The organism is Moorella thermoacetica (assembly GCF_001267405.1).
Lineage (GTDB): Bacteria > Bacillota > DSM-521 > Neomoorellales > Neomoorellaceae > Neomoorella > Neomoorella thermoacetica.
Genome location: NZ_CP012369.1, coordinates 551,698 through 609,368, shown reverse-complemented (window position 1 = coordinate 609,368; position 57,671 = coordinate 551,698). Strand labels below are relative to the sequence as shown.

The 57,671-nt window shown below is 50.1% G+C and carries 58 protein-coding genes, 2 tRNA genes, 1 other RNA gene and 5 pseudogenes; 10 read left to right on the top strand and 56 right to left on the bottom strand.

Annotation, left to right across the window (positions count from 1 at the left end):
• Window positions 1–77 precede the first annotated feature (77 nt).
• Entirely contained in the window at window positions 78–503 is a 426-nt protein-coding gene (locus MOTHE_RS13635; RefSeq protein ID WP_201776971.1) for a DUF4351 domain-containing protein, read from the top strand.
• 76 nt (window positions 504–579) lie between these two features.
• On the opposite strand, the gene MOTHE_RS13630 is transcribed toward MOTHE_RS13635, so the two are convergent.
• The 29 genes and pseudogenes from MOTHE_RS13630 to MOTHE_RS02910 all read right to left on the bottom strand — a co-directional run bounded on the left by MOTHE_RS13630 (window position 580) and on the right by MOTHE_RS02910 (window position 26,628).
• The gene (locus tag MOTHE_RS13630; RefSeq protein ID WP_200901628.1) at window positions 580–750 is read right to left on the bottom strand and encodes a hypothetical protein; all 171 of its coding nucleotides are present in this window, start codon (window positions 748–750) and stop codon (window positions 580–582) included.
• A gap of 31 nt (window positions 751–781) precedes the next feature.
• Entirely contained in the window at window positions 782–988 is a 207-nt protein-coding gene (locus tag MOTHE_RS13625; RefSeq protein ID WP_071549857.1) for an NAD-dependent epimerase/dehydratase family protein, read from the bottom strand.
• 134 nt (window positions 989–1,122) lie between these two features.
• Window positions 1,123–1,566 (bottom strand): type II toxin-antitoxin system VapC family toxin, encoded by a 444-nt coding sequence (locus MOTHE_RS03030; protein ID WP_201776970.1) that lies wholly within the window; start codon window positions 1,564–1,566, stop codon window positions 1,123–1,125.
• A 4-nt stretch (window positions 1,567–1,570) separates the two neighbouring features.
• Window positions 1,571–1,840: a hypothetical protein gene (locus MOTHE_RS03025; RefSeq protein WP_162490033.1), complete on the bottom strand. Its 270-nt coding sequence runs from the start codon at window positions 1,838–1,840 to the stop codon at window positions 1,571–1,573.
• A gap of 127 nt (window positions 1,841–1,967) precedes the next feature.
• Window positions 1,968–2,399 (bottom strand): GDP-mannose 4,6-dehydratase, encoded by a 432-nt coding sequence (locus MOTHE_RS12720; protein WP_235551398.1) that lies wholly within the window; start codon window positions 2,397–2,399, stop codon window positions 1,968–1,970.
• Window positions 2,360–2,542: a hypothetical protein gene (locus MOTHE_RS13620; RefSeq protein ID WP_200901626.1), complete on the bottom strand. Its 183-nt coding sequence runs from the start codon at window positions 2,540–2,542 to the stop codon at window positions 2,360–2,362. The genes MOTHE_RS12720 and MOTHE_RS13620 overlap by 40 nt, the downstream gene beginning before the upstream one ends.
• On the bottom strand, window positions 2,529–3,095 hold the full coding sequence (locus MOTHE_RS14210) for a WYL domain-containing protein (protein WP_373878637.1): 567 nt from the start codon (window positions 3,093–3,095) through the stop codon (window positions 2,529–2,531). The genes MOTHE_RS13620 and MOTHE_RS14210 overlap by 14 nt, the downstream gene beginning before the upstream one ends.
• A gap of 244 nt (window positions 3,096–3,339) precedes the next feature.
• A complete protein-coding gene (locus MOTHE_RS13430; RefSeq protein ID WP_236683273.1) occupies window positions 3,340–4,485 on the bottom strand; it encodes a topoisomerase DNA-binding C4 zinc finger domain-containing protein in 1,146 nt (381 codons plus the stop codon).
• Between the two features lie 464 nt (window positions 4,486–4,949).
• Window positions 4,950–6,068 (bottom strand): annotated as a pseudogene (locus tag MOTHE_RS13810) (AAA domain-containing protein); the annotation flags it as partial.
• Between the two features lie 811 nt (window positions 6,069–6,879).
• On the bottom strand, window positions 6,880–7,758 hold the full coding sequence (locus tag MOTHE_RS03000) for a hypothetical protein (RefSeq protein WP_053094646.1): 879 nt from the start codon (window positions 7,756–7,758) through the stop codon (window positions 6,880–6,882).
• A gap of 562 nt (window positions 7,759–8,320) precedes the next feature.
• Complete coding sequence (gene galE, locus MOTHE_RS02995) at window positions 8,321–9,334, bottom strand: UDP-glucose 4-epimerase GalE (protein WP_011392201.1); 1,014 nt, start codon at window positions 9,332–9,334, stop codon at window positions 8,321–8,323.
• A 193-nt stretch (window positions 9,335–9,527) separates the two neighbouring features.
• Complete coding sequence (locus MOTHE_RS12715; protein ID WP_011392200.1) at window positions 9,528–9,959, bottom strand: protein-export chaperone SecB; 432 nt, start codon at window positions 9,957–9,959, stop codon at window positions 9,528–9,530.
• Window positions 9,956–10,189, bottom strand: a complete 234-nt coding sequence (locus MOTHE_RS02990) for a hypothetical protein (RefSeq protein ID WP_053094645.1) — start codon at window positions 10,187–10,189, stop codon at window positions 9,956–9,958. Before MOTHE_RS02990 ends, MOTHE_RS12715 begins: the two co-directional genes overlap by 4 nt.
• Entirely contained in the window at window positions 10,179–10,694 is a 516-nt protein-coding gene (locus tag MOTHE_RS02985; RefSeq protein ID WP_011392199.1) for a hypothetical protein, read from the bottom strand. The genes MOTHE_RS02990 and MOTHE_RS02985 overlap by 11 nt, the downstream gene beginning before the upstream one ends.
• Before the next feature lie 456 nt (window positions 10,695–11,150).
• Window positions 11,151–11,807, bottom strand: coding sequence for a GNAT family protein (locus tag MOTHE_RS13615; protein WP_011392198.1), 657 nt, complete (start codon window positions 11,805–11,807; stop codon window positions 11,151–11,153).
• A 12-nt stretch (window positions 11,808–11,819) separates the two neighbouring features.
• On the bottom strand, window positions 11,820–13,166 hold the full coding sequence (locus tag MOTHE_RS02975; RefSeq protein ID WP_011392197.1) for a sugar transferase: 1,347 nt from the start codon (window positions 13,164–13,166) through the stop codon (window positions 11,820–11,822).
• 41 nt (window positions 13,167–13,207) lie between these two features.
• Complete coding sequence (locus tag MOTHE_RS02970; RefSeq protein ID WP_011392196.1) at window positions 13,208–14,344, bottom strand: glycosyltransferase family 4 protein; 1,137 nt, start codon at window positions 14,342–14,344, stop codon at window positions 13,208–13,210.
• Between the two features lie 90 nt (window positions 14,345–14,434).
• Window positions 14,435–14,876 (bottom strand): annotated as a pseudogene (locus MOTHE_RS02965) (phosphomannomutase); the annotation flags it as partial.
• Between the two features lie 13 nt (window positions 14,877–14,889).
• On the bottom strand, window positions 14,890–16,035 hold the full coding sequence (locus tag MOTHE_RS02960) for a glycosyltransferase family 4 protein (protein WP_011392195.1): 1,146 nt from the start codon (window positions 16,033–16,035) through the stop codon (window positions 14,890–14,892).
• A 176-nt stretch (window positions 16,036–16,211) separates the two neighbouring features.
• Window positions 16,212–17,678 carry a glycosyltransferase family 39 protein gene (locus MOTHE_RS02955; protein WP_080997172.1) on the bottom strand — a complete coding sequence of 489 codons (1,467 nt, stop codon included), beginning with the start codon at window positions 17,676–17,678 and terminating at the stop codon, window positions 16,212–16,214.
• A gap of 15 nt (window positions 17,679–17,693) precedes the next feature.
• Window positions 17,694–20,513 carry a glycosyltransferase family 4 protein gene (locus tag MOTHE_RS12710; RefSeq protein WP_162490031.1) on the bottom strand — a complete coding sequence of 940 codons (2,820 nt, stop codon included), beginning with the start codon at window positions 20,511–20,513 and terminating at the stop codon, window positions 17,694–17,696.
• Between the two features lie 309 nt (window positions 20,514–20,822).
• Window positions 20,823–21,578: an ABC transporter ATP-binding protein gene (locus tag MOTHE_RS02945; RefSeq protein ID WP_053094642.1), complete on the bottom strand. Its 756-nt coding sequence runs from the start codon at window positions 21,576–21,578 to the stop codon at window positions 20,823–20,825.
• 1 nt (window position 21,579) lies between these two features.
• Window positions 21,580–22,398: an ABC transporter permease gene (locus MOTHE_RS02940; RefSeq protein ID WP_236683271.1), complete on the bottom strand. Its 819-nt coding sequence runs from the start codon at window positions 22,396–22,398 to the stop codon at window positions 21,580–21,582.
• Window positions 22,399–22,469: 71 nt separating this feature from the next.
• Window positions 22,470–22,666, bottom strand: a pseudogene (locus MOTHE_RS14205) (sugar phosphate nucleotidyltransferase); the annotation flags it as partial.
• Window positions 22,663–22,920: a hypothetical protein gene (locus MOTHE_RS02930; protein ID WP_162490030.1), complete on the bottom strand. Its 258-nt coding sequence runs from the start codon at window positions 22,918–22,920 to the stop codon at window positions 22,663–22,665. The gene MOTHE_RS02930 and the pseudogene MOTHE_RS14205, both read right to left, overlap by 4 nt.
• A 99-nt stretch (window positions 22,921–23,019) precedes the next feature.
• Window positions 23,020–23,352 carry a hypothetical protein gene (locus MOTHE_RS02925; RefSeq protein ID WP_162490029.1) on the bottom strand — a complete coding sequence of 111 codons (333 nt, stop codon included), beginning with the start codon at window positions 23,350–23,352 and terminating at the stop codon, window positions 23,020–23,022.
• Between the two features lie 319 nt (window positions 23,353–23,671).
• On the bottom strand, window positions 23,672–25,654 hold the full coding sequence (locus tag MOTHE_RS02920) for an S-layer homology domain-containing protein (RefSeq protein ID WP_053094641.1): 1,983 nt from the start codon (window positions 25,652–25,654) through the stop codon (window positions 23,672–23,674).
• 280 nt (window positions 25,655–25,934) lie between these two features.
• Window positions 25,935–26,303: a hypothetical protein gene (locus MOTHE_RS02915; RefSeq protein ID WP_011392187.1), complete on the bottom strand. Its 369-nt coding sequence runs from the start codon at window positions 26,301–26,303 to the stop codon at window positions 25,935–25,937.
• Window positions 26,281–26,628 carry a hypothetical protein gene (locus MOTHE_RS02910; RefSeq protein WP_053095213.1) on the bottom strand — a complete coding sequence of 116 codons (348 nt, stop codon included), beginning with the start codon at window positions 26,626–26,628 and terminating at the stop codon, window positions 26,281–26,283. The genes MOTHE_RS02915 and MOTHE_RS02910 overlap by 23 nt, the downstream gene beginning before the upstream one ends.
• Before the next feature lie 267 nt (window positions 26,629–26,895).
• On the opposite strand from MOTHE_RS02910, the gene MOTHE_RS02905 reads away from it, so the two are divergent.
• The 3 genes from MOTHE_RS02905 to MOTHE_RS02895 all read left to right on the top strand — a co-directional run bounded on the left by MOTHE_RS02905 (window position 26,896) and on the right by MOTHE_RS02895 (window position 29,723).
• Window positions 26,896–27,174, top strand: a complete 279-nt coding sequence (locus MOTHE_RS02905; protein WP_011392185.1) for a type II toxin-antitoxin system Phd/YefM family antitoxin — start codon at window positions 26,896–26,898, stop codon at window positions 27,172–27,174.
• The gene (locus tag MOTHE_RS02900) at window positions 27,171–27,590 is read left to right on the top strand and encodes a putative toxin-antitoxin system toxin component, PIN family (RefSeq protein WP_011392184.1); all 420 of its coding nucleotides are present in this window, start codon (window positions 27,171–27,173) and stop codon (window positions 27,588–27,590) included. Before MOTHE_RS02905 ends, MOTHE_RS02900 begins: the two co-directional genes overlap by 4 nt.
• Before the next feature lie 336 nt (window positions 27,591–27,926).
• Window positions 27,927–29,723 carry a glycoside hydrolase family 15 protein gene (locus MOTHE_RS02895; protein ID WP_053094640.1) on the top strand — a complete coding sequence of 599 codons (1,797 nt, stop codon included), beginning with the start codon at window positions 27,927–27,929 and terminating at the stop codon, window positions 29,721–29,723.
• 141 nt (window positions 29,724–29,864) lie between these two features.
• On the opposite strand, the gene MOTHE_RS13230 is transcribed toward MOTHE_RS02895, so the two are convergent.
• Window positions 29,865–30,029, bottom strand: a complete 165-nt coding sequence (locus MOTHE_RS13230) for a hypothetical protein (RefSeq protein ID WP_158499096.1) — start codon at window positions 30,027–30,029, stop codon at window positions 29,865–29,867.
• A gap of 30 nt (window positions 30,030–30,059) precedes the next feature.
• Window positions 30,060–31,241, bottom strand: coding sequence for a GIY-YIG domain-containing protein (locus MOTHE_RS02890; protein ID WP_338104116.1), 1,182 nt, complete (start codon window positions 31,239–31,241; stop codon window positions 30,060–30,062).
• 94 nt (window positions 31,242–31,335) lie between these two features.
• On the opposite strand from MOTHE_RS02890, the gene istA reads away from it, so the two are divergent.
• From istA to MOTHE_RS02875, 3 genes are read left to right on the top strand one after another with little or no spacing between them, the layout of a single operon-like run.
• Window positions 31,336–32,256, top strand: a complete 921-nt coding sequence (gene istA, locus MOTHE_RS02885; protein WP_080997169.1) for an IS21 family transposase — start codon at window positions 31,336–31,338, stop codon at window positions 32,254–32,256.
• 51 nt (window positions 32,257–32,307) lie between these two features.
• Window positions 32,308–32,649 carry a transposase gene (locus MOTHE_RS02880; RefSeq protein ID WP_011391837.1) on the top strand — a complete coding sequence of 114 codons (342 nt, stop codon included), beginning with the start codon at window positions 32,308–32,310 and terminating at the stop codon, window positions 32,647–32,649.
• Entirely contained in the window at window positions 32,613–33,578 is a 966-nt protein-coding gene (locus MOTHE_RS02875) for an IS3 family transposase (RefSeq protein ID WP_139560386.1), read from the top strand. The genes MOTHE_RS02880 and MOTHE_RS02875 overlap by 37 nt, the downstream gene beginning before the upstream one ends.
• Before the next feature lie 65 nt (window positions 33,579–33,643).
• Here the strand turns inward: MOTHE_RS02875 and MOTHE_RS02870 are convergent, their stop codons facing one another.
• The 21 genes and pseudogenes from MOTHE_RS02870 to rnhA all read right to left on the bottom strand — a co-directional run bounded on the left by MOTHE_RS02870 (window position 33,644) and on the right by rnhA (window position 51,681).
• Window positions 33,644–33,856: a hypothetical protein gene (locus tag MOTHE_RS02870; RefSeq protein WP_053094638.1), complete on the bottom strand. Its 213-nt coding sequence runs from the start codon at window positions 33,854–33,856 to the stop codon at window positions 33,644–33,646.
• Between the two features lie 16 nt (window positions 33,857–33,872).
• Window positions 33,873–34,496, bottom strand: a complete 624-nt coding sequence (locus MOTHE_RS14200) for a Cap15 family cyclic dinucleotide receptor domain-containing protein (RefSeq protein WP_011392171.1) — start codon at window positions 34,494–34,496, stop codon at window positions 33,873–33,875.
• Window positions 34,497–34,503: 7 nt separating this feature from the next.
• A complete protein-coding gene (locus MOTHE_RS02865; RefSeq protein WP_053094637.1) occupies window positions 34,504–35,394 on the bottom strand; it encodes a nucleotidyltransferase domain-containing protein in 891 nt (296 codons plus the stop codon).
• A 556-nt stretch (window positions 35,395–35,950) separates the two neighbouring features.
• Window positions 35,951–37,528, bottom strand: coding sequence for a phosphoenolpyruvate carboxykinase (ATP) (gene pckA / locus MOTHE_RS02860; RefSeq protein WP_011392169.1), 1,578 nt, complete (start codon window positions 37,526–37,528; stop codon window positions 35,951–35,953).
• Window positions 37,529–37,747: 219 nt separating this feature from the next.
• Window positions 37,748–39,130, bottom strand: coding sequence for an MFS transporter (locus MOTHE_RS02855; RefSeq protein WP_162490026.1), 1,383 nt, complete (start codon window positions 39,128–39,130; stop codon window positions 37,748–37,750).
• Between the two features lie 272 nt (window positions 39,131–39,402).
• Entirely contained in the window at window positions 39,403–40,347 is a 945-nt protein-coding gene (locus MOTHE_RS02850; protein WP_011392167.1) for a dihydrodipicolinate synthase family protein, read from the bottom strand.
• A 232-nt stretch (window positions 40,348–40,579) separates the two neighbouring features.
• Window positions 40,580–40,879: pseudogene (tnpA, locus tag MOTHE_RS02845) on the bottom strand (IS66 family insertion sequence element accessory protein TnpA); the annotation flags it as partial.
• A gap of 36 nt (window positions 40,880–40,915) precedes the next feature.
• Window positions 40,916–41,935, bottom strand: coding sequence for a LacI family DNA-binding transcriptional regulator (locus tag MOTHE_RS02840; RefSeq protein ID WP_011392165.1), 1,020 nt, complete (start codon window positions 41,933–41,935; stop codon window positions 40,916–40,918).
• Window positions 41,936–42,133: 198 nt separating this feature from the next.
• Window positions 42,134–42,265, bottom strand: a pseudogene (locus MOTHE_RS12695) (transposase); the annotation flags it as partial.
• Window positions 42,266–42,476: 211 nt separating this feature from the next.
• Window positions 42,477–42,773 carry a group II intron maturase-specific domain-containing protein gene (locus MOTHE_RS02835; RefSeq protein ID WP_053095211.1) on the bottom strand — a complete coding sequence of 99 codons (297 nt, stop codon included), beginning with the start codon at window positions 42,771–42,773 and terminating at the stop codon, window positions 42,477–42,479.
• A gap of 134 nt (window positions 42,774–42,907) precedes the next feature.
• Window positions 42,908–43,324, bottom strand: an RNA gene (gene rnpB / locus MOTHE_RS12590) — RNase P RNA component class A.
• Window positions 43,325–43,470: 146 nt separating this feature from the next.
• Window positions 43,471–44,583 (bottom strand): Nif3-like dinuclear metal center hexameric protein, encoded by a 1,113-nt coding sequence (locus MOTHE_RS02830; protein WP_011392163.1) that lies wholly within the window; start codon window positions 44,581–44,583, stop codon window positions 43,471–43,473.
• Window positions 44,556–45,302 (bottom strand): tRNA (adenine(22)-N(1))-methyltransferase, encoded by a 747-nt coding sequence (locus MOTHE_RS02825; protein ID WP_053094635.1) that lies wholly within the window; start codon window positions 45,300–45,302, stop codon window positions 44,556–44,558. The genes MOTHE_RS02830 and MOTHE_RS02825 overlap by 28 nt, the downstream gene beginning before the upstream one ends.
• A gap of 50 nt (window positions 45,303–45,352) precedes the next feature.
• Window positions 45,353–45,427 (bottom strand) — tRNA-Ile (locus MOTHE_RS02820).
• Between the two features lie 4 nt (window positions 45,428–45,431).
• A tRNA-Asn gene (locus MOTHE_RS02815) sits at window positions 45,432–45,506 on the bottom strand.
• Between the two features lie 179 nt (window positions 45,507–45,685).
• Window positions 45,686–46,771, bottom strand: coding sequence for an RNA polymerase sigma factor RpoD (gene rpoD, locus MOTHE_RS02810; RefSeq protein ID WP_011392161.1), 1,086 nt, complete (start codon window positions 46,769–46,771; stop codon window positions 45,686–45,688).
• Window positions 46,768–48,585 carry a DNA primase gene (gene dnaG, locus MOTHE_RS02805; protein WP_011392160.1) on the bottom strand — a complete coding sequence of 606 codons (1,818 nt, stop codon included), beginning with the start codon at window positions 48,583–48,585 and terminating at the stop codon, window positions 46,768–46,770. The genes rpoD and dnaG overlap by 4 nt, the downstream gene beginning before the upstream one ends.
• Window positions 48,586–49,204: 619 nt before the next feature.
• Window positions 49,205–50,194 (bottom strand): deoxyguanosinetriphosphate triphosphohydrolase, encoded by a 990-nt coding sequence (locus MOTHE_RS02800; protein ID WP_011392159.1) that lies wholly within the window; start codon window positions 50,192–50,194, stop codon window positions 49,205–49,207.
• 12 nt (window positions 50,195–50,206) lie between these two features.
• Window positions 50,207–50,812, bottom strand: coding sequence for a flavodoxin family protein (locus MOTHE_RS02795; RefSeq protein ID WP_011392158.1), 606 nt, complete (start codon window positions 50,810–50,812; stop codon window positions 50,207–50,209).
• A gap of 184 nt (window positions 50,813–50,996) precedes the next feature.
• On the bottom strand, window positions 50,997–51,155 hold the full coding sequence (gene rd, locus MOTHE_RS02790) for a rubredoxin (protein WP_011392157.1): 159 nt from the start codon (window positions 51,153–51,155) through the stop codon (window positions 50,997–50,999).
• A 67-nt stretch (window positions 51,156–51,222) separates the two neighbouring features.
• Complete coding sequence (rnhA, locus tag MOTHE_RS02785; RefSeq protein ID WP_011392156.1) at window positions 51,223–51,681, bottom strand: ribonuclease HI; 459 nt, start codon at window positions 51,679–51,681, stop codon at window positions 51,223–51,225.
• 181 nt (window positions 51,682–51,862) lie between these two features.
• Between rnhA and MOTHE_RS02780 the strand changes: the two genes are divergently transcribed.
• The 3 genes from MOTHE_RS02780 to MOTHE_RS02770 all read left to right on the top strand — a co-directional run bounded on the left by MOTHE_RS02780 (window position 51,863) and on the right by MOTHE_RS02770 (window position 53,019).
• Entirely contained in the window at window positions 51,863–52,111 is a 249-nt protein-coding gene (locus MOTHE_RS02780; protein WP_053094634.1) for a DUF4160 domain-containing protein, read from the top strand.
• A gap of 11 nt (window positions 52,112–52,122) precedes the next feature.
• Window positions 52,123–52,395: a DUF2442 domain-containing protein gene (locus MOTHE_RS02775; protein ID WP_011392154.1), complete on the top strand. Its 273-nt coding sequence runs from the start codon at window positions 52,123–52,125 to the stop codon at window positions 52,393–52,395.
• A gap of 150 nt (window positions 52,396–52,545) precedes the next feature.
• Complete coding sequence (locus tag MOTHE_RS02770; RefSeq protein ID WP_011392153.1) at window positions 52,546–53,019, top strand: 2-thiouracil desulfurase family protein; 474 nt, start codon at window positions 52,546–52,548, stop codon at window positions 53,017–53,019.
• A 59-nt stretch (window positions 53,020–53,078) separates the two neighbouring features.
• Here MOTHE_RS02770 and MOTHE_RS02765 read toward each other — a convergent pair whose 3' ends face one another.
• The 4 genes from MOTHE_RS02765 to MOTHE_RS02750 form a co-directional block, all read right to left on the bottom strand.
• The gene (locus MOTHE_RS02765) at window positions 53,079–54,032 is read right to left on the bottom strand and encodes a sugar kinase (RefSeq protein WP_011392152.1); all 954 of its coding nucleotides are present in this window, start codon (window positions 54,030–54,032) and stop codon (window positions 53,079–53,081) included.
• A gap of 59 nt (window positions 54,033–54,091) precedes the next feature.
• The gene (locus MOTHE_RS02760; RefSeq protein ID WP_053094633.1) at window positions 54,092–55,087 is read right to left on the bottom strand and encodes an ABC transporter permease subunit; all 996 of its coding nucleotides are present in this window, start codon (window positions 55,085–55,087) and stop codon (window positions 54,092–54,094) included.
• Window positions 55,088–55,107: 20 nt separating this feature from the next.
• Window positions 55,108–56,601 (bottom strand): sugar ABC transporter ATP-binding protein, encoded by a 1,494-nt coding sequence (locus MOTHE_RS02755; RefSeq protein WP_053094632.1) that lies wholly within the window; start codon window positions 56,599–56,601, stop codon window positions 55,108–55,110.
• Window positions 56,602–56,678: 77 nt separating this feature from the next.
• Window positions 56,679–57,659 (bottom strand): substrate-binding domain-containing protein, encoded by a 981-nt coding sequence (locus tag MOTHE_RS02750; RefSeq protein ID WP_080997168.1) that lies wholly within the window; start codon window positions 57,657–57,659, stop codon window positions 56,679–56,681.
• Between the last annotated feature and the right edge of the window lie 12 nt (window positions 57,660–57,671).

Sequence of the window (57,671 nt, the reverse complement as noted above, 5' to 3'; positions counted from 1 at the left end):
AAATACAACTTAAGAGACTGCCCTGGCGGCAGTACCTCAACAGCAATAACCCGGTAGCGGCGGCGTTGTTAAGCAAAATGGACTATTCGCCCCGGGAGCGGGTACAGGTAAAGATCGAGTTTTTGCGCCTGTTGACCCGGATGCAGTTAGACCCGGCGCGGATGGAACTGATAACCGCTTTTTTTGACAGCTACCTGGTGTTGAACGCCGAAGAAGAAAAATCTCTGCAAGAGAAGTTGTCGGAAGAACTCCAACCCGAGGAGGTGCAAAGGGTCATGGAATTAACCACATCCTGGCATTTAAAAGGCTGGCAGCAGGGCCGGCAGGAAGGCCGGCAGGAAATACTCTTAAGACAGCTAAGGAAACGCCTTGGTACCACGTCTCCGGAAGTGGAAGCGAAGATAAAGACTTTATCAGCGGAGCAGCTAGATGACCTGGCTGAAAAGATACTTGACATCACCAGCGAAGCTGAATTGCATAGAATCCTCGCCATTAAACATTGATACTTAAGCTCCACTCTGGGCTTAAGGTCGCCCTGGCATCAAAGACCGGCCAGGTTTAACCAGGCCGGTCTTTAAGTTATCCTTTAAATCCCCGCGGCCTGCGGCGGTGCCACTGCCAGGCCGTAGCAATGATGTCCTCCAATTCTGTATATCGCGGCCGCCATCCCAGCTCTTCGATGGCTTTTTCTGCCGAGGCTACCAGCACCGCCGGGTCGCCAGGCCGCCGGGGACCGACACGGTAGGGCACCTTTTTCCCTTCACCTTTTCCGCCGCTTTTATTACCTCCAGGACCGAATAGCCCCGGCCGCTGCCCAGGATAGATAGGTTACCTTGGGGCTGCCCTGCTCCAGGGCTTCCAGAGCCAGGACATGGGCTTCCGCCAGGTCCTCGACGTGGATGTAGTCCCGCACCGCCGTGCCCAATATCCCCTGCCGGCGACGCCCCAGCGGCGTTGAAATAACGCAGTGATATAGCGCGGAAGTCATAGGCGCGGCTGTAGAAGGCCAGGGCCTTCTACAGGACTAAATTCCATAATGAATCACATACCCTCAAATAACGCCGCCTGCCCGCCGCCCTGGTGCAGAGGGTGATGAGGTGCGCCTGTTCGACAGGCTTCATTTCAGTTTTGTTCTAATTCACTAACAAACCGTTGACTATTATCTTCCTCATGTTCAAAAGGATTGTATAAATGTAGACCATGCCTGCGAAGATGTTTGAAATCTTCAACATTCCGTGTGACTAAAACAGCCGATAATAATAAGGCTGTAGCTGCAACGATGGCATCTGGTAATTTTAGCTTACGATTATAATCCTTTTTACTAAGGGCGCGTAATTCGGCGGCTTTAAGAGCGACCTTAGAATCAACATCCACTATTTCTCCTATATCCAAAATACCTCTTATCTTTGATTTTTGTTCAAGAGTTAGTTCATGGAATGAAAACAGCTCTGCCTCGACTATTGTTGAATAATAGACTTCTATATCGTCGTCTTCTAGTTTCTTCATTGCCCAAACTGCTGCTTTTACTCCTGCCAGGGTATAAATAATTATGTTAGTATCGACCACATATTTATTCGGGTACGACCCCTGATCGATCATCTTCATCCTCTCTGATGTGTAACATCTCATCAACCAATTGAGGATGGTCCTTTAAGATACCCGCAGCCGCCAGGACAGCACCTTTTGATTTACTACGTTTAGTCAGCTTAATGGTTATCTTGTTCGTACCCGGGATAATCTCTACCCAATCACCAGGTTTAATTTTGGCCATTTTCAATACTTCTCCGATGATAATTCTTCCGCCTGGCTCTACTCTTCTCTTAACCTGTAGCAATGCCATCACTCCTAAGGCTCGAGATTAATATCAATTATATTCTGTAAGATTATACCCTAAAAACGTCTCCAACTCAATCTGGTATCTGTTTCTTCTTCTTTAAATACCCCACCATCCTGCCGCATTTGCTCCCCTATGACCCTCGTATAACTAAACCTTTAAATCCCCGCGGCCTGCGGCGGTGCCACTGCCAGGCAGTAGCAATGATGTCCTCCAGTTCTGTATACCGCGGCCGCCAGCCTAACTCCGCCATGGCTTTTTCTGCCGATGCTACCAGCACCGCCGGGTCGCCGGGCCGCCGGGGACCGACACGGTAAGGTACTTTCTGCCCTGTCACCTTTTCCGCCGCCCGGATTACCTCCAGTACCGAATAGCCCCGGCCGCTGCCCAGGTTATAGGCCGCCGTGGGGCTGCCCTGCTTCAGGGCTTCCAGGGCCAGGACGTGGGCTGCCGCCAGGTCCTCGACGTGGATGTAGTCCCGGATGCAGGTGCCGTCAGGGGTAGGGTAGGCCGTGCCAAAGACGCTTAAATAAGGTCTCTTACCCGCTGCCGTCCGGGTAGCCAGGGTGATGAGGTGGGTGGCGTCTTCTTCCCCTCGCCGATTCTACCGTCCCGGTCGGCACCGGCAACATTGAAATACCGGAGGGATATGTAGTTGATCTCACTGGCAAAGCCATGTTCGTAACCCTGGTCATCACCGGCTGCCAAAGAGCAGCCACAAAAGGACTACTCCAACCACTATCAACCACCAAATACAACCCGTAGATTCTGAGGCTGTAGATGGTGTCTTGCTGCTTGCTTGAATTGAAGCCCGGCCAGAAATCGACGTTCGATAAATAGTGATAGGCTGGGACTGTGGAAGTGAGCGCGGTGAAAACGTCTCCTCCAGCAGCTCCGCCCGCCGGATATTAGAGAGGGCAAACGACCGAATATCCTGGCGCCAGCGACAGTACGCCCGAAGGATGGTACCACCCCAGTCCCCTGGTTCCAGCGCCAGCGGCTCCACCACCCGGTCGGTAAGCGCTTTCCTGGAGGCCGTGTAATAGTTCAGATGCACACAGCGGTGTTCCTGCAGCGCCTTTTTTAAGAGCGCCCGGATTTGCTCTGAACTCGTGGCAACTACCGGGCTGGCGGTCACGGTTCCGGTATCCAGCGTTGCCGCTACCGCGGATACGGCCGGTGGAGTGATGGTAGGCCTGGAGCCACAGTGATGTACATTGTCCGTGCCCACATCAAAGGCCACCCACTGACCTGCGGGCATCTCCCTGAGGCTGATGGGCCGCCCACAGTATTTACATTTGCGATAAATGGCCACCCAGTACCACCTCTATAACTTATTTTCCGCACCCCTTCTCGGTTAGCCTTGAACTATGAGGTATATATACTTCGATACCATCTGCTACTAGACTCACAAAGATTATATTCATGCGACTTCTGAATAATTAGAGCGGAAGATAAGTTATAAGCCGTCCAGCCCGGGTTATAGTTTTGCGCGAAAGGCCACCTTAAAAGGAATCAGTCCAGCGGCAGTCCGGGTACCGGCTGCAGCCCAGGAATGCCCCGTTGCGGCCAGATTTGAGGACAACCTTCCCCCCACAATGCGGACAGGTAAGCTCCAGGTCCTGAACCGCCAGTTCCAGTACCCGACGCGGGATGTTAATCAAGCCTTTACAACCGCCATTCCGGAAGGAAGCACAGCCAAAGAAGGGCCCATGCTTGCCTGTTCTGAGCCCGGTGGTACCACCGCACAATGGACAGGAAGGAAACGCCATCCGCTTCTTTAGAGCATCAGCCAACTCGGTAAGGCGGTGCTTTTGTACAGACCGCCGTTCCTCTTGCTTAAGCAGGTACACCGTACCTGAGAGTTCCATCAGCCTCACCACCAGCTCCGGCTGGGAGAACCGGATCATCACCTCACTGCTCCGGCTGTGGGAAAGAATGTTCAAGCTGCCGAACCAGGCGATCTTCCGATCCACGAAGGCGAGCTTCTCATGCAGGCCCCTGCGGCGCAACACTTTAATACCTATTGTAGATAACTGACGAATTAATTCCTCCGTAACCTGGTTGGACTCATGCCGCTCCCTGGTTACCACCAGTACCAGTACCCCGCGGTCTACCAGGCGCCGCAAAGGAGTGATTACGTCCGCCAGGCGTCGCTCGGCGATGAAAGGGCTAAATATAACTACTTCTCCGGCGGCGTCACGCAAATCTTCCAGAAAAGCAGGGTAAAAATTTCCTTCATTGAAGTGCGTAGCACCTTCGGGATTTCCCAGCTGCCGGCGTGCCGGCATAACTGCCCCCAGTGCGATCTTAACCGCCGGGTCGGCGTAATCCTGGACCACCATACGGGCGTCCATGATCTTGCCGTGCTGCTCCAGATACTGCAGCAGGGTAGCCAGGGAATCACCCGCAGGAGCTTTTTGGCTCAGATAGTCATGGTGGGCCACTATCACCAACTTGCCTTTGGCCCGGGTGCAGGCCACATTGAACAAGCGCATAGCTTCGGAGCCCCAGCCGCCAGAGAGAAGCTTCCCAATCTGAAATGGGGGACTATCCACCAGGTCGAAGATAATAACATCTTTCTCGTTGCCCTGGAACCTGTGCACGGTTGCCGTTTCAACTCTTTCCCCGGGAAGCCTGTATTGCTCCACCAGGTGTTGCAACAAGCGAGTTTGAGCCCGGTACGGCGCCACCAATCCAACATTTGGGCGCCGCTGGCCAGGGCCCGGGCGGCAAGCCGGATACAGACTATAGCACTGTAAATATTATAGCGGGAGAACCCGGGGTCCAGCCGGCCGCACCAGGGATTGGCACCCGATGTGGTACACAGGACCAGGGGCTCCCCGGATTCCGGAAGAGCCGCAGTTGCGTGAGCATATTTCTTGGGGTCCGCCCTGTGCTCGAGCGGGTTTCCGTCATGCTCATAGACCAGCATATTGGCCACTTCACCAATGGCCTCATGCATGCGATACTGCACCTTCAGCGCACATAACCGGGGATCGTCCAACCTTGCCCGGCCCTCCACGATACCGGCCTTAACAAAAATATCGGTTTGTAACCATCTGGCAGCCAGGGGATACTTTTCAGCGTCCCGGGCGGTTGCAATTGGGGGCAGCTGCCGGAAATCACCTGTGACCACCACGCGCTTCTGCGCCCGGCTACCGGCAAACCATAGATTGGGCAGGGGAACCATACTGGCCTCGTCGATGATTACTGTATCAAAGGTGCCCCGGTACAGTTCTTCCAAAAGCACCAGGCGAGATAAAGTCGCTCCAACGATTCTGGCGTCGCGAATCACGGTCGCCGCCATTTCACGCAGCCGGGCTTCAATGGCGGCCAATTGCTCATCTAATTGCTTGAGGTTTTTCTCGACCTCACCCAGCTGCTGCCGAAGTTCCGGGAGAGGAGGCAACGGCCCCAGGCTTTCCAGAGCCTGCCGGTCTTTGGCCTGCCGGTGTTCAGCTTCTGATAACGCGACGCTAGCAGCCCTTCTCTCCTGCTGGGCAACCTGATAAGCTGCCTCCAGCTTTGTGATTACAGTTTCTTGATTGACGATCTGACGGCGGATGACCTCCGGGTTAAAACCGAAAAAGACCCGTCGAATGAACCCGGCTGCTTCAGCTTGCTGCAGCTTACTATGCAAATCACCCAGGGTTTTACGGGCCTGCGAGATAGCGTTCCCTTCTTCTTGCACCTTCTGTTCGGCTCCAGCCAGGGCAATCTTTGCTGTTGCGACAAGCTGCTCTGACTTTTCAACAGTCTCGATAACCCGGATGGTAGCAGCCAACTGGTCCCGCACTCCCTGCACCCTCTTGCGCTCGACCCCCAGCGCTTGCTGTTGCTGCCTTAAATCCTTGCTTTTCCTCTCAAGCACGGCCTCCATCGTCACCTGCTGCAATTCCGGGTCCTCCCGGGCCAGTGCGCCTACCCGTACCACGGCACCACCCTGGATTTCGTTATCGTCCAGGGCTTTGATAACGGGAATCAAGGCCGTATCTACAGCCACGTTCGTGTGGGACGTAACCAGCACACGGTCCCCACGCTGGACCAACTCCCGTACAAGGGCACCGATGGTCCGTGTCTTCCCCGTTCCCGGCGGGCCCCAGATGAATGTGACCCGCTGTCCCAGGCTCCGGTTGACTGCCTCCATTTGTTCCCTGTTCAAGTCTCCAAGGCTGGTGGCAGGTTTAACATTGGGAAAGGAAACATTGGCTTGGAACGCAAAAAGCCGCATACACATATCCCGTTCGGCAGGAAGTACGCCGGTGCGAATTTCATCCAGGCGTCGCTGCAACTGTTCTAATAAGTAGTAGGCGGAAAGGCTCAGGACCGCCTTAGGGATAAAGGGGCCCAGGTCATCCTGTATGCCCAGCGTCATCTCAAACCCCTGAACGCTTAATATGATGGTCTCGTGTGAATCCTTATCAATACAGAGTTGAGCCGGGGTATCGGAGGGAATATTGAGTTCGGTATCAAGCAAAAAAATATATAGAAAGCGGCCCGCAGCAGTGCCTCCGTACCTTCCGTCGTGGACTCTTATTTGCTCCGCCCCGCCAGACTCCTTGATTGCATTGATCTCTTCTTCCAGGGCCGCTATCAGTTCAGTGATTATCGAATCAAAAGTTGCCACCAGTTCGGCGCCCTCCTTGTGAATTGAGTTAAATGGCTAAATATATCCAAAAAGAACGACCATTACCGCCCAGAATGATGTCTGGTCATGTTCGCCGGGGGAACTGGATGGGACTGTAGCTCCGAGGCCAGGCCTTTAGCAATATATTAAAAATAAATAACCCTTTTTCAGCCTGACCCTCTTCAGGTAAAATAAAGAAAAACAGGAGAAACCGCTAATGCCCGTTGATCACGACCGCCTGTTCAAGGAACTGCTAACCACCTTTTTCCGGGACTTGCCATTAAACATTGACCCTCGCTTCCCAAGACCGGCTGGTTTTAACCGGGCAGGTCTTTAAGTTATTCTTTAAATCCCCGCGGATTATATCAGTAACCAATGGATATAACACTGGATGGTCAAGCCAGCGTAATCGCCTCTAACAAGGCCCATTTTCATCCGCTACAGTTGCAAGGTAATCGCGACCCTTTTCTACATCCGGGAGAATAAACCGGCATCCCAGGGCATCCATGGGATCAAACATTAAAATGCGCCAGAATGTCTTGCGGGCGGCATCAAACTGGCCCAGGCGCCACTGGCAGAGGCCCAGCCCGTGCAGGGCGCGCAGAAAAGGGCGATTATTTATCCAGCTCCACGGAAGCAGTCCGTTAAAGCCTGGCGGCAGGGCCTGCTCGCCAACTTTAACCCCTGCCAGGTAACGTTGCATCGCTCTTTTTGCATGCCAGGCGCTGCGCCCATCTCCAAATGTATATGTGCCCAGGTGGACAAAGGCATCAATGCAACGCAGGTCTTTGGTCAGGCACCCATGCAAAATTTGCCACGTTTTATCAATATTGCCCTGATGAGCATATTCAACCGCTAGGGATATTGGGTCCTCCATTTCCTCAGGGTTCGCGCCGGGGATAATTTGCTCCATTTCAAATACCTCACGGGGACCTGCTTTCAGAACAGCAATTACCCACTCAGGTAAAGACGAAGGCAATTCCCGGTCCGGGTCAATTTCCCACAGCTCGGCAAAGTAATAAAAAGAATCCCAGGTGCCATGCAAGTACAGTCTCAGGGGAACAGGTGTTAATACGGAACCGTCTATGTAAGAATCAATGACTTTACCCGAAAGATAAGTATGCTTCTTGTATTCCCATTCTTTATTGGGGATAACCCTGAGGATTTCTCCCTCCGTTTCATCCCTGACGCCTCCGACCGGCCGTAAGGTAATAATCTTTCGTTCCGGTAACCGGAGGCAGCGCAGATTTGTCTTTCCTGCCGCCAAAACGATTAGTTCTACTAAATCCGGCATAATCATACCCACCCTATCCCTGCGGTTATTATAGTTGCTTCTTTTCCTAATAGGCTATCCGGCTATTTCCAAGCGCCGGCATTACGGAAAAGACTCGCCTTTAGGTATTTAGGTAATTTACGCGCCATATTATCCTCCATGAAAAAGCGCTAGTGTTCGGCCATTACGCGCAGGCGTCAACTGTACCACCCTACAGCGCACCGGGCGTGCCAGCAGCTTATACCAGCGATTTGTCTTCAATTCCCGGCATTGCTCCGCGAAGCCCGGTATTTTACCGGTTTCACTCCAGGCAGAACGCTCTGATACTTTGGGGAATAGTCATCTGCCCTTTACTGGTTAAGCGCACTAAAGGGTTGGACATGAAGCATTCTTCTCTTTACAACCAGAAAGATTTTCTTACAAAAATGTACTATTATAGCACTATGCTTGCAACAAAATCCAGGCTTGCTGTAAAGGGCATATCCATAAAGTACTATAAGGCTTAGCGTGCTCGGTGGCGGCAAGCTTCACTCGGTTGCTTTCTACATGGTCCTAATCTCAGGACTATCCTCTTACTCGCTGGTCACCGCCTGGTTGAGATAGTCGCGGGCCTAGCCGGGACGCTATTCCTCTTCCGTTCCCACTGCCAGGCGGAATAGATAATGCCCTCCAGGTTGTCGTAAGCCGGTACCCAGCCCAGGCGCTCGCGGATTTTCCTGGCGTCGGCCACCAGAGCCGGCGGGTCGCCCGGCCGCCGGCCTTCGTAGCGCACCGGGAAGTCTACACCGGTCACCTTTTTGGCCGCTGCAATCACCTCCAGGACGGAGTAGCCCCGGCCGTAGCCGCAGTTGAACACCTCGCTCTTCCCGCCGTCCAAAAGGTACTCCAGGGCCAGGACGTGGGCTGCCGCCAGGTCCTCGACGTGGATATAGTCGCGTATGCAGGTGCCGTCCGGGGTGGGATAGTCCGTGCCGAAGACGCTTAAATAAGGTCTCTTGCCCGCCGCCGTCCGGGTAGCCAGTGTGATGAGGTGGGTGGCGTCTTCTTTCCCCTCGCCAATTCTCCCGTCCCGGTCGGCACCGGCAACATTGAAATACCGGAGGGATACGTAGGTTATCCCACCGGCGGCGGACAGGTCCTGCAGTATCCTCTCCACCATGGCCTTGCTGTGGCCGTAAGGGTTGATGGGGTGCAGGGGGGCTTCTTCCGGCACCGGGATGCGCTCCGGGATGCCGTAGACGGCGGCGCTGGAAGAGAAAATGAGCTTATTAACGCCGCTCTTCTGCATACAGGCGAGGAGATTCAGAGTGCCTTGTACATTGTTTATGTAATACTTCAAGGGCTGGGCCACGGACTCGGGGACGACGATGTGGGCGGCAAAGTGCATGACGGCATCGGGCCGGAAGTCCCGGATAACCGCTTCCAGTTTGGCGGCGTCCAAAAGGTCGCCCACCACCAGGTCGCCGTATAAGACCGCCCAGGGGTGACCCGTTACCAGGCTGTCGTAGGTCAGCACCCGGTAACCCCTCTCCCCTAGAGCCTTCACCACGTGGCTGCCGATATATCCCGCCCCGCCGGTAACCAGTACCTTAGCCATGAAATGTACCTCCTATGATGCTTTATCGCGCATGAGCATAACTTTTATTGCATGGGTTATTGTACAAAAAACAAAATAAGACCTGCAAACACCAGCAAGCCTTATCATTATAAATTTAATCCAGGCAACTGCTTATTACTTTCAGGTTCTTGCCTTAAAATTTCTAAGAGCTATTTAAATCCGTGACCTTTTCCTATTGTTTTTGAATCTCATTTAAACGATTGATGTTAACTAATGGGAGTATTACAGGTGGAACATTTGCAGCCATAGTAACACTAGAAACAACTGTTCTTAAGAAGGGAAAAAGAATAGCCGGAGCGTTAATTTCTGCATAACGATACAATTCATTTTTTTCAACAGAAGAACTGGCTTTAAACCAGCCCCGTAAATTAACTTTTAAGTGAAATGGGTTATCTTTTTCGGGGCCTTCTTCAAATATATTACAAAATAAATCAACGGTAATCTCATTATTTGTTTCATCAACAGTTGATTCAGTCCGTACTTTGAAGTCAAGCGGTATAGACTTATTCTTCTGTGATTTAAAGTTCTGATTCAACTTATAAGATAAATATAAAACTTTATACCCACGAAAAATCAAATGGCTCTCTATAGACTTGTCTATCATGTCGCCTCACCATTTGCAATAGCAATATAACCATTTGTTAAGTCGCTATATGGTTCCTCAAGAATATTATATTCAACGATTAACCTTTCTGGTTGCCATTCACAATCTGCTTCCTCCCCAATATCGGGACATTGCTCAATCCCGGCTTTCTGTAAATCACTCTCAAATTGTTCAATAGTTACCCGGGCAAGATATTGGTTTATCTGCTCAACTACTTCTTTAAAATCCACCGTTACTGCACCTCCATTGTTCAATAGATTTTATACACCGCTCTTCTTTTACGCATATTTGAATTTGTACCGGGGGAATATTAGTAATGTCGTACGGATAACTCCGGCCGGGCACAAGAAAAACAGCTCTAACTACTTCATAAGGAAATTGTTGGCAGATAAAATTTATAGCCACACCATTTAAAAGGCGTTTTCCTTTATACTTTGTCTGCTTCATTTTGCCCTGTAGTTGTTTTATTATCGACAAAAACATATCCCATTCCAGTTTTCGTGTTAAATCAAGAACCTCCTGGGCTTCAATAATAGTTTTTAAGATAGCCCATTCTTTATATTTCCTGGCGCGTACACACCAATCAATAGCCTGGTCAGGATCATCCTCAAAAAAGTATATACCCTTCCCCAACCATTCATCTTCTCTATTTGAAGGTAAAAATCTTTTATCCAATAATATCATATCAGCACTTGCTTTACTAGTACCATGAAAACCTATAAAAACCCTTACCATATTATGCCCCCGATATAGGTTAGATAACCTAATGGAAATGGGTTCTAGCTTAACCGTAAAAATCCTGCTATTTTGAGTTTATAAACTTCATAACCTGCCAGGCGGCAGGAAGGGAGCCTGACAATTAACACCCTACCCCACCTGCACCATTTCCTGCCCTTTCTCTACCCGAAAGCCCGGCAGGATCAGGCGCAGCAGTTCTTCCACCCCGGCCATGTCAGCGCGCCAGCCGAGCTGGGATACCAGCCCCAGAAACCTCTCCAGCCCTGCGGGGTCAAATTCCTCCGATCGGGCGATGAAGATCCACTCGTGGGAAGCTGCGTTGACCGGACAGGATAATCATGCTCCGCGCCAGGTCTACTATTTTCACCTACCTATTCATTAGGCACCAACCGTAACGCCGGACAGTGTCCCGTATGACATCCAACCACGTTTAGACTGAAGGCGTCAACCATCCTAAAGAGGTAAAGGTCGTGCATAAACGTTATTTTCTTTATCAACTAGACTAAAGCCAAAAAAGCTTAAGAAATTCTTTAACCCACCTATCTTTTTAGCATATGAAGGGTCATTTTTATCCAATTTTGTTTTTCCTTTCTCATCAAATGGTGTGGGAATTACAGTTACAGCAGCAGCACCCCTCCCTAAGAACGAGCAAATTACTGGAAATATTGCTTTACCGATACCTTTATCGCGGTATTCAGGTTTAATAAACAAACGCTCAATATACAATATTCCAAACCCATTCATATTCTCAAGGTATTCATTCTTAATCTTCCAGGTTCCTTCTTCCAGTAAAGGAGTAACTGCCGTAACCAAATCACTGCTATGAGCATCTATAATGTAAAAAAGGTTATCCTGTTCTAGCGCCCTTTCATTATCGATAAATAAACACCTAAACTCCCCTATATTTTTTCTCGCATCTATCTCAGACCACGATTTTTGCAAAAATATTTTGCCGGAATATGTATAAATATAACCTTCATCAGGGTTAGGCTCCCACCAAGAGTCAGCATATGCATCAGCGGTAAATTCCAAATTAAGCTCAGCAATATCAATACCGTTTTGTTTTAGCTTTGTTTTTATACCATTAAAGAGTAGTTTAATATCATTCACTTACAAAACCTCCTATGATGCTTTGTCCCGCATGAGCATGACTTTCAGGGTATGTAAAAGAATCTGGGCGTCGCTTAAAGGTGAGATGGTTTTAGCATAGAGCAGGTCGTAACGAAGTTTATCGGCCGGAGTGGTGCTGTAGCGCCCCTGGACCTGGGCCAGGCCGGTGATACCCACCTTCAACTGATGGCGCCAGTCGTAGCCCGGCACTTCTTTCTTGAATTGCTCTACAAAGAAAGGGCGTTCCGGCCGGGGGCCGATGAAGCTCATCTCCCCTTTGAGAACATTCCAGAGCTGGGGTAGTTCGTCAATACGAGTGGCCCTTAGAATCCGGCCCACCCTGGTAATACGCGGGTCCTTATCGGTGGCCAGTACCGGGCCGGTAATCTTCTCCGCATCAGGTACCATGGTTCGCAGTTTGATCAACTGGAACACCCGACCACCCTGGCCCACCCGCTGCTGGCGGTAAAATACCGGTCCGCCGGGAGATTCAATCTTAATCGCCAGGGCCGCCAGCAAAATCAGGGGTATGGCTATTATGGATAGACATAAGGACAAAGCAATATCGAAGGCCCGCTTCCAGGCGCGCGAAGGCACAGCTATAAAGCCGTCCACCCGAAAAACAGGGATGCCGTCGAGCTGTCCCAGGCGGGCCTGGGCTAAAAAGATTTCATAGATATCAGGAACTATGAAAGCGGGCAGATTACGAGCCATAATTTCTTTCAGCATCATTTCGCGATATTCCAAGGGAATCCCATCGCAAAATAGTACCGCTCCGGGCCGGCTGGCATCAAGGGCTTGAGGAAGTTCATGATAAGTTCCCAGCACTGGAAACTCTATCTCAGACGTTGTCGAACCGCCCTCGACTACCAGACCCGCCACCTGATAAAGGCGATTGTCTTCCCGGGTAACCTCCCGCGCCCGCTGACAGGCTGTCTCTGTAGGACCAATGACAACCAGCGTGAGGGTACCCTGTAACCAGATAGAAAAGCGCCACACAGCATACCGCCAGATACTCAAAAGCGCGAGCTGGATAGGTGCAGTCAGGAGAAATACCGAGCGGGGGAAGGCATACTTTTGCAGCATGTATGAAATGCCCAGGCCGCTGAGGATAGTCAAAGCCACCACCCAGACCAGGGCGGCAAAGATCTCTATCCAGCGGTAACGGCCGCCGACGTAGAGCCCGTAGCTGTAAAAAAGGACAAAGGCCGCCAGGGTAATCCAGATGGAGATCGTCCGGTAGGCGTGCCAGTTGACAGCAGGAATGCTGCCGCCGAAGCGGAGCCAGAAAGCCAACCAGAAGCTGAAGTTAACTAAAAAAAGATCCCCGGCTATTTTTACCACCTTTGTCCAGCGCAAAATCTCATCCCTCCCCCAAGGCGAGCAGAAGTTACGCGTTCCTAGCTTGGTAAATAGCGGCTGTAAACAGCATCCATCTCGGCGAGCACTTTGTCAAGGGAATAATCGCCAATCTTCTCCCGGCCCGCTCTGCCTAAGGCCAGGCGCAGGTTTTCATCCCGGGCCAGCAGTTCCAAATAGCCAGCCAGCCCCTCTACATCGCCCAGCTCCACCAGGAAGCCCGTCCGGCCGTGGTCTACCAGATCTCGGTTGCCGCGCACGTTGCTCGCCACCACCGGCTTCCCCGCAGCCATTGCTTCCATGAGGGATCTGGGGAGGCCTTCATGCCGGGAAACAAGGACGACGATATTTGCCTCCTGGACAAGCTGAGGTATATCCCGACGAAAACCAAGAAAATGAACCCTACTTACACTTTTTCCATTTACCCAGCACTCCAATGCCTGGCGGAGAACACCATCACCTACCAATAAAAGATGAGCGGAACATATCTTCTTAGTAAGTCTTGACCAGGCCTTTAGCAGAAAGAGGTGATTTTTTCTTGGTATCAATTCCGCTATACAAGTTATAACAATATCGTCCGCTTTTAAACCCAATTTATCACGTAAACTCCTAGAGGAAACTATGCTGTTGAATTTGTCAACATCTACTCCTACACCGTGTACATAAAATAGGTTCTCCCCCGGCCTGAAACCCATTTTAATGGCACTATCGTAATCTTCCCTATTCATCACTATCAGCCCGTCCGTCCAGCGGGCAGCCAGCCGCTCGGCAGGGTAGTAAAGGAGCCAGTTCCGTAAAGACGCACCCTGGTAAAAGTGGAAGCCGTGGGCGGTATAGAGCACAGGCCTCTGGCCTGTAGCCCTAGCTAGATATCTCCCCAAAAAACTGGCTACCGGGGTGTGAACATGGATGAGATCAAACCGATAGTATTCCAACAGCCGGCCTAATTCCCTGAAAGCGCGCCAATTTTTAAGGCTATAGGGCGAGCGGGAAAAAGGGATCTCCCAGCATCTCACACCTATAGCCTCCACCTCTTTCTTTCTCCCCTGATCAGAGGAGGCTGCCGCGTGCACCTCATATCCTTTACCGTGCAAAAGCTGCATGAAAGGCAGGTGAAAAGCGGCCAGGTGGGTGTAAACGGTGGCTAAATACAGAACTCTGCCTTTTGTGTTAGTCAACCTCTCAACCCCTGCCACTTATGGATGAACCCTTTCAAAAAGGCAAGCCTATTAAGGAAAAGGGCCTGGACTTAAAATCCTGCCCCCGGTTTATGGCAGTTCCCACTCGAAGACACCAACGGGTGGAAATTCCATAAGCGCTGCCTTTATGGTGGTGCATATTTTTTGCAGCTCCTCCCGCGTCCGGGCCTCGCACCTGGCTACTAGGACAGGCTGGGTGTTCGACGCCCGCACCAGGCCCCAGCCTCCGGGGAAGATGACCCTGGCGCCGTCTACGTCGATAACCTCATAACCCCTCTGCTTGAAATACCCTGTTACGCCGGAGACTACCGCCGCTTTGTATTCGTCAGCACAGAAAATGCGCGTCTCAGGGGTAGCGCAGTACCGTGACACGTTCGCCAGTAGAACAGATAGTGGTCTCTCATCCCTGGAGAGAAGCGCAGGAGCCTCGCTGCACTGCATAGAGGGCGTCATCGTAACCGTAATACTCGTCAGCAAAGAAGAAATGCCCCGACATCTCGCCTGTAAAAAGATTTATGAATACCTTAAATGGATAACTCCCTATATAACGCAAGCAGACGCTCGCGCATCAAATTCCAACTGTATTTTTCCTCATAAGCCCGCCTCCCGTTTTCCCCTAGCTGCTGCCGTAAAGCCGGGTCCCGGGCTAGGCGAATAAGTGCTGCTTCGAGGGCCGCCACATCCCCGTACGGTACGACTAGGCCGCAATTAATCTTCTCAACAAGACGGTCTATGCCCGTGTTTCGGGCTACTACAACAGGTTTAGCCAGCATCATAGCCTCAAAAACTTTATTCGGGCTGGAGTAGCGATGGTTGGGTATGGTTGGGTCATAGGTAGCGATCAGGACATCAGCAGCATAACTTAACTTCAGGGCTCGCTTATAGATAATTGGTCCATGCCAGGTAACGTTGGGAAGCGAGCGAGCTAAGCCCAGAATGCGTTCTTCATCACCCCCGCCAAGACCGGCCAGATCCAAATGCCATTCCGGATGACGGCCAAGTATTTCCATCATCTCTAAAAGTCCCCGTTCTACTTGAAGGAGACCGACGTAAACTAGGTAAAGCTCCGTCAGACGGGGGGGTGGTCCGTTCCGCCTCAAGGTATCTAATACATCTGGGGGACTGTTGTAGATTGTGATAAGCCGGCGAGGTCTAGTTCCGGCGATTTGCTCCCTGCGGCTTTCATCTGCAAGAATAACGGCATCGACCCATTCAAGAGCTTTAAATTCAAGCACGTGAAGCAACTTGCGTATAAGGGTAGGTATGTTACGCCTACTATCCGCGTAAAGGTCAAAAATATCGTAAATGATACGTTTGCCACCAAGAGCCTTGCTCAGCAAGCATGGGAGAAGGGTATCGAAATCACAAATATGGATGAGAGCCAAGCCCTGTCCCTCCTGGATGAGCCTTCGCAAGAGGAAAAATTGCCAGGATAGTTGTTTAAAAATATTTTTCAACCCCGACCCATAAGGAGAGATATGAGAAAACCGTACTATCCGATATCCCGAACGTTCTTCTTCACGAGGCAACTGCCCTGTACGATCCCATGCTAACACTAGAACTTCATAGTTCGCCTTGCACAAAGCTTCAGCTAGTTTTTCTACCCGCGGATCAGGGGCCACCGGATTTGAACGACATATTAGTACTCGCTGCAAGCGTGGTGTTTGCATAATCTATCTTTTCCTCCATTTTTACTCAACATCACGCTATCGATTTAACTTGGTTGGCATACTGTACTGGCCTCCCACTAATTAGAACTTAAAAATCAGCCCACTATGCAGGCCAAATTATCTCCTGGAAGTCCAAGATTAAACTCATTGCTAACAAAATGGCTTCACTGGTCAATCTAGATGCTATCGTTCTTAAAGTTGACACTATTTTCTGTAATACCGTAACCGGCTAATAAAATTATTATGGCAACTACTGGATAGTGGTATCTAGATTGAACCTCAATAAATAAATGTAGGATTACAAATCCAATAATAACTAAAACGAAAAGCAACGAAACGTTATATATCTTATCTCTTTGCATCTTTATCTTTATTGTTTTTTGTATCTTAATCAGGCCGATGATTGCTAAACATAACATAAAAACATAATAAAGTTGGGACAATATATAAAGTAGGTCTACACGTATAATAGGGATCTCAATTAAGTTAGGAGCAATGTTAATAGTACTCCAATATGCACCGTACGCATCGTCACTCCACATTACCTCAAATTTATTACACATCAGCTTCAAAAGGCCCATGGGATTAGAGATCATCCTAGAAAATGCAACTCCAAGTATATATCTCGAAGCCCTTGAACCGTACTGTTCGATCAGTTTATGAGCTAAAGCAGCGTCCTCGGGATTCCACATACCTATATATCCAATGTTAGTTCCATAAAGTAAATTAAAAGGTAAAGAGGATACAGTAGGTGGGATCTTGAAGGTTAACCATCGAAATAGGTAATATGGTATAACCACCAAAAAAAAGCCTGCCAGCAATAATTTTAGTATTTGCCATTTGTTGGTCTTGTTACCATCTATAAAGCATATGTAGGCTAAAACAACAAAAAGTAGAAGAAACCCTACCGCTCTAATAGTACAAGATAGCCCGAGTATAAGACCCGCCATAAAACATAATGCTTGACGACGTTTGGAGTCATCAGATTTTGCCTTAACAAGCAATAGCAAGACCACTAAAAACATAAGTAAAAATGGTCCTTCTGAAGCCAAGACGCTATTCATCATTATTTGAGCAGGCCATAGCGAAAACAAGATCAAAGCGTTTCGCGCCGAGAATTCACTAAAGGCTTCGCGGGCTAAAAGAAATAACACCAAAGCCGTTAATAAACTTAAAGTTACATTAAGTATTTTTCCTACAAGCACATGGCCTCCGAATACTGCATAAAGTATTCCGAGCAGGACAGGATATCCTACTTCCTGTACTGTGTCATGTTTAAAATCGAGCTGTGACATGTCAAGAGCCATGAAATGATATCCCGCAAAATCTGATACCGGTAAAGATGGTACCATAATTATCCATATCATGCGAATTAATAGAGTTACTACTAACATAATATAAAGAAATGATTTGGTAGAGGAACGTGTTATAATCCCATGAGGGTTTCCAAGAATAAAAGCTACTATCATAGCAATAAATATGGAAACAATTAACCAACATCTTGAAAGTTGCGCAAGATGAATAATTGCTAATATAGCTGCCAAGATCATTGAAAATAATGTTAAAAAATGTAAACACAAAGATAAACTATTTTTTAAAGATCGGCTTAATTTATTATAATTATTAAAAGAGTTAATCAGCATATCTTAACCTCCAGTTTAAATATCCTTCTTATGACAAATCCATTTCTTAGTCTGTTCAAAAATAATCTCATATTTTTTCGCTCTTTCAATCCAAGAATTTTGATCAGCTAATTCAGCCAAACGCTTTTTAAAATGTTCATCACGAGATAAATCTAAAGCTTTATCTATGCATTTTGATAGCTCTGTAGCACAACTTCCACTCAAAACCTCGCAAAATTGTATACATTCTAACATACTCGAAGTTACTATTACAGGTTTCTCTAGAGCAAAATATTCAAATAATTTTAATGGAGATGTGGTCCGAGCTATCTCGCCTGGTCGGAATGGAATAAAACATATATCAAAATGAAGTGCATAACCGGGTAAAATTTTGTAATCAACCGGCCCCATCCAAAAAATATTCTTCGCTTTCGGTAACAGAGATGAACCGCCATAATAATCAGGCCCAATGAAAACAAAACCTACTTCTGGCCTAAGGGCTGCAAGTTTCTCTATCTCTTCATACCACAGCCAAGGTGCAAGTGCCCCAAAGTAACCCACAATTATTTTATGTACATTCTTGAACTTAATCAACGACTTAGGAATAGTACAGTACTTGTGGCGTTGGTCGCGATAATGCTCAACATCCACACCGTTTGGAATTAAAATAACTTTATCTTCGCCTACAGCTTGAACAGCCTTTCTATACAATGCTTTAGCTGAAGCCACGATAAAATCTACTCCACCATTGAAGGCATAATTCTTGAGAGCATTCAGGCGTCGGATGTTCTCCTCATCTCCAGATATAGCGGGGTCAATATGATCTATGTATTCGTAAACAACAAGGCCGTATTTTCTGCGGTCATCATAGATTTCTTTAGTGTAAACAGAAGAGGTACTGTAAAAGCTTCTTACTGCTCCGTAAATACTGTCTACTTTATCATTATTTGTCAACCAAAGGTTATCGGATATTTTTTTAAACCCAGATACATTATCATAAAAATTTGCAGTCTTAAAAATTACGAGGTAACCAAGCTTTGAAAGTGCGTTTGCCATATGTTGAGGTCTCTGAAATAAATTCATATTCCAATCTATATGGGTAGCCTCTAAAATAAAAATTCCCTTGTGTTGTTCCCGTTTCGATAGTACTTTATCTTGAAACTCTTCCCAAGAAAGGCCATGTATACCTTCTTGATTAGCCATTAGACCTACATTGTTTTTGCGCTTTGATAAGAAAAAACGAATAATAAGACATCTAAGTCCATTTAGACGTATCCGCAAATTTCCTGGAAGTCCCCAATAAATGCGCTTTAGTATAAAATAAGTTGTCGGCTCGGGATCACTAACAAGCTTCTTAAGAAATCTTAAAGGGCGTGTAATCCGCCACGATGTGCTGGCCCAAATATCTTGAATGTGCTTTTGTAGCGAAGCAATCTTTTCATCTCGCTCAATCACAGCTTGATTTAAGGAGATGATCTTTTCGTCACGTTCAGCCACAGCTTGATTGAGAGAAGTGATCTTTTCGTCACGCTCAGCCAGCGCACTCTTAAGGAAATCTATTTTCTCCCGTAACATTGTTGTTTCATACTTTATCGCTTCTAATTTAGAGTGGAGGTGCGCTACCAAGATCTGATGGGTCATACTCTTCGCCTGTTCCTTCCCGTATGGCTCATTGGAGAACAAGCCCAGAATAACCCGCATCAACTCTTTGTCCCACCACACAGGTTCGGAAATGGAACCGCGATATTGCAACGCATCCAAGATGTTTTGAGCCAACGGATTATCAAGCGGAGCTAAATCTTTTATCTTTTCCGCATAGCGCTGCCAGATCACTCTTTCGTCCCGATTATCGGCGACCCATTGGCGAAGAAGAAAAGGGCCTTTATCTTTGGACAATCTATAGAATTCCTGATGAAGGGCATCCGCTGTAATTGTTGGTAATCCACGACCCGAGAAATTCCAAAAAGAGGCTCGTTCGAACCTATTAATATCGAGTAGGCCTTTAACCCCATCATAGCCAACCAGCAAACATGGTCTGTTTAAGGCAGAACCCTCAAGAATTACGCGCCCCATCCCAGCAATGCCAGCATAAGCAGGCATTATCGTGGTTATATTATGACGCCATCCCATCAGTCGCACGAACTCAGCCTTGTCTGGCCGACTATTAAGAAACGATTCAATTAAATGAACTTGAGGCCCATCTCCAAATATATGGAGTTCGCCGACTGTTGCCTGATCAATTTTCTCTATCAAATCGAGAAGGCCGTTAGACTTATCTTTATCAAGCCGTCCAGCCCATAACCATGGGCCATCTTTGGCTACGTTTGGTGGGTTCGAGTTCTGTATTTGAACAGCGTTCAGTAAAAGTTCAGTCCTACATTCTGCCAAAGAGCGACACAAAAGTTCTGTCTCTTTCGATACACAGAAAACTCGACCTGCTACTGGGAGCACAACAGACTTGAGCAAAAAATCATAGAGTTGCCCAAACGTACTACTTAATGATAACGGACTATGTATCGTAACGACAAAAGGCAATCGTGATTGTTGCGCTGCCAAGAGACCGACGATTGCGCTATAAAACGGATGCGCATGGATTAACGTTATGCGCTCGTCTGAAATGAATTTCTTGAGCCTTTTAAGCGTCACACATAATTCGTCATATGATACCTGGGCGCCCATTCGAAGATCTGTAAGGGCTGCAGCAAACACACCATCGGGGCAATCGGCTGCTGAGGAACCTGTTGCTAACAGAAGATCCACACCAAGTTTCGATAGAACGCGCGCTTGACCGACAATATGAGTTTCTAAACCGCCACGTGAGAAGTACTCACTGATAACGAGGATTCTAGTTTTCATCTTGTCCACCTCGAGGTAATCTCGGATCTCAGCAGGAAAGTATGCGTTCCTCGTAGTTTTCCATCCAGGTCTTAAACCCTTGAAGATGCATCATTCTGCTTTTCAAATTACTGCTTGTAACACAGCTCAACAATCGCTAGAGAAAAATAATAAAATCTTTCGCAGTACAAAATTTTTAACTTAACCTGTACAGACTAGCGTCCAGGTACTGGACCAGCTACCACAGGAAACTTACATTCTCATCTACCGCGGTGAATATGAATAAAGCTTTAACGTCTCTAGCCACTCTATAATCTAATTCAGCCCTACTCATCTTACCGCACATGGAGGTAATCCCTGGTTTATTTGGTATTTCTGCACCACGTCTTTAGCCTTTCCAAACCTTACTATCTCACCCCTATGTAACCAGAGGGCCTCATCGCAAATGGTTTCAATATCATTCATGGAATGAGAAACCAGGAGAATACTGGTTCCTCTACGCTGCATCTCCCGGATACGTGCCAGGCATTTCTGCTGGAAATTACCGTCACCCACGGCCAGAACTTCGTCCACAATTAAAATCTCCGGCTCAACTGCAGTAGCCACAGCGAATCCCAGGCGCGCCTGCATGCCGGAGGAATAGTACTTTACAGGCACATCGATGAACTGTTCCAGCTCAGCAAAGGCGACGATTTCATCAAACTTCCGCTTTACCTGCGCTCTGGACATGCCCAAAATGAGGCCGTTCAGGTAAACATTATCCCGGTCAGAGAAATCCGGGTGAAAGCCGGCGCCCAGTTCAATAAGGGAGGAGCGCCGCCCCCGCACGGTGATTTGCCCCCTGGTAGGACGCAGGGTGCCTGTAAGTATTTTTAGCAAGGTGCTTTTTCCCGATCCATTTGCACCGATAATTCCCAGGCTTTTTCCTTCCTGCAACGTAAAGCTGATGTCCTTCAAAGCCCACAGTTCTTTATCAAGGTTGGGTAATTTACGAAATAGATTTATAAACAGAGTAGAGATATTTTCAGCCCTATCCTGGCGCAAGCGAAATTTTTTCCATAAACTCTGCACTTCGATAATGGCCAAACTACATGACCTCCGCAAAAATAGGCTCCAGGTAGCGAAAGACCAGCCGCCCAACCACGTAGATACCAATGGCGATTACAATGGTAATACCCAGGGCGTAACCATCAACCTGGCCGCTGCCAAGTATAGCTCTCGTTTCCATATTAATAAGCTGTCCGATAGGATTAAAAAGAAAATATTTCTTAAAATTTACAGGCACTTGTTCAATTGTATATAAGACTGGCGACATATACATCCAGAGCATGAGCAAGATGCCCAAAATCTGATTAACGTCCCGGTAAAGCACATTCAGGGCCGCTACAATATAGGCCATGCCCAGGGTGAAGATTAACTGTATTGCTACAAAAAGTGGCATCCACCACCATTTCGGGCCCGGGGAGACCTTATTTATTAACATCAGAATAATTAATACCATTAGAGAAAAACTAAAGTCCACCACCCGCGCCACGACTGAAGCAGCAGGTAGGATAACCCTGGGAAAATAAAGCTTGGCCAGCAGGCTGGCGTTGCCGGTCAGGCAATTTACAGCGGAGAGCAAGGAATTGGCAAACAGGTTCCAGAAAGTGATCCCGCAAAACAGGAAAACAACGTAGGGCACGCCCTCTATTCCTTGGACCCGGAAAATCTGGCTGAAAACAAAACCCCAGATCAAAGCCATTAATAATGGGTTCAATACCGCCCAGTACAATCCCAGGATGGAAAGCTGGTAGCGCATTTTAACATCCCGTAAGGCAAGGCCCATGATGAGATCATAGTATCGTTGGACGCGATGCTTAAATGGCTCTTTTTCTTCTATAAAATATACCTCTACTTTTTCCATAAATACTACCGCCTTTTCTATAATTGCATAATAGCCCGGACTATTACCACGTTGGCTTTCTCGTTGCTGGTACCGTCGCCCACTGCTTGGCGCACACTCTCCCCTGTATCCGGGGAAATAATGATCCGATGTCGCTAATCCTAGCCTGGACGACCTGCTCGATGACGAAAAATAAAATGGGCCGGTTGGCCACGGGAATAAGCTGCTTAGTGATGGTGTATGTAAGGGGGCGGGTGCCCTTGCCGCCCGAGAGGATGAGGCCTTTCATGGTCTGGTAATCCTCCACTTGCCAGTTGCCTTGAAGCCTATCTTATAGAAGGCAAAACGGCCGGGACCGAATTCTTCTATTGCTTTCTGGGCTACCTGGACATCATTAGGATCAATTATGACTTTGCCTTCTTCGGAAATAGCAATGAACTTCCCTTTGTGTTCTTTTTCTAAAGGTCGCCCATATTTTTCGTAAAGTTCTGCGTTCCGTTTTGCTAGTTCCTGTAGAGCCGGCTTTATCGTGTTTCGAGGCATAAGGGACATTCCTCCCTAAACAATGCTGGTAGTTCTCTTTTCAGATCCCTGGTCTCTCGGGATAACTGTTCGTCAGGTGTGCGGGATATTTGGATGCCATTATATGTTATTCCGAGTGCCTAATAATTTCTTCCTACTCCCAAATTCATACATTCTGTCTAAATATATTTCCCCGTACGACAGCAGGAAATCTCCCCATGCCTGCCAGGTGATTACCAGGATATTGCCGTCTATGCCAGCCAAGCCTGCAGCGCAGTAAAAGGAAAGGCCGGTATGACGGGCGATCTCGCGCTGGGGGATGTTGTCACTTTTCTGCAGGGAGTCCCGGACTGCGTACTGGGTGTCCATGCCGTTTTGCTCCATTATATTTATTTCGACATATCTTATACTTACTTTATGGACAATAATACCAGCAACTGTTAGGTGCGTCAATAGATTACAAGCTTACTTTTATTTAAAGCCGGTCGCCTTGCCGGGCATCCATCAATAGAACATAGGTATTTCTCGTAATCCAGGAGTACAGATTTGGGTTCACTATTGATCGTAATAACTACAGGAGGATCATTTTTTAGAGATTCGACCATGGGAGATATGTCAGAAGTCCCTCAGCGTTAAGTTTTTGTAACCCGGCAACGCCGTCCTGTTATAGTTGTCCCAGGAACATGAGATAGGGCTATAGTCGCTCAACACATGGCGCACGCTCTCCCCTGTTTCCGGGGACTTGTTTCATGACAAAAAATAAATGGGCCTGTCAGGCCTTCTGCAGGTACACCTCCATAACCTGAGAGCTGACCCGCCAGGCGGAATCGACGACCGTAAAAACGGTGTCTCCAATCTTTATCTCTGCTCCCAACAGGTTATAAGTCGTGTTGTCGTATACGAAATGGGACTGATCGGAGAAGGTGATGCTGTCAAATGTCCTCCAGCCTCCGCCGGCGTAAATGGTGACATTGCCGGTGGCGCCGTCTTGATAGATTGAGTTATCGACGTAGAATAAGTACTTTTGGGGCTGGCCGGGGAGGTAGCCGGTCCAACTGCCGGTGGATTCGGTAACGTCCATCGTTACCAGATCCAGGCTGTTGTCGTAATCGATATCTTCGATGTCGTACAATGTTCCGTTAATCCGGCAGCCGAATATGTCGCCGAGTTTATATTGGCGCCCCCCGATGCGGATCACGTTATGCTGCACCACCAGGATCTTGTCCAGGGTGTAAATGTTGTTCCCCATCAGGATCTGGATCGTGCTGGCATCCTGGTATTTATCATTAACTATTGCCCAGGTGGTCACATTGCTGGCGGTGCAGTAGAATATAAACTTGCCGCCGAAGGACTTGACGTCGGTTAGCTTATAGAAGCTGTTGTTTATAACCATGGTAACCTGATCGGGGGTATAATACTTGTTATTAGCCGTAAAATTGCCGGAGGCGTCGATGACCACTTCCGAGCGGTCATACCTGCTGCCGTCAATAATGAAAAAGAGGCTGCTGATGGTATTGAGGTCCAGGGACCTGGTATCCACGAAGATGGCAGAGATATCCGAGATATCAAGGCCGTTCGTCACCACCGGGGTGGTGGCTGCCAGGTCCAGGCTGATACTGCTGCTGTCGTAATTGATCCCGTTGATGGCATAGAAATTATCCCCCAGGGCGATGGATACCGGGGTGCTGCCGATGTCATAGCTGTTACCGCCGACCCTGATGGTTTGCCGATCTACCAGTTCGGCGTCGGACAGGTAGTAGCTGCCGTTTTTGTTGCCGATATAGAGCTTCACGTAATCGGCGTTATACTTGTAGCCGTTATATGAGATGGAATCCAGCTTCACGGCGCCCGGGGTGACCTGTAAATCGCTGCCGCTTACGCTGAGCCGGCATTGGACATAGCGGGTATTGTTGACGACCAGATCCGGGTTATTGTCGGTGCTGTTTAGAGGGTAAGTGAAGGTGTTGTTGATGAAGACTAAGCCCCCCGCCACGCTGAGGGAGTATATGGGTATGTTAGTCGAGTCCCGCTTGAGGTAAACGACAGTGTCCCCCAGTTTGTAGCGGTTGCCCTGGATTACCAGGGCGGACAGGGCACTGTTGCTTGATGGGTTGACCTGGACGGCAGGAGGAGAGGCGGTACCGATCTTGCCTAGCAGATTGACCAGCATGGCACAGGCCTCACCCCTTTTCACGCCCTGGAAGGGACGGAACGTTCCATCCGGGTAGCCGTGCATCAGCCCTTCGCTGGAGGCTGCCTTGATGTAGCCCCGGTACATGCTCTTTGCAATCTGGTTGCTGTCTTTAAAAGAGGTTGGGGTCATGTCGGGACTCTTCCCCAGGGCTCTAATCATCATAGCGGCAGCTTCACTGCGATATATGGGATCATCAGGTTTGAGCCCACCGGGGTATTCGCTCACTACCAGGATCCCCCTCCGCACCGCTTCGGCGATCTGGGCCCTGGCCCAGTGGTTGGTGGTATCGCTAAAGGTCGGTGTGTTAACGTCTGACGCCGGGGTGATACCCAGGCAGTTGAGCAGTATGCAGGTGAACTCTGCCCGGCTGATTGGCCTGTCGGGTTTGAAGGTCTGGTCCGGGTAGCCCTTGACAAAACCTTTATTGGCAAAACTAAGGATGTAGTCTTTCGCCCAGTGGTTCTGGATGTCGGTGAATTGGGGGGTTGCGGCCGAAGGGGTGACTGGCAACAACAAAAGTAGAATTGCTGCCATCAAAAGGGAAACTATTCTTTTTTTCATGGGCATTTCCTCCGGGGTTGTCCTCTCGCCGGGTAAAGGGTTAGTATCCGAATACGAAGTAGCGGCATTCGAGGTAGAATTATCCCGGCTAAGATTATTTTACCATAATGGACTTTTCGACCGCAACAAATTGTAAAGGAGCATACCATAAATGGCGCGCGGGAACTCCGCCTGACCCTGGCCCTGTAGGCCGGCCAGCCCGACAAGCTCCCCCGCCCGGGCCTGCAGGGTAAGATTGTCTAAAAGTGTGCTGAGGAATTTTTTCTGCCAGTAACTTTTATTACTTAACCAGTTCCTTTATAAACTTCTCCAATTCTCCCCTGCGCCTGGAGACCAGTTTATAGGCCAGCATTCCTTCGCGTTCGGCTATGCCGGCTATGATGGCGACCTCGATTACCTGCAGTTCTGTAACCTTCCATATAATCCGGAGCGACCTGTTATCTACATAAACGCTCCGGTATCCTGCCAGGGGCCTGCCGGCCTGGTTTTCCAACTCTTTACCAAAGGCGGAGGGAGCCCGGGATATTTTTTGCAATGCTTTAATTACTTTTATCTGCCTGCTTTTATCCAGTCCCAGGAAATCTGCTTCAGCCGCGGGAAAAAACTTTACATTGGCCGGTACAAGATCAATCATTTTCGAGGTCGACATCAGGAGCAGCCTCCAGATCCTCCGCAGTTATACCGGCCTTTTTAATTACTTCAGCAAGGGGCACCAAAGCCTGGCCGCCCTTTTCATTTTCGAGTATACGGCATAGCAGTTCCAATTTTAGTTCCAGTTCCGCGGCTTCGGCAACCTTTTCCCAGAGTTCGGTAAATCTATCATAGCTTAAAATAGTAGCCCTGGGTTCGGAACCGGAAAACATCATTAAAAAGGGCATCTTATGCAATTTAGGTTCTACGACGCTGCGCCATTTGCGTTGTAAATCGCTGATGTTAACAATCTGGTCGCTGGAGAAAAGCGGCTTACCTTTCATAACCGGTACGAAGCCTCCCACTAAAAAAATCCTCCTTAATCTATGATGATATGCTTTTATGCGCAAAAAATACGTCGTTGTTTTCGTTTAAATTATCGCGTATTTAGACGTAAAAGTCAAGAACGTACTCTAGGCCAGTTCGTGCCCACATCAAAAGCCACCTATGACGGGAGGACCGAAACCCCGGCTAGCGTATACTTGACCAGATTAAAAACATATATTAAGCTTAAAGAAAGTGTTAATGTAAACATTAATGGGGGTGTTAATATGGAACGCATTGCCGGCATTAATGAAGTTCGCCCGAAATTAACTTCCTTCATCGAAACTCTAAAAAATGATTCTCCTGTAGTTATTACGATCAATAGTGAACCCAAAGCTGTACTACTGGATTACGAGAAATACCGTCTTTTGCAAAAAACCGCCGAAGAAAACAAAAGGCTGGCGTTAAAAGCAAGCCTGGCTAAAATTCGTGCCCGAGCAGCTACAAACGGTTTTACTCAGGCAGATGTAGAAAAAGAGATTAAGGAATACAGGGAAGGCAAATGAAAGTAGTTTTAGATACAAATGTGGTTATATCCGGCCTGCTGGTACCGGAAGGACCGCCTGGCAGAATAATAGATCTATGGGCGGATGGAAAAATCGACGTTGTAGTAAGCCCGGCGGTTATAACGGAGTATATGGAGGTTTTTCTCAGACCGAAGTTTGCTAAGGCCGGCACTATGGAAGAAAGGCAGCAATTGTTAGAAGGTTTTATTAACCTTGCCAATACAATTTTAGTATTACCCGATATAGAAATTGACATTATTAACGCCGATCCAAGTGATAACCGCTTTTTAGAATGTGCGAGGACAGGGGAAACTGACTGCATCATCTCTGGTGACAGCCATTTGCTGGCCCTGAAGGAATATGAAGAGATTCCTATAATCACCCCGGGGCAGTTTTTAGAGATGATCCCGGTTTGACCGGGACTTAGCCGCCGTAAACCTCTCAGATAGAAGGTCCAGCCTATCCGTTTGGCTCCCCGTTTCAAATAGAGGAATATCTCACTAGAGTTGGCGACAGGCGGGTGCCCCTGCCACCTCTATTGCAACGCTAGTGATATGCTTGGTTAAAATAAGATAATCTTGTTGATAGCAAGGATTCAGGGCAACGATCAAGCCAGGTCGCCGGGCACTGCTGTGGCAAAGCTTCGTCACCGGGTACGACCGGGCGGTGTTTTTACCGATCACTGGTTGACTTTACCCCATTGCTTTCTTTAAAATCCTACTAAAGGATTGTCTAAGGGGTTGAGAGATATCTTGAAGCACCGGCCTTATTACGGGTTTATCGGCAATGGCGAGACGGCCGCCCTTGTTGCTCCGGATTTTGCCATCACCTGGCTGTGCGTGCCCCGTTTCGACAGTTTTCCCCTTTTCGCCGCCGCCCTGTCCCCGGAACGGGGCGGCAGCCTGCGTCTGGATATCGAACCGGCTGTAAATCCTGTCAGCCAGCGCTACCTGCCGGATAGTAACGTCCTGGAGACTGTTGGCAGGGGCCAGGGCCTGCAGGTGACGGTACTGGACTTTATGCCCTGGGGCTACCATCATTTAACTAGACTGATTATTTTAGAAAATACCGGCGTGGATACTCTAAAACCCCGGGTGCGCTGGCAGGCCAGCCCCATTATTACCGGCGCCCATACCTTTAAAGTCCAGTCCCGCGGTTCTTTCCAGTTTATTTATGGCCCCGGCGGCGCGGCCTGCATCGGCATGGCCGGTGCCCCGGGACCTACTTCGACCCTGACTTTAAAACCCGGGGAAAAGCACCGCCTCTGGCTGGTCCTGGCTTACGGCACTAATCTAACCCTGGCCCGCCAGCACTGGACGGCGGGCTTCTACAGTTCCCTGGAAGAAAACCTCGCCTGGTGGCGCCGGTGGTTTAAAAAAGCGCGCCGGCCCAACACGACCAGCGCGGAAGTTATGGAAGCGTATTACCGCAGCCTGATGGTTTTAAAGCTCCTTACTTACGAGCGTACCGGGGCCATAATCGCGGCGCCGACCATCTCTTTTCCGGCGGTGCCCGGCGGTAACGACAACTGGGATTACCGTTACTGCTGGCTGCGAGATGGCTATTTTACCGCCCTGGCCTTCGATGCCGCCGGCTACCATGAGGAGGCCCGCAGCTTTTATGACTTCGCCCTTTCCCTGCAGCAGCCCGACGGGGGCTGGTACATGCCCCTGGTGCCGGTGGAGGGCCGGGGCGGTAAGGAGTATATCGCCGCTGACCTGGCCGGTCCCCATGGGGAAAAACCCATTCGCTTCGGCAACGCCGCCATGCACCAGATCCAGCTGGACAATGCCGGTAATGTCCTGGACGGCCTCTGGAATCACTACCTGGCCACCCGGGACCGGGAGTATATCCGCTCCCGCTGGGACGCCATCCGCCGGGCGGCCCTCTGGCTGGAAAACTACTGGGACCGGCCGGAAAACGGCATCTGGGAAATCCGCGAGCGCAAGGATCACTGGCTCTATGGCAAGATCCTCTGCTACGCCGGTTTGACGGCCGCCTCCCATTTGTCCATCGAAATGGGGCGGTTGCAGTGGGCCGGGCGGTGGCACCGGGCGGCCAGCCGCGTCCGGCGCCAGCTGCTGATCCAGGGCTGGTCGGCGGAGCGCCAGGCCTACCTGCAGCATTACGGTCCCGACGCGCCCCTGGATATTTCCGTGCTGGCCCTGGAGTTTTACGGTTTACTGGCAGCCAACCATCCCCGCCTGCTGAAAACGGTGGCCGCCATAGAGCAACCTTCTCCTGTTGCTAAAGGCGAACCTGCAACCCGGGGCGGGCTCAATATGTGGGGCGGCATTGCCCGCTTCGAGCAGGCGGCTATTCCCTTTTACTTGCCCACCCTGTGGCTGGGGCGCTATTACCTCCATGCCGGCAATTACGAGCGCGCCCGTGAACTGTTGCAGGTTTGCCTGGATAATGCTACCGACCTTTACTTGATGGCCGAACACTTCGACCCCCGGACCGGCGAGCAATGGGGTAATTTTCCCCAGGGGTTCAGCCACCAGGAAATAGTCCGTTTCCTGCTGGATTACGCCTACCGGGAGGATTAGAGAAAATATCCTCCCGGCGTTTTCTTGCAAGAATCGGTATAAAAAACTGCTTTTGAGCAAACCTGTAATGGCTAAAGGAGCTGATTGAAAGGCGCAGGATACGCCTATGGCTACGTCAAGCTGACCATTATCCCGTCCATTTCATCGGGCCAGTTTCTCCAGGGCCGGCCTGTATCTTTCTATAATCTCTTCCGCCAGTGCTACCTGTCTTTGGGCCAGCAGACGTTTTTCCAGCATCTCAAGTACCAGTTTTAATTCTCCCGGGAGCAGGCTGGCTAATTTATCTACCAGGGTTTCTATGGACATATTTACCACCTCTGATTTAACACTCAACCTCTATTTTAGATAATACCTGATTTTTATCGTCGAACTCTTACCACTGGGGGTAGTATGTATAACCTTATCTCCTGCCTGCATTTTCTCATACATAATTCTGCACACCTGCGGCATCCTGTTTTTCATACCCAACTGCTTATGAATATCCCCTGAAACTAAATCAATATAGTCTTCGCCTCGTCTTTTTGCTTCCTGCAACAATTTATCTATGTATTTTCTTATATCATCAGCTGTTTTTCGTTCTGAATTATAATTTTTTCCAGTCATTGTAACACAATTCACCGCTCTTTGTATTCGTGCTTTATAACCCGCATTGTTCCTGTAGCTATCATTACCAAATCTGACAAGCCATTTAATCCGCTCTACTTCATTAGCTGATAACGGTTGACCATCCAGACCCTGTCTATTCCAAAGCCCACTGCCGGCTATTTCCGGTACAGGGCTATTCAGGCCTAGCCAATTGTTACTCGGGCCAAATGAAGGATGGCTGTTAAGCGTTGCAATAATACCTTCCTCCAATCGCAGCCGTTCCTCTTCTTCATCAACCGGAAAACAAACAAAAGTGATACTACTTCTTAAATACTGGCTAATCTTTGCCTCAAGTTCAGCTTCCAGCCTTTCATCAATTAAGTGTCCGTAGTCTCTTTTTTCCCCAGATTTGTGCATATCAATTTCCCACACTTGTAAATATGGATCCAAAGTCATATTCAAAAAAGTACGGCCGATGTTTTTGCGGAAAATGCTGCTATCAGCATCCTCCCTAACAAAGTGGTCTCTTAACCTTTTTTTCAAACGGTCTTGACCCCGGTGGGTACCTACGCGGACGATCCTGTCCATGTTACGATAGCTTTCGCCCTTTTCAAACATGATATATATGCCATTCTGATAGGGAAGCTGTCCTATCATCGTCCAATCCAGTCGTGGCAGAGCACTAAAGAGCATGTGAAGAACTAATACTTTATCTGTTTCTTTTTCAAGCTTAATCAGCTTCTCCAACTCCGAAATCCATTCGCCTTGCCTTTTACCTTTAAGCGGAAGCCAGAAATGGCTCAGATGGGGTAGTAAGTTCTCATGATAAACTTCACCTGCCAAAACAATAAAATCATCATGATCCACATCAGAAACCTTGCTTAGTTGGCTTAGCACCATATCTCCCCATTCTCTCCGTTCCCGGGTGTAGATCGTAAAATAGAATTGACCCTAGATCGTCAAATAAAACTGACCCACCTTGTGATAAAATCTCCCCTGAGAGGGGGAGGAAAAAGAGGTGGTCAGCATGTACAAATGGCAGCGCATCAAGGCACTGCACGCTCAAGGGGTCGGCATCAGGCAAATAGCAAGGGATGTTGGGGTGTCCAGGAATACCGTCAGGAAGTACCTTAAAGAAGCCGGCCCTCCCCAGTTTAAAGCCAGGGAGTATACCAAAGAACTGGACAAGTTTCTGGAAGAAATAAAGGTTATGCTTGCCAAAGGATATATCGGCACAAGGATTTACAAAGAACTGAAAGATAAGGGCTATCAAGGCTCCCTGGCCAGCGTCCACCGTTATCTTAGGGCCATCAAGGAAGATGACAGGACCGCTAAATTAGCCACCACCCGGGTGGAAACAGGCCCAGGTAAACAGATGCAGTACGATTGGAAGGTGTGGACGCTACCAGTTGACGGGAAGCTCGTGAAAATATATCTCCACGAAGTGGTCTTATCCTACAGCCGGATGAAATTCTACACCTTCTCTTTAAGCATCACCACCGCCGATGTGATCCGGGTTCTGATTGAAGCCATTGACTTCTTCGGCGGTTATGCCCCGGAGTTGGTGATAGACAACGGCAAGCAAATGGTTATCACCCACCAGAAGGACGGTATTGTCCGGTATAATGACGAGTTTTTAAAATTCTGCGGGCTGTATGGCATTGAGCCCTGTCCTTGCGCCAACTACCGTGCCCGGACCAAGGGAAAGGTAGAACGCCCCTTTTACTATGTCCAGGAACACCTGCTGCGGGGCCTGGAGGTGGGGAACTTAAACGAATTCGCTGTAAAGCTTTCCGAGTTCCAGGAAGCCTACAACAAAAGGCCCCACAGCACCTTAGGCCGGCCGCCGGCGGAAATGTTTGCCGAGGAAAAAGAATGCCTTGTTAAAATACCGGCTGTCGAACCGGCCTTATTACACCATAAAGAACCTCTTAAGCCCCGAAATTAGATTGGACAATCTTCCAAATTCATGAGACTATAAGGTCAGGAGGTTGTTCAAGTGGAACGTCGGAAATTTACCCTAGAGTTCAAGCGCCAGGTCGTCGAACAGGCCATCGCTGCCGGAAATAATTCCGTCGTTGCTCGGAAGTATGATATCCGGCCGAATATTGTCAGCCGATGGGTTCGTCAGTACAAAGCCGGCCAACCCATGCAAGGCAGTAGCCCAAAGGGAAACGCCACCCACGTTACTCAGCAGGAACACGCCCGACTCGTTGCAGAGAACCGTGAGTTAGACAAACAGAATACCCATCTAAAGCAACTTCTGGGCGAAAAAGACCTTGAAATTGCTATATTGCGTGACCTATTAAAAAAAGCCAACCCTCACTTGCAGATAAAGTAGCCATTGCGCACAAGTGGATCACAGCCGGGTACAACGCTACTCTCGTGCTGCGCATAGTGGGGGTTTCTCGATCCACCTATTATTATCAATTAACACATGAACCCAAGCCGCATACCACGACGGGTGGACGTCCGTTTCCTGGTCATTCACTGACTGTGGGCGGCCGCAAGGTCAGTGATGAACAGATTAAGGAATGGATTATGGAGTCTATTTCCGGTGATGGTTACGCCTACGGGTACCGTAAGCTCACTCATATGCTTCGACAAGATCATGAGCTGGTGGTGAACGAGAAAAAGGTATACCGCTTGTGTAAGGAACTGGATATTCTGCGGCCACAACGGAACCTCCGTCGGAAACACCCGCGGAATTTGGCCCAGAACCGCACTATCACAGCGCCAAACCAGCTCTGGGAGGTCGATGTCAAGTACGGATACATTGCAGGAGAAGACCGGTTTTTCTTTGTGCTGTCGTACATTGACGTCTATGACAGGCAGATTGTGGGCTATCATATTGGTCTAACCTGTGAAGCCAGACATGCCGTTGAAACTTTTCGAGCAGCATTGTGGAAACGTCAGATTCTTCAAAGGAATTTACCATTACCCATCATCCGTTCGGATAATGGACCCCAGTTTGTAAGCCATCTGTTTGAATCGGAATGTGAGCGATGGAATGTCCTACACGAGAGAATACCGCCCAAGACACCGAATATGAACGCATATATCGAATCGTACCATCGGCTTCTTGAGGATGAATGCTTGTCGATGGGCGAGTTTGGGACCTACGCGGAGGCATATCAGGCGGTCGTGGAATTCGTTAGCCGTTATAACAACCGCCGATTGCACTCTAGTTTACACTACCTGTCGCCGGCCAAGTTTTACCGTCGTCATATCGAGACAGGATTGCAGCCCAGATATCCCGTGAGGGTGTGACGTAAATTGGTGCGTATCCGGAAGCCTTTGCCCCTTAAAAGCTTGAAGAAAAATTGCAAGAGAGCTTAATGTCGGGTGCATATGTCCAATCTGCGGGGGTTAATCCGTTCGGGGATGCTCTCAATAAGCTTGAGCACGGCATCGGTTACATCAACAGCGGTCCATCCCTCTTGTTGTAAAGGCCTGATGATTTTTTCCGGCTGGCGCCCGTTGTCCACGATTACCAGCATCTTGTAGTAGTTAGTCTGCATCTGCTTGATCAGGTCTCGTAGCTTCACTAATATCCCCCATCTTTCAAAAAGAATTGAACTTCAAAGTGGCTGGCGACATACATTTCTCAAGTTCCATGGTACCGTAATTTTGCCTGTCACGGCCAGTATAATATTCACCTAAAAGCCTCGTACCCCCACATAAAAGGTTAAGGCAGGCAGTCCCATAATGTATATGCATAGTCGGCTGTGCGTTCGCTTTGGGCCGGTTTTCGTACTCGTAAACTAGTACCGGGCCCTGCGCCGGATACAGAGTAATTGATGCAATCAGGCTTCGTGAGCTAGAAGTTGGGGATTTCAAACTAATGCTAATTTCAGTCCATCGCTGGTAAATGGTAACGGTTACTCTATGTCTTTGACCATACCCATCGAAAGACGAACAGAGATATCCCTCCCAATGTCCCTCGAATACCGGAACCTGCACCACACCTATTTTACGTAACAGCGGCCACCGCCACAAGTACCGATCAAAGAGCGCAAGGTAAATGCCATAGAAACCAAAAACCGAAGGAACATCTAACCACCAAGGTGCGCTAATCCCTATCAGTGACAATACATAGGGTAACAGGTATGCAGAAATCATACTTATAAACGCGAGATAACAAGGAACATATAATCGTTCCCTAGAATTTACAGCGTAGGGGTGCATGTGTCTCTCACCACTGGTTCCACAACTTAATAAGGCTCTCTATCAATTTCTGGGCTCTCGTTTCAGACCACTGCTCTGGTGAAGATCCAAATAAGGGTAGTTGTTCATTTTGACATGTAAACCCTGAAAGGTTGGTCTGACACAACCATTTGAGTACCTGATAAAATGTCTCTTGATAGCTGGTAGTAAAAAACCGGTCTGGAACATTGTACAGGAGGCACTCAAGAAAGTATGACGGCGCGAGTTTTGCGTCAACCGTTCCGTTATCCACTAGATAGGTCCTGGCGTTCTTGAACATTCTTACGGTTCGCTTATAAAAGTTATCAGTTCTTTTTTGTTTGTTAACCCCGTTGACATAGTGTTTCTTGGGGTAGTTAATAACCTTTCTTCGTTCCACCAAGGTATAAAAAATAATGCCTTCTATATAGTCCTCGTCCCCTATCCCGCGAAAACGTCTATATTTACGATATTGGAGGCAGACTACTACATCGGATGGGAGCCTACCAGATACTCCTGCTACCTTTATTGACTTATTACTCTCGGTGATTGCTTTGGAGCCGTAATATTCCCTCAGAGCCTTAAGAACATCCATTCTGAAATTATCCCAGGAGTATGCAGCATCACCATAGGTCATCACGAACTGCTCCCTTTCGGATGACGAAAGCCCAGAGGTGTCTGGGATGAATACAGAGTTGAGTTGGACGATAATATCAACGTCGCTATCTCCACGTATGTTAGTACTGTTCTTGTAGGAGCCCTGCAAGTAAACATCCAAATCCATTTGTCTTAATGATTTACTTTCGAACAAGGCGTTTCGCACAGACTCATGCGTGGACTTAGCGGTAGAGATCGCACCCTGGTGAGCCCATGTTTCAAGCTGTTTTTCCGGTATCGGCATAGCACCAGTCCCTTCCAGAGTGACCAGGTAACCAATAGCCAGTGCTATAATTTACTCTGGAGGTATAATTCGCCATGCAGGGGATTAATCCTGCAATTTTTTTGTTAACAATTATCTTCTGTCGTTACTAGTGTTAACATATGTTAACATGTTAACTATCTTCGGTCGAGCTACCCGGCAGGGGGTAGTTTTGAAAACTTGGGTAACGTATCTTTTTTCAGCGCTGTAACCGTGATTTATATACCTGCCTCAAAATGTATGGACATTAGCTTCTTGATGAACTCTTGCCACAGTACGCAAGGAGGACCTTTTCGGCCTGATGGAAAGACAGGCGAGCCTGGACCGGGTCTGCGACCAATAAAAAAACCGCTTCGGTGAACGGATCATTCACCGGGCGGTATCCTTAACAGATGCAGGGGGAGCGCCGGGTACCGGTGGTACTGCAGGGGCAGGACTTTATCTGGATGGCTGACAAGGAACCCTGGCCAAAGCTGTGGCAAAGGTCCGGCCGGAAAGACAGGCCTGCGGCTTCTACTACCCCAAGAATTTGCGTTTTTCAACCAACCACTCCGGCCTCCTGGATGCTGACCGGTACGTCCTTAAATTTGGCAAAGTTCTCCCTGAAGAGGCTGGCTAGCTTGCGAGCCATGGCATCATATTTTTCCGTTTCTGCCCAGGTGTTGCGTGGATTGAGAATTTCAGCCGGGACTCCGGGGCAGGCTTTAGGTACCAGGAAGCCGAAAACAGGGTCGGGGGTAAATTCCACCTTATCCAGTTCACCGTTTAAAGCCGCCCTGACCATGGCCCGAGTATAGGGCAGGCTCATACGCCGGCCAGTGCCATAGGGCCCCCCTGTCCAGCCGGTATTGACCAGGTAAACGCTGGCGTTATGCCTGGCTATCCTTTCCCCCAGGAGGTTGGCGTAAACCATGGGCGACCGAGGCAGGAAGGGTGCCCCGAAACAAGTCGAGAAAGTCGCCTTGGGCTCGGTAACCCCCCGCTCGGTACCGGCTAGCTTGCTGGTATAACCGGACAGGAAATAGTACATGGCCTGTTCCCGGGTGAGTTTGGCTATCGGCGGCATAACGCCAAAGGCGTCAGCGGTGAGAAAAACCACCGTCTGGGGATGGCCACCCACCCCGGGGATGACGGCGTTAGGGATAAAATCTACCGGGTAGGCAGCGCGGGTGTTTTCCGTCAGGGCATCGCTGTCGTAGTCAATGATTCGGCAATCGGGGTCTACCATCACATTCTCCAGGACGCTGCCGAAACGGATGGCATTCCAGATCTGGGGTTCATGCTCGGCGGAGAGCTTGATGCACTTAGCATAACAACCGCCTTCAAAGTTAAAAATGCCCTTGTCCGACCATCCATGCTCATCGTCGCCAATAAGGTAGCGTTCCGGATCGGCCGACAGGGTAGTCTTGCCGGTACCGGAAAGACCGAAGAACAGGGCCGTATCGCCTGCCGGGCCCATGTTAGCCGAGCAGTGCATGGGGCAAACACCTTGCTCTGGCAACAAATAATTCATGACGGTAAAAATGGATTTTTTCATCTCGCCGGCATAGGAGGTACCGCCGATGATCACCAGCCGCCGGTCAAAGTTTAAAATAATAAAGGCTTCGGAACGGGTACCGTCTTCCTCCGGAATGGCCTTGAAGCCCGGAGCGCAGATAACGGTAAACCGGGGCTCATGCCCGGCCAGTTCTTCCGCCGTCGGCCTGATAAAAAGCTGGTGGACAAACAGGTTCTGCCAGGCATACTCATTGACAATCCTGATAGGCATGCGGTAGGCAGGATCGGCCCCGACAAAGCCGTCAAAAACGAAGAGATCCTTTCCCTGGAGGTAGGCGGTCAGGCGACTGTAGAGGCGTTCAAAGGTCGCCTCGCTCACGGGCTGGTTGACGGCACCCCAACTGATGCTGTCGTGAACGGCGGGAGTGTCCACGATATACCTGTCGTGGGGGGAACGGCCGGTGTACTTGCCGGTATTAACGCTTAAAGCCCCATTGGAAGCTAGGAGGCCTTCTCCCCGGGCCAGGGCTATTTCAACCAGCCGGGCCATCGGCAGGTTACGATAAATAGTGCCAGGATTAATGATGCCCAATCGCTCTAAACCATAAGTATTACTCATAAGCTCTCCCCTCTTTCTCACTCTATATGATATATGATCTTCAGTAATATATCTCAAAACGTCCATGCCGCCAGGCGGCATCAGCCTGTCTGGCAAGTAGCCCGACAGGCTTAATGAGCAAACCCGGCGGCCATAGATTTTGGGCAGAATGCGGCCAAACAGGTTGTGCAGCGGATATTCTAAAGAAATGACCATGTCGAACGTTTTTTAGATTATTTATTAGGGTGCAATCTCTTCTAACATCTTTTCCCTCGTTTCAACCATCCGGATAGCCATAAAAGCACCAATAACGCTAACACATGCAAATAGTGCAAAAACCTTGGAAATCCCTCTAGTCCCTAAAATAAATCCTACTATGGTAGGAGCAATTGCTGATGCGAGACGCAACCATGTAGTAGCAAATGCTGTTCCAACTGCTCGCATCCTGGTTGGATAAATTTCCGGAGTATACAAATAAAGCAGAACCGTTACCGTGCCAATGACGCCATAAGCTAACGACCCAAGGTACATGACGCTGTAGGCAGTCGCTGCACCGTTTATCCAAAGTATTCCAAGAAGCAAACTAGCCACGAGAAATGCTATAGTTGCCCATAATTTACGGCCTACCTTATCAATTAGCATCGCACATGCAAATACAGCAACTATTTGGATAAGGTTTGTAAGCGATGCTGCCCGCAAAGAAGTCTGTAGGGGAAGTTTATAGACTGTCTTGTACAGACTGGGTAACCAGTTATTCAGGCCGTTTGAAACAAAATATGTTGAAAACCATAACATCCAAACGACTATTGTCCTCCCCCGGTAGAATGGTGAGAATAACTCCTTCCAGTTACCTTTAACTGCCTCCTGAGTTCCCTTAATATTGACAGGTATGCGTTGGTCGGTGCTTGCCTCAATCTCTTCAATTATGCGCTCGGCCTCCTCGAACCGTCCTTTGGAAATAAGCCAGCGAGGTGATTCCTTCAGCAAATTCATAAGTAGAACAATGATTATGCCTGTTCCACCGCCTATGAAGAACATCCATTTCCACCCCAGGCTTGGTACAATAATGGTCCCAAGCTGGGCAGTTACCATCAATCCAATAGGATAAACCATCTCATAAAGCATGAAGAAACGACCCCGACCAGAAGCACGAGAAATTTCATTAATATAGGCGGCTGCTACAGGAACTTCGCCACCAACACCGATTCCCTGTATAAAACGCAGTGCCACCAACTCATTGTAATTTCCTGCAAAGGCGCAAGCAATAGCCATTATAGACATCACTAAAGTGGCCCATTTCGCACTAAAAACGCGGCCAAAACGCTCGGCAATCGATCCGAACAATAGCGCACCTATAGCCTGTCCAAGATATCCAATGCCAATAAGTATTCCGATTTGGCCTGGATTCAAATGCCATAGCCCTATTAATACCGGCATAGCATATGAGAGGGATAAGGTGTCAAATGCATCAAAAAAGGTAGCGCTGCCCATAATCACACGCGGCTTGATGTGCCAGCGCGAAAAAGGAACGCTTTCTATTCGTGTAATGAGTTGTGAGGATTGATTGGTTATAGAACTTCCGCGCATGCCGGAATCCAAAATTTTATTTCTTACTTGGTCCATATAAAAATTCCCCCATAATTCACCTAAGTTCATTTAAAAACTCCGGCCTGACTCCCTAAAATTGAACAATTAATCTCTGTTGCCAACTATTTCTTAAAATATTATTGAAATATTTAAATTGAGGGCGACGCCTTTACCACCTGCGGGGACCCCGGTCGTCAGCCCTCCCCTCGGCGCCGCCCAAAAGACCACCATGCTCAACATGCCCATCCCATAAAAAAGGGAACGATAAGCACTTTTTATTGTGTCAATACCTTGACAACTTAACTTAGTTAAACTAAATTAACTATACTTATTCCATAATCAGCCACTGCCTTTGCCACCTTATCTTTTTCTTTTTGATCGAGAGGAACAATGGGTGGCCTCATTAATGGCAGTGAAAATACTTTCCGCTGACACAGGAATTCTTTCATACGGGCATGAGCTTCCCCGCTAGGTTGACCAATTTGGTAAATAGCACTTGAAACCCCAAATAATCTTTCATTAATCTTTTTCGCTTCTTTCAAATCTTCCTTTTGAACAGCTTGGAACAAAGCAGTAACCAATTCCGGAACGCAGCCGGCAAAGCCGACCAGTGCACCATCAACACCTTGTATCATTGTAGATAGCAAGTTTTCATCGTGACAAGTTAGTAACGCTATTTCAGGTGCCTTTTGGCGTAAAATCCGAACATCCCTTTCATACATTGGCATATCACGAGTTCCCATCTTGACAGCTACTACGTTAGGAATTTTTACCATTTCTAATAGAAGTTCAATGGGATAAAATGCCTTCGTCGAAGCGGGATAAAGATGAATGATAATTTTAATATCGATGGCTGAGGCAACATCCTGCACAAACTTGAGAGCAGACTCCGGCTTCATACCAAATCTCAGCCAAATATGCGGAGGCATTAGCAAAATTCCATCAGCACCTGCCTCCTGCGCTGCTTTGGCCTGTTCTATTGCTTCAAAGGTTCCTTCCGCCGAAACCCCTGATACAACCAAGCATCTGCCCGCAACTTGTTCGGCAGCAATCTTTGTGATGCGCTTTCTTTCTTCCGGATTGAAACCCGATATTTCTCCCGTATGCCCGTTAGTTACAAGACCTGTTATTCCCTGATCAGTAAAGGTAAGCAACCAATCAATATAATTTCTAAACTCTTTTTCATTAATGGTATAGTCTTCTTTAAGCGGGACCATGATCGCAGGAAAAATTCCACTCCATTTTTCGCGCATCTCAGACTTCCTCCCTTTTTATATTTGGTTCATTCTTTCCGTGGCCACTTAAGAATGAAACCTTCAATAATTTTTTGTAGAAAACGTTTTCTACGCTGTTAGTATAGCAAACGTTTTCTATGGTGTCAACCTTAATTTGGCTCTATGTCACCGTCCTATCGGGCTAACCCCCTACTTTTGGACATCAAACGCAAATAGGTAAAGCATTTATAAAATTACGCTGAAAAGCCGTTTAGCATAACGCTATCAGCACCCAGACTACCTGGGCGAGCAAGGCGGGATCAAAGCCGGGTCTTACCTCGATGCTGGTCAGTCCTATTTTGACCAGTAAAGTATGGCCCTGTTCTATAGAAGTCTGCTCGGTTATTTCTACCGGCAGCCATCGATTTGTTTTTCCCCGGGCAATTCCGTCCTGGTTTTTATACTTCCGCAGCCAGTCCCATAATTGCCTGCTAACGTTTTCATGGGCGGCGCACCATTCTTTAACACTTTGCCCGCTCATCTTATATTCGGCTATCCGGGTTTCCCATAGCGCTTGCCGTTCGGCTTGGTCATAATAAAAATCTCCTCACCTTGTTTTCTGAGAAAAATCAACTGATTTTCTCTCAATAATACGGGTGTTTAAAATGATTCTAACATCCGTTTTCCCTTCAGCTATGACATCTATAGCGAGCTGACCCATTTCATAATGGGGAATTGAGAGCGTTGTAAGAGGAGGATCTGTGTATTTTGCTTCAGTAATGTTACCTATACTGATGATTGAAATATCTTCCGGAATTTTATATCCATGTTCTTTAATAGCACTAATTGCCCCAATAGCTATGTTATCGTTTACGCAGCATATCGCTGTTAAATCTTGTACCTTGGAAAGAAGTAGATTACAGGCTTCATAACCCCCCTTTCGTGAAAAATCGCAGTGAATAATATATTCCTCGCACTTCATTCCGATAGCATCCATCGCATCTTTATAACTTTTTAGTCTCTCTTTGGAAGTGAATACTTTTTCTGGACCACCAATAAAACCGATTTTTCTATGTCCTCGCTCAATCAGGTACTCTGTGATTTTCTTTCCGGCCTCATAATCATTTATCATAACATACGGCATTTCCAATCCCTGAGGCGCTAAGGCAATAATTTTTAACCCATATTTCTCATGTCTCTCAAGCTGCTTCTGAAGTATTTGCTTATAATCCGGTTGGTCAAGGCCGCCTCCAGCTAATATTATGCCTTTAACTCTATGTTGCCAGAGGAGATCGTGGTATCTAAATTCGTTTTCAAGATTACGTCCGGTATTACATAAAAAACACAGATAGCCAACTTGGCTTGCTCTATCCGTTACTCCCCTAGCTATCTCTGCAAAATACGGATCGCAAACATCCCGGACAATTAACCCCACTATATCGCTAGTACTTTTCTTTAGCCTCTGCGCAATTTTATTTGGACTATAGTGTAATTCCTCAATTGCTTTCAATACCTTTTCCCGTGTCTTGGCAGCCACTGGGTACGATGTATTATTAATTATTCGTGAAACGGTAGTAATTGATACTCCGGCACGTTTTGCAACGTCTACAATCGAAGGGTTATCCACTTGTTATTACCCTCCCCACAAAACCTGAAATGATATAGTTTCGAAGCGTTACTTTCAAAACTTATGGCTCCTCGCTACTTTAAGTGGGTAAACATTTTGGTCTTATTCAATTCAAGCGGCCGTTTATTCAGAGCTAAGTGGAGACCCTTGACATGGAGAATGCCCGTGTTGCCTTGATTGGCAAGGAGCCTGAGCGAAGGGATCAAGTCGTTTACATAGCTCAGATACGGTCGACTTGAAAAACTCCGTACCGCACAGTTCCTCGACCACGGCCTTAACCTTACGCGTCGATACCCCGTTAATCACCATCTCCATGAGGGCCAGCAGCAAGCCTGCTCGCTCCGCTAGTAGTAGCGATACGTAGGTTATATTGGTACAATAGAGACCAATACAGAGCTACAAACTAAGGAGGCTGGTAAGATTAATTATAGCACATATGAGGGCTGGACGTTCACGTCGAGTAGAAGGTATGCCTCGCGGCATACCCCCCTCACAGAACCGTGCTGGCGCAATTAACGCACACGGCTCCTCAAAGAATCCTTTACGCCATGTATGCCGGCGGCAACCGAATGTCCATGATATTTACATATATCCTTGGACTTGGTAATGGGAACTTTTCCAGGAACCTCCTGAATTTCTCCCTGTCAAAGCTCTTCCTCTGGCTCCTACGATTTAGCCACTTGAAGAGCATACACCTGGCAATGTAGTGGAATGCCAGGAGGCGCTTGCTGTTATCGGTTATCCCGTAGTAGTGGTGATAACCTATGAGCTTTCTTTTGAGAAGGGCCATGAGCACTTTCGCTGGCAGCGTGGGGTTCCCTTTTATCCATTCCTTCATCCTCTGCACGCTCTGCTGCGGATAGGGAGAATTTGGCCACCCTTGCTCCCAGTGCCCGGTAGAATGCCTCGGCTTCATGTTTGTATTGAAAGCAGCTTTTAGGGCGCGTGTTACTATAACCAATAAAAAAACTGCTTTTGAGCAAACCTGTAAGCCGAGTTCTGTCGTGGATGGTCATCTATCTAGGACGCCAGTTGCCTGGCGCCTCAAGCGACCTTACCCGGGGACGGGGCGGGCCACCCCTTTTGTCCCCCTATTCGGTCTTGCTCCAGGTGGGGTTTACCGAGCCGGTTAGTCGCCTAACCGCTGGTGAGCTCTTACCTCACCTTTCCACCCTTACCCAGCACTCAACTCGACAGGTGAGGCCCGAACCTGAAATTAAGGATACTTATAGCAGGCCGGGTTCAACTGTCGAATTGAGTGCTGGGCGGTCTGTTTCTGTGGCACTATCCTTGGAGTCGCCTCCACTGGACGTTATCCAGCACCCTGCCCTGCGGAGCTCGGACTTTCCTCAGGCGCTTGCAAGCGCCTGCGACCATCCGGTTTACTCAAAAGCAGTATTTACTTTTCTGTAGGTATTCAGTATATCATTTCAGCCTATGGATGTCAATACACTGTTATTATCAACCAGTTATTAAAATTCTTTCCTTTTGCCCTGGAACTCATGGCCAGTCCCCCTGACGCCTATTAATTCCTCTTATAATGCGTACCAGGGTTCCTGTTCCTGTTGGGAGGCCAGGACCATCACCTCGCGCTCCTGCAACTGTTCCTGGAGATAGGTCACCAGGGCCGGGACAATCAGCCTTTCGGTGGCGAAATGGCCGGCGTCGACGACGGCCAGGCCCATGGCCTGGGCCGTGCGGGCTTCGTGGTACTTGAGGTCCCCGGTGACCAGGACTTCCGCCCCCGCATCCCGGGCGGCGGCCATAACGTCGCTGCCGGCGCCGCCGCAGACGGCCACCCTTTTGACCTTACGCTCCCGGTCGCCCACCAGGTTGACCCGGCCGGCCCCCAGGGACTCCTTCACCCGCAGGGCGAATTCCTCCAGGGTGACGGCCTGGGGCAGCACGCCGGTGCGGCCGATGCCCTGGGCCGGTCCTTCGTTGGCCAGGGGGTACACGTCATAGGCCACTTCCTCGTAGGGGTGGGCTTTCAGCAGGGCCCGCAGGACCTCCGGCAGCCGGCCGGTGGGGATGATGGTCTCCAGGCGGTACTCTTTGACCTCCGCCAATTTGCCCTCTTCACCGGTATAGGGACGGGTGCCGGCCAGGGGCATGAAGGTGCCGGTACCGGCCACCCGGAAGGTGCAGTCGGAGTAGTTGCCGATCCAGCCGGCTCCGGCCCGGGTGAGGGCTTCGCGAACGACCTTTTCGTGGTCTTCGGGGACGAAGGTGACGAGCTTGTAATACTTCTCACGGTGGGTGGGGACCAGGACCCGGATGTCCTCCAGCTCCAGCCTGGAGGCCAGGTGGTAGCTGACCCCCAGGTCGGCGCTATCCATATTGGTGTGGGCCGAGTAGACCATGATGTTATCCTGGAGGAGGCGCCGCACCAGTTCTCCCACGGGCTCGTCAAAGCGCAGGTTCTTCACCGGCCGGAAGAAGAGGGGGTGGTGGCTGATAATCAGGTTAACGGCCCGGGCGGCAGCCTCGGCGGCTACCGACGGGGTTACGTCCAGGCATACCAGGACGCGTCTGACCTCCGCCTCAGGCGAGCCGAGCATGAGGCCGACGTTGTCCCAGCCGGCAGCCAGTTCCGGCGGGGCCAGGGCTTCCATAATGGCTATGATCTCGCCGCACTTTGCAGCCATGTGCTTACCTCCCCTAACTGGAGCAGCAGGCGTTGTAACTCCTCCCGCCGCTCCCGGGCAGCCGCCCTCTGGCTACGGCCGAGTTCCCGGACGGCTGCTGTTAGTTTTTCCATTTTATCCGCAATATAACCGGCGAGGAGGGGATGACGCTTTTGGAGGAGCAGGGGGCCCAGCTCCCACTCCAGGTCGCTGTACTCCGGGCTTACGCCCGGGATGGCGGCCATGATGAAGTAGTAGTGGCCGGCTTCATAAACGAGGTCCTCCTCCAGGAGCCGCCAGCCGCAGGCCGCGAGATAGCGGCGCAAGGGGCCGGCTTGCCCCTGGGGTTGGAGTACCAGGCGCCGCAGCCGCTGCCGGACCTCCGGCCGGGCAGCCAGTATTTCCTGCTGGGTAAGGGCTCCCAGGCCGGCCATGGTCACCGTGTCTACTTCTCCCGGCCGCAGGGGCTCTAGGCCGTCGCCCCGGCGCACCTCAACCCGTCCTGTAAGGCCGGCACCCGTAACGGCGGCCAGGGCGCGGCGGTAAGGCCCCGGCGCCACCTCCACGACGATCACCCGGGGTGAGCGGCCGCTGGCGACCAGGTAAAGGGGCAGTAGAGCGTGGTCGCTACCGATATCGGCGACGCTGCTGCCCCACGGGACAAGGCCGGCCACAACGCGGAGACGGGCCGGCAAGTTAAAACTGGTAGTAGTCATAAGGGCATTTAAAAAGGTCAGCACGCCCCGGTTTCTTTTTGACCTCCAGCTGCTGACCTTGCTCCGACGTTTTTTGGTGGGCCCACCCGGATTCGAACCAGGAACCAACCGGTTATGAGCCGGCAGCTCTACCGTTGAGCTATGGGCCCTTTCTGGCTCCCCGGGCAGAGCTCGAACCTGCAACCACCCGGTTAACAGCCGGGCGCTCTACCATTGAGCTACCGAGGAAAACCACCGTTTATATTATACTCCAGAATGCCACTCCGGTCAACAGCCAGATGTAAGGCTGTCCCCGGGCCGTTGCCTGGAAGGTCCCTGGCCGGCGCCGGATGAGCCAGGGCCAATCTGCCCGGCGTTTTAAACCTGGGACCGGCTTCCGGCGCCAGCCTCCGACTGCCGCTATTCCCCTATTCCAGGTAGTCCTTGAGTTTCTTGCTGCGGCTGGGGTGGCGCAGCTTGCGCAGGGCCTTGGCCTCGATCTGGCGGATACGCTCCCTGGTGACGCCGAACTCCTGGCCCACTTCTTCCAGGGTGCGGGCGCGGCCGTCATCGAGGCCGAAGCGCAGGCGCAGGACCCGTTTTTCCCTGGGGGTGAGGGAGTTCAGGACCTCCTCTAGCTGCTCCCGCAGGAGCATGAAGGAAGCCGCTTCTGCCGGTGCCTGGGCGTCCTCGTCTTCGATAAAGTCTCCCAGATGGCTGTCTTCCTCCTCGCCGATGGGTGTCTCCAGGGATACCGGTTCCTGGGCGATCTTCTGGATCTCCCGTACCCGTTCTACGGGGATATCCATTTCGTGGGCGATCTCCTCCGGGGTGGGTTCCCGTCCCAGTTCCTGGAGGAGCTGCCGCTGCACGCGGATTAATTTATTGATAGTTTCCACCATATGCACCGGGATCCTGATGGTCCGGGCCTGATCGGCGATGGCCCGGGTGATGGCCTGGCGGATCCACCAGGTGGCGTAGGTGCTAAACTTGTAACCCTTACGGTAGTCGAATTTCTCTACCGCCTTTATAAGGCCCAGGTTGCCTTCCTGGATGAGATCCAGGAAGAGCATGCCGCGACCGACGTAGCGCTTGGCGATGCTGACCACCAGGCGCAGGTTGGCCTCGGCCAAACGGCGCTTGGCTTCTTCGTCGCCGGCCTCCATGCGCTTGGCCAGCTCGATTTCTTCTTCGGGGGTCAGCAGGGGTACCCGGCCAATCTCCTTCAGGTACATCCGCACCGGGTCATCTATGGCTACATTCTCGGGAATGGAGAGATCCAGATCTGTCTCCCCGGCTTCGCTGTCTTCCTTTTCCAGGGCTTCCAGCTCAGCCGCTTCGGGCACCACCTCGATGCCCATATGGCCCAGCTGCTCGTAGATATCGTCAATCTGTTCGGGGGAGAGTTCTATTCCCTGAAGGGCATCCATAATCTCACTGTAAGTTAAGGACCCCTGGCTCTTGCCCTTTTCAATCAGTTCCTTGACCATTTGCTTTTGCTGTTCTTCTTTCACCGTAACTCCCCCCTTCCTAGTTTTAACGAGTTGATGGTTTGCTGGAGGTGAAAGATCTTTCCCTGGAGTTCCCGGACTTGTTCCTGGTCACCTGTGTCTTCCGCCCGGGCCAGGGCGAGCCATAAAGACTTGCTTTGCCGGCGCAACTGCTGGAGCTTCAGCAGGCGGATGGCCTTGTTTACCGCCCGCTCTTCCACCGGCCCCAGATCTTCGGCCAGGGTCAACCGGGCCAGCAGGGCTTCCTGTTGCGGTTCCCTCCCCGGGGTCAGGATACCGGCCAGATCCGGGCCGGTAAGTTCCGGATTCTCCCGGCGTCGCTCCCTGACGGCGGCCACCAGGTCCCTGGCGGCCTGGTCCCGGCACCAGTTTTCCCCGAGTTCGGCGTCAATCCTGGTTGCCAGGGCGGGGCTGGCCAGGTAGGCCCGCAATAAGAATAGTTCTGCCTGGTGGGGGGCCGCAGTCCCTCCAGCCCGGCCGTCCCTGATATACGTGGTTTTTACTGCCCTATCCAGCCGGGCCTCCGGACGGCGAATGTCGTTTAAAATAGCCGTTTCCGATATCCCTGTATAACGGTTGAGGAGGCGGGCGTAGGTCTCCTGTTCTACAGCGTCCCTCACCTGGCGAAGGTAAGGGAGGAGGGCGGTCATGATGGCCTTCCGGCCCGCGGCGGTGCCGGCATCATGCTCGCTGACGGCTTTATGAATCCGGAACTCCATGAGGCCCTGGCTCCCGGCGACCAGTTCCCGGAAGGCCTCCGGCCCGCGGGCGGCCAGGAACTCGTCCGGGTCTTTACCTTCGGGCAATTGCAGCACCCGGACCTGGAGGCCGGCAGCCGCGAGGATATCCAGTCCCCGCAGGGTGGCTGCCTGGCCGGCGGTGTCGGCGTCGTAGGCGATGATTACCTCCCGGGCGTATTTTTTTAATTCCCGGGCCTGGGCTGGAGTCAGGGACGTGCCCAGGGAGGCTACGACGTTGTCAATCCCGTGTTGCCAGGCGGCAATCATATCCATATAACCTTCTACCAGAATGGCCCGGCCCTCTTTGCGAATGCCGGGCAGGGAGAGGTGCAGGCCGAAGAGGTGGTGGCCTTTATGAAATAATATGGTCTCGGGGGAATTTAAATACTTTGGCTGGCCTTCCCCCAGGACGCGGCCACCGAAACCGATGACCCGGCTGCGGCTGTCTTTGATAGGAAACATCAACCTCCCCCGGAAACGGTCGACCAGGCCCCGGGGCGGCCGGCTGAGGCTCAAACCCGCCTGTTCGATCTCTTCCGGCGTAAAGCCCTGGCGCTGCAGGTAGTTGACCAGGACGGCACCGGCATCGGGGGCGAAACCGAGTTCGAACTGGCGTGCCGTAACGCCCTTGATTCCCCTCCTCTGGAGGTAACTCCGGGCCGGAGCCCCGGCCGGGTGCCGGGCCAGGATGCGATAATAAAAGCTGGCAGCTATTGCCCCCAGCCGGTACAAGCGCTCTTTTAGCTCCCGCTGCCGCCGGGCCGCCGGGGTTTCTTCTTCCCCTACCAGCTCGACGCCGGCCCTGGCAGCCAGGGCGGCCAGGGCTTCGGGAAAACTGAGGCCTTCCCGCTTCATGAGGAAAGTCAGGACATCACCGCCGGCGCCGCAGCCGAAGCAATAGAATACCTGCTTGTCGGGACTGACGGTAAAGGACGGTGTTTTTTCGTTATGAAAGGGGCACAGGCCGACATAGGAACGGCCCCGTTTCTTGAGCTGAACGTAGCCACCAATAATTTCCACTATATCTATCCGGTCTTTAACCTCATGAATCACATCCTGGTTGAAGGCGGTTGTCATGGACACCACCTCGATATCTAGTCCCTGGCCACATTAAACTAAAGGACCCGATGCTCATATACAATTCGCTATCAGAACGAAATATCCTCTTTTCCAGCCCTGATTTTCGCTTTTTCCTATTATTTGTCCCGCTTTACCAGATTATACCTTCTCTTACCTGTATATAGCACCTCTGCAGGCGGTAATATTAGCTTACTGGAGGTGGCAACATGGCCAAGGCCGTAGCTTTGATTTTAATCGCCCTCATCGGCGGCAGCACCCTGTATGCCTTTTACCGGGGGGTCATCCTGGCTATTTTCCAGCCTTACTTTAAAACCCGGCAGTAAATCCCCCGGACTGCAACCTTGCCGGAAGTGACGCTGAAAATTCCCCCTCCGGCTGACTTTTAATTATTCTTATGCTATACTATATGTTGAAGGGCAATACCTTCATCCTTTTTAAACCTCCCTTTTTAAATTTTTAGGAGTACCAGCCGGTACTCCTTCTTTTTCCCCGGTTCCTGTATAGGCCGGACGGCCGGCGGTTATAATATTTACCGGAAGGTGAAGGAATCCTGCCGCACGCTTCGTCAACGAGCGGATAGCTTGACGGGCGAAGAGATTCCGGCACCTTCCCTTTTTTAGGTGGGAAAACCCCTGGGGACAAAAATACGGGTGTACTGGAGGATGGCGTAGCTGTCCGTCATGCCGGCGATGTAGTCGCAGGCCCGCCGGGCCAGGTCGTCGCCTGGATTGGCGGCCGGGGGCAGTTCCTCCGGGTTTTCCAGGTAATAACGGTAGAGCTGCTGGAGGAGCCTTTTGGCTTTGCCTTCTTCCGCCTTGGCCCGGGAACCGATATATACTTTTTCGAAAAGGAAGGCGCGCAAGGTGTCGGTCGCCTGCTGGACCTCCGGACTCATGCCGATCTGGCCCATTCGCCAGCTGTGGTGGATGAGGTCGGTGACCATGGTATCGATGCGCTGGCGATGGCTGTCGCCCAGGACCCGCAGGCAGGCCTTCGGGAGCTGTTCCGGCACGATGATCCCGGCCCGGATGGCGTCGTCGATGTCGTGGTTGATATAGGCTATGCGGTCGGCGTAACAGATGATGCGGCCTTCCAGGGTGCCGGGTTTGACCGGGCCGGTATGGTGGGCGATGCCGTCGCGGACCTCCCAGGTAAGGTTCAGGCCCGACCCCCCCTCCAGGACCTCCACCACTCGCAGGCTCTGGAGGTTGTGCTTGAACCCGCCGGGCACGACCTCGTTTAAGGCTTCTTCCCCGGAGTGGCCGAAGGGCGTATGGCCCAGGTCGTGGCCCAGGGCGATGGCCTCGGTAAGGTCTTCATTGAGGCGCAGGGCCCGGGCGATGGTGCGGCTGATCTGGGCTACCTCCAGGGTGTGGGTCAGCCGGGTGCGGTAGTGATCGCCGCCGGGGGCGATAAAAACCTGGGTCTTATGCTTCAGGCGCCGGAATGCCTTACAGTGGATGATACGGTCGCGGTCGCGCTGGTATTCGGTGCGGATGGGGCAGGGCTCCTCCGGTTTCTGGCGGCCCCGGGTGCGGCTGCTGAGGCTGGCCAGGGGGCTCAAAAGGATCTCTTCTCGCTTTTCGGCTTCTTCCCGCAGGAGCATACCCTCACCCCCCTAGGCGCGGTGCCGGCGTAAGGTCATGGTGGCCGCCGCTACCTCCGCCAGGCGCCTGCCCGCCAGGCGCACCCGCCGGATGGCGAATTCGTCGCTGCTCGCCGGAGCCTGGCCGCAGCTGCCCTGGTGCCCGCAGTCGGCTTCCGTATGGCCGTCGCCCACCAGGATCATCCCCTGGACGAGCATCATATCGAAGAGGGCCTTCATGGTGGTCTCCTGGCCGCCGAAGCGGGCGCCGCCGACGGTCACCCCGGCCCCGACCACATTGAGGAGGGCCTTTTCTTTGCGTAAGATGCGGCTTTTATCCCAGAAGGCTTTGAGCTGGGCGGAGACGCTGCCGAAGTAAACCGGGCTGCCCAGGAGGAGGCCGTCGGCCCGCCGCAGGAGATCGAAGGCTTCGCCCAGGCGGTTGTGGCGGGAACAGGCCCCCTGGCAGGGGTTGCTGCACTGGGTGCAGTAAGGTATTTTTTGGTCAGCCATGGCGTCGGCGATATGGATAAGGGCCGTCTCCGCCCCGGCTGCAGCAGCCGCTGCCAGGCCTTCGCGCACTAAAAAGGCGGTATTGCCATCTTTTTTGGGACTACCGTTTAAGCCTACAATAAGCATCTTTGCGATCACCCTTTGCTATTAAGGAGCAAATTTTAGCGTTAAACTTTAATTTCGACATAGTTACTCCTTCTCCTGCCGGACAACTGGAATTTTATCCCGGCGGCCAGTCCTCCCTCACCGTACAGAAAAGCTCAGGCGACGCCCGGTCGGCGCCGCCTGAGCTTTTCTACCTGTTCGCTTTTTAGAGGGGTTCGAAGTTCTCTTTGCCCAGGCCGCAATTGGGGCAGACCCAGTCGTCGGGCAGGTCTTCAAAGGCCGTACCCGGGGCGATGCCGCCTTCGGGATCGCCTTTGGCGGGGTCATAGACGTAGCCGCAGGCCGTGCAGGACCATTTACCCATTTTGCTTCCCTCCCTTTTTAGTACCCGTTACCGCAGATGGCAACGCCGGGATAAGGGTATGTATTCGCTACGATGATGGAATTTCCTGCCGGCGCAGGGCGGCAATGGCCGCCCGGGCCAGCTCGTCGCAGCGGTTGTTTTCCGGGTTGTCGCTGTGGCCTTTGACTTTCAGCCACTCTACCTGGTGCCGGGAAGCCACCTGGAGTAGCTCCCGCCAGAGGTCCTGGTTTTCGACCGGCTGCTTTTTGACGGTGAGCCAGCCGTTCCGCTCCCAACGGGCCAGCCACCCCTGGCGAAAGGCGTTGACCAGGTAGGCGCTGTCGCTGTAAAGATGCACCCGGCAGGGCTCCTTCAGGACCCTGAGGGCAGCGATGGCCGCCGTGATCTCCATGCGCTGGTTGGTGGTGCTGGGCTCGGCGCCGGAGAGTTCTTTGCGTTTGTCACCGTAAATAAGGACGGCGCCCCAGCCGCCGGGACCGGGGTTGCCAGAGCAGGCACCGTCGGTGTAGATGGTTACTTCTTTCATTTATCGGCTGCTGCTTCTCCTTTTGCCCTGCTAAAGGGGCGGATATGGCCCTTTCATTTTACCATAGTTTGCTGGCGGTGCAAGGTGAAAGATTGAATATATGAATGAAGAGAGATATAATTAGTCATATAAAATAGTGCATCCGGTTAAAGCGTTAAAACAAGGGGTGAAAAACGGTACGATGCCAATCATAGCCCGGTTTTATGGCATTATAATCAAGATGTTTTTTAATGAACATCTACCACCCCATTTTCACGCCCTCTATGGTGAGTATAATGCTATTTTTAACATCAACACATTGGAAATGATAGAAGGCGATATGCCGTTACGAGCCCGGAAGCTTGTCGTGGAATGGGCTGAAAATCATCAAAAAGAACTGGAGATAATGTGGGAAACCAAGGAATTTAAGCAGCTTCCTGGTCTGGAGTAGGGGGTGAATATGTGTTTTATCCCAGGATTAAAGATGTTAAACCTTTAAAGGATTATACGTTAATAGTCGCCTTCGATAACGGTCAAATAAAGAAATACGATATGAGACCTTTGATAGCAATGCCTCCTTTCGACATTTTGAAAGATCCCCTTCTTTTTAGTATGGCCAGGGTCGAAGCAGGCGGCTATGGTATTAGCTGGAGCGATGAATTGGATTTGAGCGAGTATGAGCTCTGGGAACACGGGGAATTAATTGCTAACGCCGACGCTCCTCCCGAAGGCTAATGTCTGCTATAAACCCGGAGGCGCTTTAATACTAAATAGTTAACTCAATTTTGTTTTATATATATTGTTTATGTATTATTATTGAACTGTTTCCCGGTTAACCTTAAATATGGAGCCCGCAAGAATTATTTTTATGCAGGTGAGACTTTAATGGGAAAAATCCTGGTCAGCGCCTGCCTGGCAGGCGTAAGGTGTAAATACAGCGGCGGGCACAACCTGGTACCGGTCATTGCCGAACTGGTGCGGCAGGGCAAAGCCGTACCCGTCTGCCCGGAGAGCCTGGGGGGTTTAACCATCCCCCGGCCGCCGGCGGAAATCAAGGGCGGTGACGGCTATGACGTCCTGGCCGGCCGGGCGCGGGTGATGGATAAAGAAGGACGGGATGTGACTGCGGCCTTCATCCAGGGCGCCAGGGCCGCCCTGGCCAGGGCCCGGGAAGTGGGCCCGGAGATAATTGTCCTCAAGGAAAGGAGCCCATCCTGCGGCAGCAAGCTTATCTACGATGGCAACTTTAGCGGCGCGACCCGCCCCGGCCCCGGCGTAACGACGGCCCTTCTACGAGAATATGGGTATAAGGTGATCAGCGAGGAGGAATTTAAGGGCGAGGGTAATCCAAGTCCTTAGCCTTCTTTACCAATTGGTACCAGACGCCTGGTATTACCGCACCCTGGCAAGGAATCGAATTACACTTTACTCGAATTGTGCCTAGAGTAAAGGGCCAAAATATCTTCTTTAAAAGCGGCACCTTCCATGGGGCCTTTACGGGTTACACTTAAAGCTCCAGCTACATTGGCAATTTGTAACGCCTCCTTCAGCCCTTTACCACAGGCCAGGGCAGCAATGAATGCGCCATCAAAACAATCGCCGGCTCCAGTGGGATCTACCTCTTGAACCTTAACGGGCGGCACATGATAGCATTCCTCACCGTAGTAAAGGCTTGCCCCCCGGGCACCATCTTTAAGAACCAGCATGGTACCGTCCCTCTTTTTTAGCCTGGCGATACCCTTTACCAAATCGCCCTCGCCTGAAAGGGCTATCATTTCACTCTTTCCGGCGAGGATTATATCAGCGGCGTCCAGGATGTCGTCATATACATTCTTAATTTCCTGCTCATTGAGCAGCTCAGGGCGGAGATTAGGATCGAAGCTCACCTTTACCTTGTTTTCTTTGGCAATTTTAACTGCCTTCCAGATGGCCTGACGCAAGCTGGCGCTTGCCGTCAAGGAGCAACCCACAACGTGGAGATACTCTGCAGTTTTGATATAGTTTTCATCCACATCTGCTGGCCCTAACTGGCCTGCCGCCGCATGGGGGAAATGAAAAATAAACTTGCGCTCACCATTGGCGTAGTATGTGACAAAAGCCGTCCCTGTTGTATATCCCTTGGTCTTATAAATATGACTTGTATCGACGCCATCATCACGAAGCCTGGTAAGATTTAAAAGGCCAAAATCGTCATCACCGACCCGGGCAATAATACCTGCCTCCACCCCCATCCTTGCCACCTGATCGATAAAAATAGCCGGGGCACCGCTGGGATAAGGCCCCAGGAGTTCGCCCGGAGCAGTAAACTCCTGCCCAGTATATTTTGTCATAATTTCTACCAGGATCTCACCAATAGTTATTACTTTAGCCATTGGTTTTCACCTTCATATTTATGAAATGAAATTCTCCTCCCCGGTAATTAACACTCCACTCAGGCTTTCTTACGGGTGTTGATTTTATCCAGTATTACGGCAATCATAATGATTAAACCCATGGTAATGGACTGCCAGTAAGAGGAGATTTGCAACAGGCTTAAACCGTTGTTAATAACGCCAATGGTCATAATGCCGATAATGGTTTTACCAATACTGCCCTTACCTCCGGAAAGGCTGGTACCCCCCAGCACAACCGCTGCGATCGCATTGAGCTCGTAACCGCTGGCGGCAGCCGGTTGCCCTGTTGCTAAACGGGACGCCAGAGCGACTCCCCCCAGAGCAGAAAGGACGTCGCTGATTACATAAATAATAAGCTTCACCCGGGCAACGTTAATACCGCATAATTTAGCCACTTCTTCGTTGCTCCCGATGGCGTAAATATAACGTCCAAAACAGGTTTTTGATAAGACAATGTGGGCGATAACCAGGCAAAAAATCATAATCAACACGATAACCGGGATAGGGCCAATATACCCCTGACCAATCCAACTAAAGGCCGGGGGCAAGCCGAAAATTGGTTTGCTCTGGGTGTAAACGAAGGCAAACCCCCTGGCGATGCTCAACATAGCGAGGGTGGCTATAAAGGGTTCGACATTAAGTTTCGCAATTGCCAGGCCGGAGATACCGCCACAGACTATACCCACAGCCAGGACACTAAAAATAATTATTACATACATCATCGGCGTACTGGACGGGTACTGTTTAAGCAAAGCCGTAACGACAATACCTGCCAGTGCTGCTACTGAACCCACTGAAAGGTCAATGCCACCGGAAATAATGACAAAGGTCATACCTATAGCTAACAGGGCGTTGATAGAGATCTGAATCAATACATTTAACAAATTTTGGGGCAAGAGGAAAGTCGGAACCAGTATAGAGAGTAGTATACATAAAGCAAGGAATACAAAGATGAAACTATATTCCTTAACAATGCTATTCAGATGGCTATACTTCAACTTAGCGCTATTCGAAATATTGGTCGCTCCATTCATCGTCCTACCCCTTCCCTGCATCAACCGGCTATCTTTCCACATGCCAGTTCCATAATTTTTTCTTCGCTGGCTTCGTGCCGGTCCAGTATACCGGCCACACGGCCCTCATGCATGACTACAATTCGATCACTCATACTTAAAATTTCCGGTAACTCCGAGGATACCATGATGATGCTTCCTCCCTCACTGGTAAAGGAATTCATCAAGTTATAAATCTCGGCCTTGGCGTTAACGTCAATACCGCGGGTTGGCTCATCCAGGAACAGAATTTTGGCATGGGCCGCCAGCCATCTGGCCAGGGCTACCTTCTGCTGGTTGCCACCGCTCAAATTTTTAACAATAGTTTTAGCCGAGGGGGTACGGATACGCATTTTCTTTATATAATCTTCACTCACCTGGTTTTCCCAAAGGAAATTTATAAAACCATAGTTCGATTTATCATATAGACTGGGGAGGGAGATATTATCTTTGACAGATTGTGCCAAGATTACCCCCTGGAGCCGACGGTCTTCAGGGACGAAACCGATTCCATTGCTGATGGCCTCAGCCGGCGAATTGAAAAGTACCTTCTGCCCGTTAAGGTATAGGGAACCGTGTTTTGGCTTTTTAACTCCAAATATGCCCTGTAATACTTCTGTCCGGCCAGCCCCTACCAACCCGGCAATGCCTAAAATCTCACCCTGCCGCAATTCAAAATTGATATCCCAGTATTTCGGGGGATCAGTGAAATCCTTTACCTGCAAAATTACTTCCCCGGGTTTCTGGGCTTTCCGGCTAAAATCTTTGATCTCCCGGCCTACCATTAAAGAAACCCAGTTATATTTCTTCATTTCCTCCCCGACCATGGTTTTTACAAGTTTTCCATCACGTAAAATAGTGAGCCGGTCAGCCAATTCCTCGAGTTCCTTTAAACGGTGGGAAATATAGATAACAGCCACGTTATCCTTTTTTAAGCGCTTGATAATCTTAAACAAGGTCTCAGTTTCACGATCAGAGAGGGAGGAGGTTGGCTCATCCATAATAACCAGTGAGGCATTGCAGGACACAGCCTTGGCTATTTCTACCATCTGTTGCTCGGCTACATTGAGGTCCCGGACCATCGCCCATGGTTTCAGATCAATACCCAGGGAACGGGCGATAGCTATGGTCTCGCTAACCATTTTTTCTTTATCAATAAAAACTCTCGATTTAATGGATTCTCGCCCTAAAAAAATATTTTCAGCTACACTTAAATCCTGAATAAGACTGAGTTCCTGGTGTATAACACTAATCCCTGCATCCAGGGCCTGGCGAGTATTGGTAAACTCCACCGGTTTTTGTTTAAATGTTATGGTACCACAGTCTCTCTGGTAGACTCCGGAGATTATTTTTATTAGTGTTGATTTCCCGGCGCCGTTTTCTCCCAGGAGAGCATGAACTTCCCCGGGATAAATATCCAGGTCGATATTATCGAGGACCTTAATCCCCGAAAAGGATTTTGATATTCCCCTTAGTTGTAAGAGTGGGGAGGCCATGGTATCACCTATTCCTCGAGTTTTTAAAAAGGGAGGCGGGGAAGAAACCCTTGCTGTTTCTTCCCCTTTGGGCTTAATTATTTAGCATTACTGGCATCTACTATTGTAGGCGGAATGAGCACCTGTGGCGGTACAGATTTACCGTTGAAGTAATCAGCGATTAGATCAATTACCTTGCCACCGATTTGATCAGGATGCTGGACAACGTCAGCCACCCAGAGTCCATGGTTCTTGATTTCCTGGATAGCTTCAGGATTACCGTCGAAGCCTATAACTTTAACATTACGGCCAGCTGCTTTAATAGTGGAAACAGCTCCAACAGCAAAGGGATCACCCACGGCGAAAATTAAATCTAAATCCGGGAACTTTAACAGGATATCCTGGGTGAGGTTGGCTGCTTTTTCAGCGCTACCAGAACAATTTTCTACATCGACTACCTTAATGTTCGAATACTCAGCCAGGGCATCTTTGAAACCCTTCTCCCGGTCAACACAGCTCTGTACTTCGGAGTAGGTAATTATAGCAACCTTCCCCTTGCCGTTCAAGACCTTTTCGGCGGCATACTTGGCAGCCAGTTTACCACCCGCGTAGTTGTCGGTGGCGACATGGGATTTTACGTCACCTTCAGCTTTGATATCAATTGTAAATACAGGGATACCTGCTTTTTTAGCTAAGTCAACAGCCGGTGCTATTCCAGCCGAAGCCGTTGGCGCCAAAACAATGGCATCCACTTTTTGAGTTATAAAATCCTGAACCTGGGCCAATTGCTTGTTGCTATCCTGGCTGGCATCCATAATAATGGGTTTAAATTTATACCCCTGGGCTTTTTCCTGGATAGCTTTTTCAATTAAGTTGTAAAAAACGTGTTCCCGGGTCAGAAGGCTAACGCCAATGACCTTCTCTCCGCTCTTTTCTGTGTTCTGGGTCGTTGTTCCGCTGGAGGTTCCAGTTTGGGTATTACCTTGTTTACTGCCGCAACCACCAAGGAGCACGCTGACTCCAATTAGTGTTATTGCGGTAAAAATAAGCATCTTTTTTCGGGTCATTTTAAATAACACGATCCATTCCTC

Bases quoted from the DNA above. Each gene is read 5' to 3' on its own strand.
- MOTHE_RS13635 (WP_201776971.1), top strand. From the start codon at position 78: ATGGACTATTCGCCCCGGGAGCGGGTACAGGTAAAGATCGAGTTTTTG.
- MOTHE_RS13625 (WP_071549857.1), bottom strand. From the start codon at position 988: ATGACTTCCGCGCTATATCACTGCGTTATTTCAACGCCGCTGGGGCGT.
- MOTHE_RS03025 (WP_162490033.1), bottom strand. From the start codon at position 1,840: ATGGCATTGCTACAGGTTAAGAGAAGAGTAGAGCCAGGCGGAAGAATT.
- MOTHE_RS14210 (WP_373878637.1), bottom strand. From the start codon at position 3,095: ATGCCCGCAGGTCAGTGGGTGGCCTTTGATGTGGGCACGGACAATGTA.
- MOTHE_RS03000 (WP_053094646.1), bottom strand. From the start codon at position 7,758: ATGCCGGATTTAGTAGAACTAATCGTTTTGGCGGCAGGAAAGACAAAT.
- galE (WP_011392201.1), bottom strand. From the start codon at position 9,334: ATGGCTAAGGTACTGGTTACCGGCGGGGCGGGATATATCGGCAGCCAC.
- MOTHE_RS12715 (WP_011392200.1), bottom strand. From the start codon at position 9,959: ATGATAGACAAGTCTATAGAGAGCCATTTGATTTTTCGTGGGTATAAA.
- MOTHE_RS02985 (WP_011392199.1), bottom strand. From the start codon at position 10,694: ATGGTAAGGGTTTTTATAGGTTTTCATGGTACTAGTAAAGCAAGTGCT.
- MOTHE_RS02960 (WP_011392195.1), bottom strand. From the start codon at position 16,035: ATGCAAACACCACGCTTGCAGCGAGTACTAATATGTCGTTCAAATCCG.
- MOTHE_RS02955 (WP_080997172.1), bottom strand. From the start codon at position 17,678: ATGCTGATTAACTCTTTTAATAATTATAATAAATTAAGCCGATCTTTA.
- MOTHE_RS12710 (WP_162490031.1), bottom strand. From the start codon at position 20,513: ATGAAAACTAGAATCCTCGTTATCAGTGAGTACTTCTCACGTGGCGGT.
- MOTHE_RS02940 (WP_236683271.1), bottom strand. From the start codon at position 22,398: ATGGAAAAAGTAGAGGTATATTTTATAGAAGAAAAAGAGCCATTTAAG.
- MOTHE_RS02930 (WP_162490030.1), bottom strand. From the start codon at position 22,920: ATGCCTCGAAACACGATAAAGCCGGCTCTACAGGAACTAGCAAAACGG.
- MOTHE_RS02920 (WP_053094641.1), bottom strand. From the start codon at position 25,654: ATGAAAAAAAGAATAGTTTCCCTTTTGATGGCAGCAATTCTACTTTTG.
- MOTHE_RS02915 (WP_011392187.1), bottom strand. From the start codon at position 26,303: ATGTCGACCTCGAAAATGATTGATCTTGTACCGGCCAATGTAAAGTTT.
- MOTHE_RS02910 (WP_053095213.1), bottom strand. From the start codon at position 26,628: ATGAAAGGTAAGCCGCTTTTCTCCAGCGACCAGATTGTTAACATCAGC.
- MOTHE_RS02905 (WP_011392185.1), top strand. From the start codon at position 26,896: ATGGAACGCATTGCCGGCATTAATGAAGTTCGCCCGAAATTAACTTCC.
- MOTHE_RS02900 (WP_011392184.1), top strand. From the start codon at position 27,171: ATGAAAGTAGTTTTAGATACAAATGTGGTTATATCCGGCCTGCTGGTA.
- MOTHE_RS13230 (WP_158499096.1), bottom strand. From the start codon at position 30,029: ATGTCCATAGAAACCCTGGTAGATAAATTAGCCAGCCTGCTCCCGGGA.
- istA (WP_080997169.1), top strand. From the start codon at position 31,336: ATGTACAAATGGCAGCGCATCAAGGCACTGCACGCTCAAGGGGTCGGC.
- MOTHE_RS14200 (WP_011392171.1), bottom strand. From the start codon at position 34,496: ATGCACCCCTACGCTGTAAATTCTAGGGAACGATTATATGTTCCTTGT.
- MOTHE_RS02865 (WP_053094637.1), bottom strand. From the start codon at position 35,394: ATGCCGATACCGGAAAAACAGCTTGAAACATGGGCTCACCAGGGTGCG.
- pckA (WP_011392169.1), bottom strand. From the start codon at position 37,528: ATGAGTAATACTTATGGTTTAGAGCGATTGGGCATCATTAATCCTGGC.
- MOTHE_RS02855 (WP_162490026.1), bottom strand. From the start codon at position 39,130: ATGGACCAAGTAAGAAATAAAATTTTGGATTCCGGCATGCGCGGAAGT.
- MOTHE_RS02850 (WP_011392167.1), bottom strand. From the start codon at position 40,347: ATGCGCGAAAAATGGAGTGGAATTTTTCCTGCGATCATGGTCCCGCTT.
- MOTHE_RS02835 (WP_053095211.1), bottom strand. From the start codon at position 42,773: ATGAAGGAATGGATAAAAGGGAACCCCACGCTGCCAGCGAAAGTGCTC.
- MOTHE_RS02830 (WP_011392163.1), bottom strand. From the start codon at position 44,583: ATGGCTGCAAAGTGCGGCGAGATCATAGCCATTATGGAAGCCCTGGCC.
- dnaG (WP_011392160.1), bottom strand. From the start codon at position 48,585: ATGACAACCGCCTTCAACCAGGATGTGATTCATGAGGTTAAAGACCGG.
- MOTHE_RS02800 (WP_011392159.1), bottom strand. From the start codon at position 50,194: ATGCTCCTGCGGGAAGAAGCCGAAAAGCGAGAAGAGATCCTTTTGAGC.
- MOTHE_RS02795 (WP_011392158.1), bottom strand. From the start codon at position 50,812: ATGCTTATTGTAGGCTTAAACGGTAGTCCCAAAAAAGATGGCAATACC.
- rd (WP_011392157.1), bottom strand. From the start codon at position 51,155: ATGGGTAAATGGTCCTGCACGGCCTGCGGCTACGTCTATGACCCCGCC.
- rnhA (WP_011392156.1), bottom strand. From the start codon at position 51,681: ATGAAAGAAGTAACCATCTACACCGACGGTGCCTGCTCTGGCAACCCC.
- MOTHE_RS02780 (WP_053094634.1), top strand. From the start codon at position 51,863: ATGCCAATCATAGCCCGGTTTTATGGCATTATAATCAAGATGTTTTTT.
- MOTHE_RS02770 (WP_011392153.1), top strand. From the start codon at position 52,546: ATGGGAAAAATCCTGGTCAGCGCCTGCCTGGCAGGCGTAAGGTGTAAA.
- MOTHE_RS02765 (WP_011392152.1), bottom strand. From the start codon at position 54,032: ATGGCTAAAGTAATAACTATTGGTGAGATCCTGGTAGAAATTATGACA.
- MOTHE_RS02760 (WP_053094633.1), bottom strand. From the start codon at position 55,087: ATGAATGGAGCGACCAATATTTCGAATAGCGCTAAGTTGAAGTATAGC.
- MOTHE_RS02755 (WP_053094632.1), bottom strand. From the start codon at position 56,601: ATGGCCTCCCCACTCTTACAACTAAGGGGAATATCAAAATCCTTTTCG.